This is a genomic window from Uniformispora flossi (assembly GCF_049534875.1).
GTDB lineage: Bacteria > Actinomycetota > Actinomycetes > Streptomycetales > Streptomycetaceae > Yinghuangia > Yinghuangia aomiensis.
In genome coordinates this window covers 53,888-109,785 of the sequence record NZ_JBMULZ010000006.1, presented here as the reverse complement: position 1 = coordinate 109,785, position 55,898 = coordinate 53,888, and the positions used below count along the sequence as shown (strand labels likewise).

Genomic DNA, 55,898 nt, shown 5'->3' with positions numbered 1-55,898 from the left:
ATGACCACGCCCGCCGACCGCTCCGCGCGGGACCGCACGACCGGTGAAGACATCGTCTGGCGCCGCGCGACCGAGGCCGACTTCCCGCTGCTGCGGGAATGGCTGGAACACGACTACGTGGCGCGGTGGTGGCACCACGAGACGTCGGCCGAGGCCGTCGCCCGCGACTTCGGCCCGTCGGCGCGCGGGGAAGAGCCGTCGCAGGACTGGCTCGCCTTGCGCGGCGCACGCCCGTTCGGGCTGGTGCAGCGCTGCCGGGTCGCCGACTATCCCGAGTACGCCCACGACCTCGCCGGGATCGTCGCCGTCCCGGCCGGCGCCGCGATGCTCGACTACCTGATCGGCGACCCCGCCGCCGTCGGCTGCGGCCTCGGACCCGCCATGATCGCCGCTATGGCCGCGAAGACGTGGCGCGAGTGGGCGGACGCGACCGCGATCGTCGTCCCGGTCGTCGCCGCGAACCGGCGTTCCTGGCGTGCGCTGGAGAAGGCCGGATTCACCCGCGTGGGGGAGGGCGACCTGGAGCCGGACAACCCGATCGACGAACCGCTGCACTACGTGTACCGGTTGGACCGCCCGAGCGGCAGTAGTGGCTGTAGCGGGCAGTAGCGCCAGAACGGTGAGCGAAGGTCCGCTCGATCAGGCGAACGAAAGTCCACCGGACACGGGCTAGCCCCGGTCGGCCGGGCGTCCCTCCGTCACCCCCACCAACGCCCGGATGTCGTTGGTGATGATCGCGTCCACCCCCATCGCCGCCAGCTTCGCCATCCGCCGCGGGTTGTCGACCGTCCAGACCGACAGGGCGATGCCCCGCTCGCGCATCTTCCGGATCATGCGGCGGCTCGCGTACAGGTGCCGCGGGTTCAGGTAGGCGGGTCGGATGCGGTGCAGCAGCTCCGGCTTGGGCAGCCGGGGCGTCGACCAGCTCATCGCGATGACGGCCTCGGGGACGCGCTGCCGGACGTCGGCCAAGCCGCCCAGGTTGCCCGCGAAGACGACGTCCGCCAGGCAGCCGAGAGCGTGCGCTTCCCGTGCCGCGGCCCGCGCTTCGGCGACGCCCGGTAGGTCGACCATGACCTTCACACCGCGGGAGACCACGAGTTCGAGCGCGTCGCGCAGCGTGGGGATGCGGAGCCCGTCCGCGCCGCCGACTCCGTCGAGTTCCGCGTGCGCCACCGCGCCGATCGGCCGGTCGACGCCCCACAACCGCTCCAGCGTGTGGTCGTGCAGCAGTACCGGAACGCCGTCGCGGGTCAGCTTGACGTCGATTTCGACCCAGTCGCCGCCCGCGTCGATCGCGGAGGCCAGCGACGGGAGCGTGTTCTCCCGGATCCGCCCCGGATCGCCGCGGTGCGCGATCTTCACGACCATCGGTGCCGCCTCCGCCGTCCCGGGCCCGCCGCGCGGATGCCTTCCCCGGCAGCGTACCGGCCGCGACGTGCCGCCGAGCCGGGCCCGGCAGCCGCGCCGGCGGCCCGAACCGCCGCCGCCCCTTTCCCCGCCATCATGTCTATGATAGCCATGAAAGAAACGAGACCCCGGGACGCCCATGAAGTACAGCTTCAACACCTTCAACCACTCGACCTACTACGGCATCGAGCCCAGCCTGCCCGCGCAGATCGCCGCCGCGGCCGCCGCCGGCTACGACCACATCGGCCTCGACGTCTTCTCCGTCCGCGCCCACGACCGCGCCGGCACCCCGCCCGAGGCCCTCGCCGACGCCCTGCGGGCCGCGGACCTGCCCTGCTACGAGATCGTCTCGCTGTCCATCAGCGCCGACCGCGACGCCACCGAACGCAGCCTCGCCGGCATCCTCCGCTACGCCCCGGTCGTCGGCGCCCGCGAAGTCCTCACCGTCGTCACCGGCCCCGTCGACGACGCCGTCGCCGCGAACGCCCGGCACTGCGCCGCCGCCCTCGCCGACGCCGGACTCGGCCTCAATCTGGAGTTCCTGCCGACCCGCGACGTCGACTCCATCGACGAAGCCCGCCGCCTCGTCGACCTGCTCCCCGACGGCGCCCTCAAGCTCGTGGTCGAAGCCTGGCACTTCTTCCGCGGCCCCAGCACCTGGGAGTCGCTCCGCGACCTGCCGCTCGACCTGGTCGGCTTCGTGCAGTTCTCCGACGCGCCGGAACCGATCCACGACGACCACCACACCGAGTCGATGCACCGCCGCGCACTGCCCGGCGAAGGCGTCCTCGACCTGCCGGCGTTCTGCGGCGCGCTGCTCGACAAGGGCTACGACGGCGTGGTCAGCGTCGAACTCCTCGACGACACCTGGCGCGCCGCCCCGCTCCCGGACTTCGCCGAGGCGACGTTGCGGACGACCCGCAAGGTGTGGGAAGCGGCAGCGCGCGCCTGACCCGGCACGGCAGCGGCAGCGCGCGCCTGACCCGACACGGCAGCGGGCACGGCGAAGGCCCCCGGCGGTTGTCCGCCGAGGGCCTTGGCCGAGGTCCGCTCAGACCGCGGGACGCGCGTCCGCCATCTCGCGCAGGTTCTTCTTCAGCACCTTGTCGAGCGTGCCGAGCGGGAACGCGTCCACGAAGTACACCGCGCGCGGCACCTTGAAGTCGGACAGCCGCGTCCGGCACAGCTCCAGGATCGCCTTCTCCAGCTCGGCCTCGTCGGGCGCGGTGGGGGAGGGGATCACGAACGCGACGACGACCTCGTCGAGGAAGTCGTGCGACTTGCCGACCACCTGGACGGAGCCGACGCCCGGCACGGTGGCGACGACGTCCTCGACCTCGCGCGCCGACACGTTCTCGCCGCCGACCTTGAGCAGGTCCTTGTCGCGCTCGCGGTAGAAGACGTTGCCGCCCTCGCCGAGCACCACCATGTCGCCGGTCTTGAACCAGTCGCCGTCGAACGCCTCCTCGGTCGCCTCGGCGTTGCCGTAGTACTCCAGGAACAGCTGCACGCCGCGTTCGCCGCGCAGCCACAGCTCGCCCGGCTCGCCCTGGGCGCACGGCAGGCCGGTGTCCTTGTCCACGATGGCGAACTCGTAGCCCGGCGCGGGCCGTCCCATCGACTTGGCGGGCAGGTACTCCGACGGCTTGCCGGTGATCGCGTGGATGACCGTCTCGGTCATGCCGTAGGCGGCGTACACCTTGACGCCGAGCATCTTGTCCAGCGCCGCCGACACCTGCCCGAACACGCCTACCCGGAGCTTCGACTCCGGGCGGTCGGGCGAGGCGAGGGTGCCCATCGCGAACGGCATCAGCGAAATGTGCGTGATGCCGTACCGCACCACGACGTCCCAGAACCGGCTCGTCGACCACTTCGGCATCAGGACCGCGGTCGCGCCGACGCCCAGCACCGAGAAGAACGACCAGCTCTGCGCGTTGACGTGGAAGAACGGCAGGTAGATCAGGTAGCGGTCGTCCGCGCCCAGGTCGATGCTGCGCGGGCCGGACCGGCTCGCCCACACCGCGTTCGCGTGCGTGTGCACGACGCCCTTCGGGCGGCTCGTCGTGCCGGAGGTGAACATGATGCCGAACGGCAGCAGCGGCTCGATCGGGCGTCCGGTCCAGTCCGCGGCCTCGCCGTACAGGTCGGCGAACGGGAACGTGTCCCCGTCGGCTCCGTCCTGGCCGATGACCGCGACCCAGCGCATCTCCGCGCCGGATTCGGCGATCGCCGCGGTGAACTTCGGCTGCGTGACGGCGGTCGTCGACCCGGTCTGCGCCGCGAAGTAGGCGATCTCGCTCGGCGTCGCACGGGTGTTCGTGGTCACCGCCACCGCGCCGACGGTCGCGCAGGCGAGCCACGCGATGACCATCTCGGGGCAGTTGTCCGCGTGCACGAGCACCTTGTCGCCGCGGCCGACGCCGCGCGCGACCAGCCCAGCGGCCACGCGGTGGGTGTCGGTGAGCAGGTCCGCGTACGTCCAGGTGCGCCCTTCGGCGCCGCCGCCCGGCTCCCACACCAGCGCGGGGTGCTCGGGGCGGTTGTCGGCCCAGTGCCGCAGCAGCCACGGGATGTCCTGGCCGTGGACCTGGTGCCCTTCGATCGCGGCACCGGTCGCACTCGTCTCGACGGCCACCCTCGCCCCCTCACCTGTTCGGCTGTTTCCGCTGTGTTTCCGCGGGAACGATAGGCAGTATTTCTTGACGGCGTCAAGGATGAGCTGACGGAGCGTCACGTTCCGATGGGGCTTGCGGTACCGACGTCCCGCACCGCCTTGCCGGAGCGGGCGGGGCTCCGGGAGGAGCCCCGCCCGCCGGGCGCTACGGCCGCGCCGGCTTCTCTTCGCTGTACAGCCACGCGTCGAACAGCGGCTTCAGGTTCTTGTGCGAGATCTTCTCCGCCAAGGCCCGCAGGTCACCGGTGTCCGCGTTGCGGTACTTGTACGTGTCGACCCAGGTCCGCAGCAGCGTGAAGAAGTCCCGGTCGCCCATCGTCACCCGCAGCGCCTGCAGCGTCATGCCGCCGCGCAGATAGATGGCGCTGTAGCTGAAGATCTCGTCCCGGCCCGGGTCCGCGGTCTTCAGCTTCCAGAACCTGTCGCCCGCCGGCTTGGCGTACCACTCGTCGAAGACGGACTGCACGGTCGGGCCGCCGTGCTGCTCGTCCCACAGCCATTCGGCGTACGTGGCGAAGCCTTCGTTGAGCCAGATGTCGGCCCACGTCTTGGGCGTCACCGCGTCGCCGTACCACTGGTGGGCGATCTCGTGGACGACCGTCGCCGCGTCCGGCACGCCGTCGTACACCGGACGGCTCTGCGTCTCCAGCGCGTAGTCGACGCCGAGCCGGTCCACGATCCCGCCGACCGAGTCGAACGGGTACTTCCCGAACGTGTCCTGCTCCCACCGCACCGCCGCCGCCGTGTCCGGCGCCAGCGACGCGGTGTCGCCCTCGCTGCCCGGGTCGACCGCGGTGATGTTCGGCAGCCGCCCGATCCGGCCGGACGTCACGTCGAACTTCCCGATCGCCACCATCGACAGGTAGCTGGCCATCGGCTTGCGCATGTTCCACACGGCGGTCGTCTTGTCGCCGCGCACGTCGGGCTTGCCCTGCGGCTCGCCGTTCGCCAGCGCGGCCACGCCGTTCGGGGTGGTGATCCGGTAGGTGTAGGTGGCCTTGTCGTTGAGGTCGTCGTTGACGGGGTACCAACTGCGGGCGCCGTCGGGCTCGTTGAGCGCGACCGCGCCGTCGTCGGTGTTTATCCAGCCGTAGATCCCCAGCGTGGGGTCGTCGATTGGCTGTGGGTTGCCCCGGTACCAGACCTGCACCGTGAAGTGCTTGCCGCGGCGCAGCGAGCGGTCCGGGGTGACGGTCAGCTCCTGGCCGTCCCGGGCGAATGCGGCGGGCCGCCCGTCCACGGTGACCCGGTCGATCGCCGGCCCGGAGTAGTCCAGGTCGAACCGCGCCAGCTCCTTCTCGGCTCGCGCGGAGATGGTTGCCTGGGCGGCCAGGTAGTGGGACGAAGGAGTGAAGTCGAGGGCCAGATCGTAGTGTTCGACGTCGTAGCCCTGGTTGCCGGCGAGCGGGAAGTAGGGGTCTCCGGCCCCCGCCGAACTGTCCGAAGCCGAGGCCGGAACCGCGGCGACCAGCATCAGCGCACACGCAAGGCTCGTCGCCGCGGTGCCCCAGCGTCGTTTCGTCATACGTCGCATGGGCCGACACCCTAGGGCGGTGCCGGTCCCCGGCGACAGACTGCAAACGCGGGGGATTTCCCGCTGCGTCACCCGAGTCACCCGAGTGCGCTACGTGCGTCTTCCAGGATCCGCAGGACGCCGAGCGTCGCGTCGAGAGGCATGATGCGGCTTTCCACGCGTCCGGCGCGCACGCAGTCGCGGACTTCGCGGGCCTGGGCGGCGTAGGCCTCGGCGGGGGAGTCCATCCGGAACTCCTCCGGGGCGGCACCGAAGTCTCCGCCGTAGGTGTGCACGGAGATCTGCGTCGCCGCGTGGAAGGCGGGCGCGATGTCGATGCGGCCCTTCGTGCCGACGACGGTCGCGGTCATGGGCAGCATGCTGACGAGCGACGTTTCGAGCATCGCACGGGCGCCGCCCTCCCAGCCGAGCAGCAGCGAGGTCTCGGCGTCCACACCGCTCGGCCCGAGCGCGCCGACCGCGGCCATCGTGTCCGGGGCGCCGAGGAGCAAGTACGCCAGCGCGACCGGGTAGATGCCGAGGTCGAGCAGCGCGCCGCCGCCGAGCGCGGGGTTCCACAGCCGGTGCTCCGGGTCGTACGGCATCGGGAACCCGAACGACGCGCTCACCGACCGGACATCGCCCAGCGCGCCGGACTCGACGGTGGCCTGCACGCGCTGGATGAGCGGGTTGAACCGCATCCACATGGCTTCCATGAGGAACACGTCCGCGGCGCGGGCCTGCGCGACGAGCGCCTCGGCCTCGGCGACGGTCACCCCGAGCGGCTTCTCGCAGAGCACGGGCTTCCCCGCGGCGAGGGCCGCCTCGACGATCTCGCGGTGCTGCGCGTGCGGGGTGGCGACGTAGACGGCTTCGACGGCGGGGTCGGCGATCATGTCGGCGTACGAGCCGTACGCGGTCGTGGCACCCACCTTGGCGGCGAACTCGGCGGCCCGGTCCTTGTTCCGCGACCCGACGGCGGCGATCCGCATGCCGGGTTCGGCGGCGATCACCCGTCCGACGGTCTCGGCTATCGACCCGGTGGCTGCGATCCCCCAGCCGAACGTGTCGGCGGCGTTGGTTGCGGTCATGCCCCACCCCTTGCGGTTGTGTTTTCCACGACGGAGAAATTATGAACGGCGAGGCAAAGCGTCGGGCTCGCGGCCCGTCGCCGCTGTCGGCGCCGCACCGTGGTCTACGTTGTCAGTCATGAATACCGGGATGGCCTTGCGCCGCTCACGGATCGGCGACCCGGTGCTCTGTTGAGCACCGGACGTGCCGGTGTAGGCCGATCGGCCGCATCATTCGCACCGTTCGGCTTGCCTGTACGAGGATCGGGTCCGGTCGAGCGGGCTCCGCCTCCGTCGTGGTGACCACAGGCTGGACCACACCCACCACGACAGGAGCATGCATGCCCATCGAAGACCTGCAGATCCCCACCGCCGACGGCCAGGCCGACGCCTTCGCCGCTTTCCCCGCCGACGGCGAAAGGCACCCCGCGGTGCTGATGTACCCGGACGGCTTCGGCATCCGGCCCGTGCTGCGGGACATGGCCCTCGAACTGGCCGGGCACGGCTACTACGTCCTGGTCCCCAACATGTTCTACCGGCACGGCCCCACCCCGCTGTTCGACCTGCCCGCGCACATCGGAGCCGAGGACCGCCCCGGGCTCATGGCGCAGATGATGCCGCTGATCCAGGCGCACACCCCCGAACGCACCCTCCGGGACGCGGACGCGTACCTCGCCTTCCTCGCCGACCGCCCCGAAGTCGCCGCGGGCCCGATGGCCGTCACCGGCTACTGCTTCGGCGGACTCCTCGCCACCCGCACCGCCGCGGCACACCCCGACCGGGTGGCCGCCCTCGCCGCCTTCCACGCCCCGGTGGCCGCGGACGGCCCCGAGGCCTTCGAGCGCATCACCGCCGCCATCCACTTCGGCCACGCGGCAAGCGACCTGAGCCCGGAAGCCCTGCGCGACCTCAACCGGGAATTGGATGCGGCGAAGCTCGACTACACGTCGGAGGTCTACCACGAGACCATCCACGGGTTCACGATGGCCGACACGGACGCCTTCGACCCGGAGGGCCTCCGACGCCACTGGGAGCGGCTGCTGCCCCTGCTGGAGCGCGCTCTGCCGAGCAGCTAGGCCGTGGCCTACGCCGGTGGCGGGCCGGGCCGCGGGGTGCGACTGCCGTGCGGCGCCGCGCGTTTCGCCCTGGTCGGGGTGGCGGGGCGCTCGTAGGGTCGAGAGGTGACTGCACGCGCTGACGTGGATCAAGTTCCGGGGGGCCCCGGTCCGAGGCGCGCCGTGCCCCGCGGCGGCCACGGACCGCGGCGGGACACGTGAGCGAGAGCCGGGGCGGCTTCCGGCAGGTCCTGCGGCGGCTCGGAGCCGCCCTGCGCCGGGAACCCGCGGCGCCCCCCGCCCGCGACCCCCAAGCCATGTGGGGCACTCCGCCGCCCCCGCCCACCGCGGCACCGCCTCTGAGACTGCCGCTTGCCTCGTCCCCGGCCCGCGAGAACCCGACCGCGTGGGGGACTCCGCCTCCGCCACCGAGCCCCGCACCACCCCTGCGTCCTCGAGAAGCACCGCGGTACGACCCGAACAGCAGCGCGCAGCACGTTCGGTTCATGAGGATGGTCAATGGTTCCGTCGTCGGATACTCCCCCATCAGCGAGGCGGTCGCGGGATCCGGGCCCGGCGAGCCGGCCAAGCCCCGTACGCCGCAAGCCCCTTCACGAGGGGCGCGCGAGCAGGCGGGCCGCGGGCATCCGCCCGCCGACCCGAACGACCGCAGGCGGGGCCCCCGAAGCCCCGACGGCGGCCAGGAGCCGAAGTTCGAGCCGTAGGAGTTGTCACACCGTCGTGACGTCGGGCTCGACGGGGCTTCGGACGATGCCGGACCCGTGATGCCCCGCCTGAGCCGATGCGTGAACCTGAGTACGCCGTCGGCCCGGTTGAGTATCCGGAACCTGCCGGACACCGTCCCGCTCGGCGACGCTGAAGGCATGACGACAACGGGGGAGCAGGCCTACCGCGGTACCGGGCAGGCTGTGCGGTGGAACGGCAAAGGCCGCAAGATGCTGGTGATTCCGACGCTGCTGGTGCTCTGGTTCGCGACGGGAGTGCTCATGATGCTGCTCCCGCTGGCCGCGATGGCGAGTGATCCGTGCAACTCGGCCGCCGAGGGGCTGATCTGCACGGCGCGCGGGCAGATGCTGTGCTCGCAGATTCCGTGGACCGGCGGGCCGGTCCTGGCCGTCGGCGGGACGGCCGCGATGTTCACCCGCCTTCGGGCGCTGCGGTACGGCGCCGTTGCGGTGTGGTCCGTTGGGCTGGTCGTGATGGTGATGTGGGTGAACGCTATTGCGAGCACGTACCACCCGAACTGACGCGGGCGTGGTCGCTCAGCCGCCGATAGTGTGTTCCGCCGTCGCGCGCTCGACGTGCAGCGTCCCGTAGTCGAGGGCGATGTCGTCCGGTGCGCGATGCGGCACGCCCTCCGGGGCCACGGCGCCGATTATCAGGTTGATGGCGACCGTGGCTGCGTAGGTGCCCTGGCCGCCGAGGGTGTTGTGGAGGTTGAGAGCCCAGCTGCGCAGTCCCGCCCGGGCGATGTTGGTGTCGGCGAGCGTCGGGTACGGGTGACGGGCCGGCCGTCGAACTCGCGTGGCAGCCGCGGGAAACCGCTAGGTTGCCGAGATGGATCGTGTAAGCAACGCGCTTGAACAGCCCACGCCGACCACGGATGCGGTCAACGACTACGACACCTTCGCCGAGGCCTACGCGGCGGCGACCGAGGACAGCCTCGTCAACGCCCACTACGAGCGCCCCGCGACCCTCGCCCTCGTCGGCGACGTCGCCGGACGCCGCATCCTGGACGCCGGCTGCGGCGCCGGTCCGCTCTCCGCCGCGCTCCGCGACCGCGGCGCCGTCGTCACCGGCATCGACGCCAGCGCCGGGATGCTCGCGCTCGCCAGGCGGCGGCTCGGGGACGACGCGGACCTGCACGTGGCCGACCTGCGCGACCCACTGCCGTTCCCCGACGCGGCGTTCGACGACGTGGTCGCCTCGCTCGTCCTGCACTACCTGGAGGACTGGGGACCGACGCTGGCCGAGCTGCGGCGCGTGCTGAAGTCCGGCGGGCGGCTGATCGCTTCGGTCGATCACCCGTTCGTCGCCTATACGTTCGGCGACCCGCGGCCGGACTACTTTGCGACCACGCCCTACTCCTTCGAATGGCCGGGACCCGACGGAAAGCCCGTCCCGATGACGTTCTGGCGCAAGTCGCTGCAGGGGATGATCGACGCGTTCGCCGCCGCGGGCTTCCGGCTCTCGGTCGTCGGCGAACCGCGGCCCGACCCGGCCGTCCGCGAACGGTTCCCGGACGACTTCGAACGCCTCGCGACCACCCCGTGCTTCCTGTTCTTCGTCGTCGAAGCCCGGGGCTGACCGGGCGGATCACACCGGAAGCCGGACCGCGGCGGACCCCGGGGCGGCATGGCTGTGCCCCGAGCCGTCCTTCTTGTCCGGGACGGACGTCGACGGCTGCCCCGGCCGGGGGAGCGGGTCCTCCGCACCGTCCGACGACGGCCCGACCAGGCGGCCGACCACCAGCGCCGTCGCGAACACCCACAGCATCAGCGCGACGAACGCCGCCGAACGCCGGTATCCCTCCCACGAAGCCGCCATCGCTCTGCCGCCTTTCCGGAACGCGCCGCATGTCGCCAGGTAGTCGGATGCCGGCACCGAACAGTTCCCGCCGACTCCAACGCAGTTCACGGCCGCCGGGCACGGTGTCCCCGCTGGTCCGAACGGGCGATACGGATGGCAGCATGGGCACACCATGCCTGTCCGGTCACCGCTCCGCACCGCACGCGCCGCCCTGTTCGCGGCCGTATGCGTCACGTTGGCGTTGGTCGGACACGCCATGGCGTCCGGTGCGCCGGTGGCCTGGTGGGCGCCGGCCGGGGCCGGCCTCGTCCTGGCCGTCGTCGCGTGGACGGCCGCCGGGCGCGAACGCGGCATCGCCGCCATCGGCACCGGGCTGCTGCTTGCCCAAGCCGCACTCCACACGCTGTTCACGTGGGCCCAACGCGCTCCCACCAGCGCGTCCCTGACTCCCGATCAGATCGAAGCGCAGTGGCTCCGCATGCTGCTGTGCAACGACGGAACGGCCCCCGCGCACGGCAGCCACCGCGGTTCGGCCGCGGAGATCCTCGCCGCGATGGGCCTCGACCCGGCACTCGCCGCCAACCCGCCCGCGTTCGGCCCGGGGCACGGCGTGTCCGGCCCTGGCCACCCGGCAGGTCTGCAGCCGGCCGCCCACGCCGCGATGAACCACGGCAGCAGCGGCATGATGCTGCTCCTGCACGCGGCGGCCGCGCTGCTCACCGCGGTGTGGCTGTGGCGCGGCGAGCGCGCGCTACACCGCGTCGCCACCCTGATCACGCTGCCGCTCCGCGGCGCCGTCGCCCTGTTCCTGGCCTGGAGCCGACCCACGGTCGCCCCGTGGCCGAGCCCGCGCCGCGCGCCGCGAGCCGCGGAAGAACCGGTCGCGGTGCCGTGGTTCCGCACACCGGTACGGCGCCGCGGGCCGCCATGGGGCCCGGCCGTTTTGGGGACGTAGGCGACGCCTCGGCGTCGACGGGGCCGGACCGGCCGACGGACGCGTACGCACCGACGGACGTATACGCAGGGACGAGGTCGGACCCGCCGGCGGACGCGTTTGCACCGACAGGGGTAAACGCGCCGACGGACGTGGCACACCGGAATCGAGCCGGGCACGTGAGGGCATCACCGCCTTCGCGGGCACGATCCGCCCGCGCCTCGGCGCGAGTCCGACGGCTGGGGCGTGCCGAACGATCGGTGTCCGCGCCGCGGGAGCCCGCATCGCGAATCGGCTCGGACCGGGTCTGAGACGACCGTAGGCCGACTCGGACCGATTCCGGGACGCCCGAAGACCGCCCGCGGCAGGCCGCCGGTGGCCACGCGAACTCCCGGATGGGCTCGAACCCGCCGCGACGACGGGACCGAATCCCGCCTGCGCGCGGCCGGGCTACGCGACGTCAGCAGGCCCCGCAGGACCACGCGGTCCGGCGGGAGACCGGGCCGGCGTTGGAGACGGATTCCGTGGCTGGTCGGTGTGCGGGGCGTGGTCGGAGGCTGGTTGGTGTCCGAGGCGCGGTCCGCGACCGGGCCGGCGTTGGAGACGGATTCCGTGGCTGGTCGGTGTGCGGGGCGTGGTCGGAGGCTGGTTGGTGTCCGAGGCGCGGTCCGCGACCGCGTCGGCGTTCGGGACGGATTCCGCGACCGGGACTGTCGAGCATCCACGCGTCAGTCCGGCATGACGCGAACGTCGGGTTCGGGTCGGGTGTGTTCGGCGGTGCGTCACGGCGTCGGACATCGTGTCGGGGGGCGGTGCGCAGGTGCGGTTTCGTGCCGAGCCGGGTTCGTATCGGCGGCTGTACCTCGTCGGTTCGAGCCCAGGCCGAGTCCGAGCCGGGTCCGGGGTCCGAGCCCGAGCCCGAGCCGAGTCCGAGCCGGGTCCGGGGTCCGAGCCCGAGCCCGAGCCGAGTCCGAGCCGGGTCCGAGCCCGTGTCCGGGCCGGGTCCGAGCCCGAGCCGAGCCCGAGCCGACCCGACCGGACCACGCGCCCGCCGACGCCGTCCCGGCCTCCGGTGCCCGCCAGGTGCCCGTGCCGGTTGTGCGTCGGGTTCCGCAGTCGGGCGCCGACGGCTCCGGTATCGGATACCGGCGTTCGGAAGCGACTTGCGCCTGCGTCGGTTTCGGAACCTTGCCCCGTCCCGCCCGCGTCGGTCCGCCCGAGTCCCACCGCGGCCACGCCGCCCGGTCACCCGGACCCGGCCGCCCGCCCCGCTCCCCAACGGCCCCCACGCCCCCACCCATCCGCGCGACGCCCCGCCCTCCCGGCGGCCACGACCGCGCACAGTTCCAGGACGTGGAGCATGCCCGCCACCCACCACTCTTCCCGGCCGACCCAGGCCGGATCCCGCCCCGCAGACCGCCCCGCCGACCGTCCCACCACCCGCGCCGACGACCCCGACATCACCGCCCTCGCCCTGGCCGCGGGCGCCGGATGCCTCCGGTCCGCCGAGTCGTTCGTCCGTGCGACCCGCGCCGACGTGTGGCGCTTCCTCGCCTACCTGAGCGACCCCCAGGCGGCCGACGACCTGACCCAGGAGACCTATCTGCGCGTATGGACGGCGCTGCCGCGGTTCACCGGCGCATCGTCGGCCCGCACCTGGCTGCTGTCCATCGCCCGCCGGGTCGCCGTCGACCGGCTGCGGGCGGCCGCGGCCCGGCCGCGTACCGTCGACGCGGGGGACTGGCCGCGCCTCGTCGAACTCGCCCAGGACACCGGCCTGCCCGGCTTCGACGAGGGCATCCTGCTGGCCGACCTGTGCCGGCGGCTCGATCCGGACCGCCGCGCCGCGTTCCTGCTGACCCAGGTCCTAGGGCTCGGCTATGCGGAAGCCGCCGCCGCGTTGGCCTGCCCGGTCGGCACCGTCCGCTCGCGCGTGTCCCGGGCCCGCGCCGACCTCCTCGGCACCCTGCGCGGCGACGACCACCCGGCGACAACGGCCAAGCCCACCCGCGTCACCCCCACCCGCGTCACCCCCAACCCCGTGACCCAGACCCCTGTCACCCCCACCCCCGTCACCCCTGCCGCCCGGCAACCGACCCCGATCACCCGACCGCCTGCGATCCCGCACGCGGCCTGAAACACCGTGCGGCGGCGAGCGCACCCGCGCCGCCGCCGCACCTCACCTTCCCGAGCCCCAAGCAAGCCGGTCAGAAGCCCGTCAGAGCCCGTCAGAGGCCCGTCACCCCGCCCGCGAAAGCGAACACCGCCCGTCCTCGCACGACTTCCGCAAGCGCCCCCGCGACACCGTCTGTGCCAGCCCGATCGCCCAGCACATCGGACAGCCGCGCAGCGCCACGAGCCCCACCGGCAACAGCAGCAGGCTCACCGGCCCGAGCACCGGCAGCAGCGCGAACGCCCCCGCCAGCGCGCCGAACCCGAGCCCGCCGCGCAGCAGATGCCGCGGCAGGGACGCGCTCGCGAAGTCCGGCGGCCCACCGGATCCGGGCGGGGCGCTCGCGTCCGCCCCGGCCTCGCGCGTCGTGTCCGTCTTCGTTCCCGCCATCACCGTCTCCTCACGCCCCCGCATCGGCCGGCCTGTCGAGTGCCTGCCGGACCGTCGCCCGGGCCCGGTGCAGGCGGGACTTCATCGCCGCGGTGCTGAGGCCCAGCGCCGCGGCGACCGTCCGGCCGCTGTAGCCCTGGATGTCGCGCATGATCAGCACCCGGCGCTGGTCCAACGGCAGCGCGGCGACGGCCTCCGCGACCAGGCCGGCTTCCAAGCGCCGCAGCGCCTCTTCCTCGGCCGATTCCACCGCCGCGCCGCCGTCGGCATCCGCTGTCGGGTCCGCCACCAGCGGACGTTCCCGCAGCATGGTCTTCGCCCGCCGCAGGCACTCGTTGCGGACGATCCGGAACATCCACGACGCCAGCGCGCCCGACGCCCGCAGCATGCCGATCTTGCGGTACAGGATGATCAGTGCCTCCTGCGCCGCGTCCTCGGCGTCCTCCGGTGTCGCGCACAGCGAACGGGCGAAGCGCCGCACGTTCGGGTGTGCGCCGGACACCAGGGCCGCGAGGGCGTCGACGTCGCCGCCCTGCGCTGCCGCGACCAACCGGTCCCCGGGCCAGGCCGCCGACGGCGAAGCCGCCGTCCCCGTCACGTCACCCACGCGATCCCCGCCTCCGCCGCACCACCACCATGCACGTGCACAGCAGCACCAAACCCACGCCCACACCGATCGCGATGACCACCGCAGCCTCCGTTTCCCGACCGACGTCCGTCGGTTCACGGATAAGAGGGGGCGGGACCCGAAAAGGATTCACGCCCACGGGGCCGACGCCGCCGACCAGGCCGACGCCGACCCCGACCCCGACCGCTACTTCTCGTTGCCCACCCCCACCGGCCTCCGGTCCACCGGTGTCCGCGGTGCGACCGGCGCCGCGCTCGTCCGGCGCGGGCCCGACCAGAGCGCGGGCACGGCGTCGATGTCGCGGGCCAGCCGGTAGGCGAGGCTCTCGTAGTTGACGCGCCAGCCGCGGAACTGCGGCCAGGCCTCCTGTGGACTGCGTTCCATCGGGAAGCCCTGGAGCTTCATGTGGTCGATGCCGGCCACGAATTCCTCGTACGTCAGTTCCAGCGGCGCTATCGGCGACGGGTCCGCGTCGTACGGGATTCCGCGGCTGTCCGCGATCTCCCGCAGGCACACGAACCCGGCGCGCAGTCCCAACCGCGCCTCCGCCTGCGGCCGGGACGGGTTCAACGCGAGCTGCAGCGCCGCCGCGTCGAGGACGGCCAGCAGCGCGACCAGCCAGTTCCGCGACGCGCGCGGCGAGCGGAAGCGGACCAGCACCGGGTAGGTGGTGTGGCTTTCGCTCACCTCGGCTGCCCACCGCTCCCAGTTGCGGAACAACTCGGGCAGGCTGTCGAGGAGTTCGACCTGGGCGTAGCGGGCCAGGATTTCCGGGCCCCACGGCGGGTCGCCCGCGCGCGACTGGAGCAGGGTGACCTCGGTTTCGCGGCGGGCGTACGCGCCGTACAGGGTCGGCAGGTAGCCGACCAGCAGCCCGACGGTGATCGGCCCGGTGGCGGCCGCGGCGAAGTCGACCACGGTCAGCGGGCCGCGGTCGCCGCTGGCGAAGCCGAGGGTGAACAGCGAGGACCCGGCCTCGCTGAGCGCCGCGGGCATGCGCAGGTTGCTGACCGCGATTTCGAGAAGCGCGTACCCGAACAGGAAGGCGGTGAGCCACGAGACGAGCGTGAGCAGGATCGCCAGCGGGGCGATGGGGCCGAGGACGCGGTCTTTCGCCTCGGGGGAGGTGCAGCGGTCGGCGGCCAGTTGGAAGGGCCAGTACGTCACGTATTCGACCACTCGGGTGAACCGCGACGGCGTCGGGCGCGGAATGACCAGGGTCCGCACCACCGACGAGAAGATGCCCAGCACGATCACGGCGCCGACGACGCCTGTCAGCTCGCGCACGTTGTTCCTTCGCGTTCGCCCGTCCGATGTGAGGGTGAGACCGTACGCGCGCCCGCGACCGGGCCGCCCGCGCGTTCCGCCGATCGGTCGAACCGCGTCGAGTCCCTGTGCCGCCGCACGCCGCGGTTCTCGTGCCGAACCTAGCGCGGGCCGTGTCCCCGGCATTCCCATGGCCCCGCGAAGATCCGGCGTGGCGGGGCTCGCGCCGCGGGCTCCGCCGCCGGTCCGCCGACCGAGCATGATGGCGTGATGACGCTCGCCACGGACGCCCGTACCGCCCGCTTCCACGCCATGCGCGGCTGCCCGCGCATCCTCTCCGGAATCCGCCCGGTCACTCCCGCCGAGCGGCTCGCGCGCACCGCCGCGGCGCTCGGCGAGAGCGGCGGGACACCGGACTTCTACGGCGACGGGGGACCGGTCGACGCCCTCCAGGAGCGGGTCGCCGGACTCCTCGGCACCGAGTCCGCGCTGCTGTTCCCGACCGGGACGATGGCGCAGCAGGTCGCGCTGCGCTGCTGGGCCGAGCGCACCGGCTCTCCGGCGGTCGCCATGCACCACTTGGCGCACCCGATCCTCCACGAAAGCGGTGCGGTGACCAGCGTGTCGGGCTTGCGTCCCGTGGTCGTGCACCGCGGCTATGCCCAGCTCACCGCCGCCGACATCCGCGGACTCGCCGAGCCGGTCGGCACGGTCTTCGTGGAACTTCCCCTGCGCGAGGGCGGCTTCACGCTGCCGTCGTGGCAGGAGCTGACGGAACTCGTCGACGCCGCTCGGGAACGCGACGCCGTCCTCCACCTCGACGGCGCCCGGCTGTGGGAGTCGGCACCCTTCTACGACCGCCGACTCGCGGAGATCGCGGACCTGTTCGACTCGGTGTACGTCTCGCTCTACAAGTCCCTCGGCGCCGCCTCCGGCGCGTGCCTGGCCGGTCCCGCGGAGTTCGTCGATCAGGCCGCGGTCTGGCGCCACCGCTACGGCGGCCTCCCCTTCCAGATGTGGCCGGTCGCCGCCGAGGGCCTCGCGGCACTCGACGACGCCCTCCCGCTGCTCCCGGCCCGCGTCGCCCACGCCAAGACGGTGGCTGCCGCGCTCGCCTCCGTCCCCGGCGCCCACGTCCACCCGGCGCAGCCGCACACCCACCAGTTCCAGATCCGGCTGCCGTACCGCGCCGAACTCCTTGAGCGCCTCACGCTGGAGTTCGCCGCGGAGCGGGGGGAATGGCTGATCGCCGGTTGGCACGAGCCGACCGCCCCGGGTCTCTCGCTCGCCGAAGTGACGGTGGCGGAACCGGCGTTGCAGTGGACGGAGGGGGAGGTCGCGGACGCGTTCGGGGAGTTCGTCCGGCGGGCGGCGGCCGAGGAGTGACCGGAAAAGGGGTGGCGGCTCCGCTATCCCGGACATGTACTATCCAGATATGCAGATGGGTGAAGGCGTCGAATGGGCGCTGCACAGCTGCCTCAACCTGGCATGGGCCGAGGCGGATGGCGCAGTGTCGGCCGCGAAGCTTGCGGCGATCTTCGACCTGCCGCCCGCGTACCTCAACAAGCAGCTCCAAGCCCTCGTCCGGGCCGGGATCCTCACCTCGTCCTCCGGGCCGCGGGGCGGATTCCGGCTCGCACGCGACCTGGCGGACATCACCGTGATGGACGTGGTCGCCGCGATCGAGGGGCCGCAGGAGGCGTTCCGCTGCCAGGAGATCCTGCGGAACGGCCCCACCGGACGCGACGGCGTCGACTACCGCGAGCACTGCGCGATCTCGAGGACCATGCGCCGCGCGGAACTCGCTTGGCGCCGCGAACTCGCCGCACGCACGCTCGCCGAGCTGCGCGCCGAGGTCGAGGCGGCGTCGCCGGGGAGCCCGGGAGCGTACCGGCGGCGCTTCGCCGAGCTGAAGTAGCCGGCCCGCGGCGCCGGGGCAGGCAACCCGCTGCTCGACGGCGGCGCTTCGGCGGCACCATATTCCGGATATCAACTATCGAGGATAGGAAAATATGATGCAGGCTCGCATGCCCCACGTCTTCACGCTTGCCTCCGGCGCCTACCGCGGCCTCGAAGCACTCGAAACCGCCGTCGCCGCCGTGCTCCCCGAGGCCACCCTCGAACTGGTCCGCGTCCGCGCCAGTCAGATCAACGGCTGCGCCGTGTGCCTCGACATGCACGCCGAGCGGCTGCACCGCGCGGGGGAGAGCCCCGAGCGGATCTGGGCGGTCGCCGGCTGGCGCGACGCGCCCTGGTACGACCCGGCGGAACGCGCCGCCCTGCGTCTCACCGAAGCCATGACCCGGCTGGCCGACACCTCCGACGGGATCCCCGACGAGGTCTGGGCGGAAGCCGCCGCGCACTACGACGAGAACGCCCTCGCCCACCTCGTCATGGCCATCGCCTCCGTCAACGCCTGGAACCGGATCAACGCCGCGACCCGCCAGGTCGCGGGCTCGTTCCGCGGCGCGGCCGTCCCGGCCACCCCCCGTTTCCCGGAAACGGCAACAAACATTGTCTGAGGCGCAAGCCGCACGCACTCTGGCGTCGGAGGTGATCGCCATGAGCGACCGGATCACGAACGTTCCCGATGCCGACCCTGAAACCGCCGCAACCGCCGCAACCGCCGCAACCGCCGCAACCGCCGCAACCGCCGCAACCACCGAATCCCCCGCCCACACCCCCCACCCCGCCTACGACGCCCTGATCATCGGCGCCGGCCCCGCCGGTCTGAGCACCGCGCTCGTCCTCGGCCGCGCCCGCCGCCGGGTCCTCGTCGTCGACGGCGGCGAGCCCCGCAACGCCCCCGCCGCGCAGATGCACGGCTTCCTGTCCCGCGACGGCATGCCGCCCGCCGACTTCCTCGCCGTCGGCCGTGCCGAGATCGCCCGCTACGGGGTCGAAATCCTCACCGGCCACGTCGACGACATCGTCCCGCGCGGCCGGCTCGACCCTCACGACACCGGCACCGACCCCGAGTTCGCCGTCTACCTGGCCGGCGGGCCCGTCCTCACCACCCGCCATGTCGTCGTCGCCACCGGGCTGCGCGACGACCTCCCCGACCTGCCCGGACTGCGCGACCGGTGGGGCATCGACGTCCTGCACTGCCCCTACTGCCACGGCTACGAAGTCCGCGACCAACCCCTCGGCGTCCTCGCCACCCAGCCGCACTCCGTCGAGCACGCCCTGCTCGTCCGCCAGTGGTCGCCCGACACCGTCTACTTCGCCCACGGCACCGACCCGTCCCCGGCGGACCGCGAACGCCTCGCCGCCCGCGGCATCCGCATCGAGGACGGCGAGGTCAAGCGCATCGTCGCGGACGGCGGAAGGCTCCGCGGCGTCGAACTCGCCGACGGGCGCGTCGTCCCGCGCACCGCGGTGTTCGCCGGCCCGACCTTCGAACCGCACGACGGGCTCCTCGACGCCGTCGACTGCGTCCGCAACCCGGACGGCTGGGTCGCCGTCGACCCGTCCGGCCGCACCAGCGTCCCCGGCGTCTGGGCGGCGGGCAACGCCGTCGACCCGCGCGCCCAGGTGATCACCGCCGCCGCGCACGGCTCGGCGATCGCCGCCGCCCTCAACCACGACCTCGTCACGGCCGATGTCACCCGAGCGGTGGCCGAAGCCCGCACCGCGTCCCTGCCCCCGTTCGGCCCCAGGCCCGTGCTGACCTGACCGAGCACGACCGCCCCGAAGGACCACCGTTATGCGCGTCTTCCTGGCCGGTGCCACCGGCGCCGTCGGCCGCCTGGCCGTCCCCCTGCTCCACGCCGCCGGGCACCACGTCACCGGCACGTCGCGTACCGCGCACGGCACCGCCGCGATCCGGGCCCAAGGCGCCGACGCGGCGGAGGTCGACGTCTACGACGCGGCCGCGCTCCGCCGCGCCGTCGCCGACGCCCGCCCCGACGCCGTCCTGCACCAGCTGACCGACCTGTCCGCCGCCGACGGCGCCGCCAACTCCCGGCTGCGCCGGGAAGGCACCCGCAACCTCGTGGACGCCGCCGCGGCCGCCGGCGTCGACCGGATCGTCGTCCAGTCCATCGCCTGGGCCTACCCGCCCGGCGACACCCCCGCCACCGAATCCGTCCCCCTCGACGACACCGCCGACGAACCCCGGGCCCGCACCGTCGCCGCGGTGCGCGCCCTCGAGGACACCGCCGCCGAACTCCCCACCGCCGTGGTCCTGCGCTACGGGCTGCTCTACGGCCCCGGCACCTGGTACGCGCCCGGCGGCCCGGTCGCCGACGCGCTCGCCGGACGCCCCGCCGCCGCGTTCCTCGGCGCCCTCGACGCCGACGACGCGGTCTCCTCGTTCGTGCACGTCGCCGATGCCGCCCGCGCCGCCGTCGCCGCCCTCGACTGGCCCGGCGGCCCGGTCAACATCACCGACGACGAACCGGCACCCGGCCGCGACTGGCTCCCGGCCCTCGCCGGCGCCCTCGGCGTCCCGGCCCCGCCCGCGACCCGCGGCGGACCCGCGTGGGCGCGCGGCGCCGACAACACCCTCGCCCGCTCGCGCGGATGGCAGCCGGAGTACCCGAGCTGGCGCACCGGCTTCGCCGCACAAGACGCCTGACCGCAGCGAAGGACACCCGACCGCCGCGCGGGCACCTCGCTGCCCGGGGTGCCCGCCCGGCGGCCGCGACGCACCCTGGACGTATGCCACGAGCAAACGACGACGCTGCCGCACTGCTCCAGGAATACGCCGACCTGCTCGCCATCACCGGCGGCGACGCGTTCAAAGCCCGCGCCTACGAGAAAGCCGCGCGCGCCGTCGGCGGCTACCACGCCGACATCGCCACCCTCGACGCCAAGGGCCTGCGCGAGATCCCCAACGTCGGCAAGTCCATCGCCGACAAAGTCGAGGAGTACCTGACGACCGGCCGCGTCGCCCTCATCGACGAAGCCCGCGCCGCCATCCCGCCCGGCGTCCGCGAACTCACCGCCATCCCCAACCTGGGCCCGCGCAAAGCGATGATGCTGTACGACGAACTCGGCATCGCCTCCGTCGACGACCTCGCCGCCGCCATTCGCGCCGAACGCCTCCGCGGCCTCAAAGGCTTCGGCCCGAAGACCGAGCAGAACATCCTGCACAGCATCGACGTCCTGAAGAAGGCCGGCGGTCGCAGGCTCATCAACAAGGCCATGGACGTCGCCGAGCAGATCGTCGCCGACCTCTCCGCGATCGACGGCTGCGAAAGCTGCACCTACGCCGGCTCGCTGCGCCGCATGCGCGAAACCATCGGCGACGTCGACATCCTCGTCGCCGCCGAATCCTCCGCCCCCTTTATGGCCGCCCTCGTCGGCCTCCCCCACACCGCCGAAGTCATCGGCCACGGCGACAAGAAGACGTCCATCCGCACCGACCAAGGCCTGCAGGTCGACCTGCGTGTGCTGCCGCCGGAATCGTGGGGCGCCGGACTCCAGTACTTCACCGGATCGAAGGCCCACAACATCCGGACCCGCGAACTCGCCGTCCGCGCGAAACTCAAGCTCTCGGAGTACGGCCTGTTCGAAGCCGAAAGCGGCAAAACACTCGCGTCCCGCACCGAAGAAGAGGTCTACGCCCGCCTCGGCCTCCCCTGGATCCCGCCGCCGCTCCGCGAAGACCGCGGCGAAATCGAAGCCGCGCAACGAGGCGAACTCCCCGACCTGGTCACCGAAGCCGACATCCGCGGCGACCTGCACACGCACACGAACCTCACCGACGGCCTGTCCTCCCTCGAAGACATGCTCGCCGCCGCCCACGCCCGCGGCTACGCCTACTACGCCGTCACCGACCACGCGCCCGACCTCGTCATGCAGCGCATGACCACCGAGAAGATGCTCGCGCAACGCGAACGCATCGCCGAACTCCAAGGCCAGTACGGCAAGATGCGCATCCTGCACGGCACCGAACTCAACATCGCCCCGGACGGCGGCCTCGACTGGCCCGACGACATCCTGGCCGGCTTCGACATCTGCGTCGCGTCGATCCACTCGCACTTCAACCAGAACCGCGCCGACATCACCAAGCGCCTCATCCGCGCCTGCGAGAACCCGCACGTCGCGATCATCGGCCACCCCACCACCCGCCGGATCGGCAAACGCCCCGGCATCGACGCCGACTGGGACGCCGTCTTCGATGCCTGCGCCCGGACCGGCACCGCGCTGGAGATCAACTCCCACCCGGAGCGCCTCGACCTGCGCGACGAGGACATCCTGCGCGCCAAGCGCCACGGCGTGAAATTCGCCGTCGATTCGGACTCGCACTCGACCACGCACCTGCCGTACATCCGCTACGGCGTCGGCAGCGCGCAGCGCGGCTGGCTGGAGAAAGACGACGTGATCAACACGTGGACGCTCGCCAAGCTGCGCCGGTTCGTCCGGAAGGGCGGTTCGTGAGGGAATTGCGGGCAGTGGCGGGCGTGGTGCTTTTGCGGGGGCCGGGGGTGCGGCGTGTACTGGACAGATCCGCCGCGCGTGCGGATCCGGGCGTCGTTCCGGCGTCTTCGGTCGCCTGCCGGCCTGCCCTTCGGGTCCGTCCTCGTCGGGGATGTCCTTGCTGGGTCCGTCCTCGTGCCGCAAGTCCGGGAGAGCACCATGACCAACCACGTCTACCGGGTGACCGAGATCGTCGGCTCGTCCCACGAAGGCCTCGACGCCGCGATCCGCAACGCCATCAGCCGCGCGTCGCAGACCGTCCGGCACCTCGACTGGTTCGAGGTGACGCAGATCCGCGGGCAGATCTCGGACGGCGAGGTCGAGCACTACCAGGTGGGCCTGAAGGTGGGCTTCCGGCTCGAGGACGCGGGCTGAGGCCCTGGCCGTTTCGCCGGGCCGTGCCGCCGGTCGTTGTCTCCGGTTGTTGTCTCCGGTTGTTGTCTCCGGGAACGCGGCGGCGGAGGATGAGCGGGATCCGGCGGCGGCGTCGGCGAACCTGTGACCCGGTGAGCCCGTGAGCCGTCCGGAGGACCCGTAGGCGACCCGGACCGAGGTGGATGCTGGTGCTGCTCGACCGACTGCTCGCCGACCTGGCCGCGGAAGGCGCCGACCTCGACGCCCGCGTCGCCGGCCTCCCCGCCGCGGACTGGGCGTTGCCCACCCCGGCGGTCGGCTGGACGATCGCCCACCAGATCGCCCACCTCGCGTGGACCGACGCGTGGGCGGTCCGGGCCGTGACCGCACCCGCGGACTTCACCGCCATGGCCGAGGAAGCCCGGCGGCGCGACGGTGCGCGTTTCATCGACGACGGGGCCGACGACGGCGCCCGTCAGGGCGCCGTCGCCCTGCTGGCCGCATGGCGAGCCGGGCGCGCGGAACTCGCCGACGCCCTCGCCGCCGTCGCCCCGGACACCCCGGTCCCGTGGTTCGGCCCGCCCATGAAACCGGCATCGCTCGCCACCGCGCGGATCATGGAGACCTGGGCACACGGCCAGGACGTCGCCGACGCGCTCGGCCAACGCCGCCGGCCCACCGCCCGCCTCCACCACATCGCCCACATCGGCATCCGCACCCGCGGCTTCTCCTTCGCCGCCCACGGCCTCCCCGACCCGGGAGTCCCGGTCCGCGTCGAACTGACCGCCCCGGACGGCACCCTGTGGACCTGGGGCGACGAGTCCGCGGCCGACCGCGTGACCGGCCCCGCCGAGGACTTCTGCCTGCTGGTCACCCAGCGCCGCCACCCGTCCGACCTGGCGATCAAGGCGACGGGCCCGGTCGCCGAGCAGTGGCTGACGGTCGCGCAGGCCTTCGCCGGACCGCCGGGGGCGGGACGGGAGCCGACGGCGGCGGGGGAGCGGTGAGACGCGTCGGCTCTCGGGGTTGAAGTTGCCGCTACGGCAGCTCCTCACGTCGTGACCGGGGCCGGAACGACCGGCCCGGCGACACAGCGGCAGGAGCGGTGATGGACTGGCCGATCGCGGACGTGGCCCGCATGGCGGGCGTCACCGCCCGGACCTTGCGCCACTACCCGCTACCTGGCGCACGAGTTCCGTGCCGCCGCCGATCGCCGCATGGTCTACGTCGAAGACCACTGCTGATGGTCCGCCGCGGGCGCGGCGGGGATTTCGCGCCGACGGGACTTGACCCGGCGGGAAGATCATCAGGCGGCGCAAGATCGTCTCATGAGCGACGCACCTGAAGATGCACCCCAGGAAGCCCCTGAGCCCGATGGCACCCAGGCGGACGTGGAAGAGCCGCAGCGTCCTGCCGTCCCCTACGGCTTTCAGCCGGACCGGCCCCTTGCCGTGCGCGGTCAGGACGGGGCCGGGTTGCGTGGCGGGCCCGGCTTCCGTTCGGATGCCGAAGTTGCCGCGGGAGTGCCTGACGATCCCGGGCCGTTGCAGCCGTTGACCGACGCGGAAGGGGAACCGACGGCCGGCTTTGTGCCTCCCGTGCCCTTCGCCGATCGGCTCGACATCGACGGCCAGTTCTATCCGGCGGGATTCCAGGCCCAGGACGGACCGATGGGGAACATCCGTCCGGGGGTCGTCGAGCGGACGGCTCCGGAACGGGTTCCGTTGTCGTTCCGGCCCGATCGCGGGTTCGCGGCCGGGTTCCATGCCGACAAGGGCGCGGCCGGGAAGTCCGCGCCCGAGAAGTCCGCGCCGACGGAGCGGCCCGCGTCGCCCCAAGCGCGGCCGGCGACCCCGGAACCCGGCAAGTCCCGCGGCTCCACTCCCGACGGCCCGCCCGCCCGCGGATTCTCCGGACCGCCGGTCGAGAACCGCGCGGGGCGGGAGAAGCGCGCGCCCGCCGCCCCCGGCGCCCGGGCGACCGGTGCCGGGGAGCAGCGGGTGGGACGGAAAGCCGGTTTGGAACCGAAGCTCTGAGTGGAGTAGCCGACGAACGAGAGCGGTGACCTGGTGCGCGGTGGCCGCGTTGTGCCTGATGGCGGGACTCACCCCCGTCTAGAACGCACGTTCGAGTTCATGAGCTAGCATCGGCTATATGTCCGTTTACCTCCAGGCCTCCCTGCTCGACCAAGGCGACGAGATCCGCATCGGCTCGCTCGCCGGCACCGTGCGGACGCGGCTGGTCGACGGGGCGTGGGTGGACGTCCGGCGCGGGTGGATCACGGGGGCCGATGCGCTGTTCGAGCGTCTTGCCGACGAGGTCCCGTGGCAGGCCGAACGGCGGCAGATGTACGACCGCGTCGTCGACGTCCCCCGGCTGCTCGCCTACTACCGGGTGGACGAGCCGCTCCCCGCCCCCGAGCTGGCGCGCATGCGGGACACCCTGTCCGCGCACTACGCACCGGAACTCGGCGAGCCGTTCGTCAGCGCCGGGCTGTGCCTCTACCGCGACGGCCGCGACAGCGTCGCCTGGCACGGCGACCGCATCGGCCGCGGCGCCCGCGAGGACACGATGGTGGCCATCGTGTCCCTCGGTGCGCCCCGCGACCTCGCGCTGCGCCCCTGCCGCCGGGACGCCGACGCCGAGCCCCTGCGCCTGCCGCTGGGGCACGGCGACCTGGTCGTCATGGGCGGCTCCTGCCAGCGCACGTGGGAGCACGCCGTCCCGAAGACCACTCGGGCGGCGGGTCCGCGTATCAGTGTCCAGTTCCGCCCGCGGAACGTGGCCTGAGCCCGCACCGGCCACCAGCTCCACGGCGCGGAGGACGCAAAAGGGCCGCCCGGCAGCACCGAGTGCTGCCGGGCGGCCCCGTGACTCACCAGGTCGCCCCCGGCGTCGAACCCCCGCGAATCAGCCCTGCGTCCCGTTGAACTTCTCGAGCGCCTCGGCGATCTTGACGTCGTCCACCGGGAATCCGGGGAAGCGGGCAAGGCGGGACAGGGGGATGGCGCGCAGCATCCGGCCGTGGTCGGGGTCCCCGAGGGCGGCGGCCAACGGGGAATCGCCGAAGGTGGAGCGGAGCCAGGTGCCGGCGTGGGAGTGGGCCAGCCACTGTTCGGCCGTGGAATCCGCGGCGAGGGGCAGCCGCAGGCCGTCGCCGGCGAGGTCGACGACGGTTTCGCAGCGGATGTCGCGCGACGAGGAGCCGACGCGGATGCCGAACGCCCCGCCCTCGACCGTCCAGGCGTTCACCGTCGGGTGCCAGAAGGCGAACGCGCGGCGCTCCAGGACGAGTTCCACCGGCGCGCTCTCGCCGGGGGCGAGGGTGACGCGGGTGAAGGCGCGGAGTTCCTGCTCCGGGCGGTAGACACCGGACTCCGGGTCGGTCACGTAGACCTGCACGGTCTCGGTCCCGGTGCGGTCGCCGGTGTTGGTGACCGTGAGGGACACCGTCACCCGCGGGTCGGCGCCGTCCTCGACGGTGACGGTGAGCCCGTCGTAGCGGAAGTCCGTGTACGAGAGGCCGTGGCCGAACGGGTAGGCGACCGGCATGCGGTGCGCGTCGTACCAGCGGTAGCCGATGAGCAGGCCCTCGGCGTAGCGGACGTGGCCGAGTTCGCCGGGGAAGGCGCCGATCGTGGGGTTGTCCTCGTACCGGACCGGGATGGTCTCGGCGAGGCGGCCGGACGGGTTGGCGGTGCCGAGCAGCAGGTCCGCGACGGCACTGCCGCCGGCCTGGCCGAGGAGCCAGCCTTCGAGGACGGCGGAGGCGCGGTCCTGCCACGGCGCGACGGACACGACGGAGCCGTTGGACAGCACGACGACGACTCGGGCGTTGGCGTCGGCGACGGCGTGCAGCAGCTCGACCTGGTGGGCGGGCAGGTCCATGTGGGCGCGGTCGTAGCCCTCGGACTCGTACGACGGCGGCAGGCCGAGGAACAGCACGACGACGTCGGCGGCCGAGGCCGCGGCGACCGCCTCGGCGACGAGCGCGGGGTCCGCGGCTTCCGACTCGATCGCGTAGCCCGCGGCGAAGGCGACCTCGCGGCGGCCTTCGAGCGCGGTGCGCAGCGCCTCCAGGGCGCTGTCCACACGGGTCGGGTTGACCTGCGACGACCCGGCGCCCTGGTAGCGCGGGGTGCGGGCGAACTCGCCGATGACGGCGACGGTCCCGCCGTTGTCCGCGTCGAGGGGGAGGATGCCGCCCTCGTTCTTCAGCAGCACCGCGGACGCGGCGGCCGCCTCGCGGGCGAGCGCGTGGTGCGCGTCCGCGTCGTACGTCTCCGCCCCCGCGGCCAGCGCCGACAGCGAGCGGTCGACCAGCGTGAGGACGCGGGTGACGGCCAGGTCGACGTCGGCCTCGCTGAGCCGGCCGTCGCGCACGGCGTCGAGGATCAGCGCCGTACCGGCACCGCCGGACGACGGCATCTCCAGGTCCAGGCCCGCCGCCACGCACTCCGGGCGCGAGCTGACGCCGCCCCAGTCGGACACCACGAGACCTTCGAAGCCCCACTCGTCGCGCAGGATCTCGGTCAGCAGCTCGCGGCTCTCCGCGACGTAGGTGCCGTTGAGGCGGTTGTACGAGGACATGATCGTCCACGGCTGCGCCTTGCGGACGACGGTCTCGAACGCCGGCAGGTAGATCTCGCGCTTGGTGCGCTCGTCCATGTCGGCGGAGACCGTCATGCGGTCGGTCTCCTGGTTGTTGGCCATGTAGTGCTTCAGCGACGCGCCGACGCCCTGCGACTGCAGGCCGTTCACCAGAGCCGCGCCCAACTCGCCTGCCAGCAGCGGGTCTTCGGAGAAGTACTCGAAGTTGCGGCCGCACAGCGGCGAGCGCTTCATGTTGACGCCCGGGCCGAGCAGCACCGATACGCGCTCGCTGCGGCACTCGCGGCCCAGCGCCTCGCCGACCCGGGCGAGCAGTCCGGTGTCCCACGACGAGGCGAGGCCCGCGGCGGGCGGGAAGCACGTGGCCTCGACGCTGTCCAGCAGGCCGAGGTGGTCGCCTTCCTCCGGCTGCTTGCGCAGGCCGTGCGGGCCGTCGGTGACCATCAGCGCGGGGATGCCGAGCCGCTCGATCGGTTCGGTGTGCCAGAAGTCCGAGCCGTCGAGGAGGGCGGCCTTCTCTTCCAGGGTGAGGTCGGCAAGCAGCTTGGGGATGTCCAGCCGCGCAGGTGTGGTCGTCATGCGTTTCCTCCGTGGTGGCAGGCGGCGGGCCGAAGGCAGGCAGGCGGTCGGTGTCCCGCCGACCGGGTGCGGCCTGGCTGTCGAGCAATACTTACCACATGGTAGAAATTCTGCCCAGGGTCCGGGCGGCCCCGGATGCGAGGAGGGCGGGAGATCCTGAATGCCGGGAGAATGCCGGGTGGTCGGGAGGTCCCGGTACCCCTGGGAGAGAATCCGCATGTCCCCGTACCCGGGCGAGGAAGCGAGCCGACCGACGATGACCGCCGAAGCGAACCGCGGATACGCCAAGGGGCGCGCCCGGCAGCGCGAGATCCTGGAGAAGGCCGTCGCCCTGTTCGGCGAGTCCGGCTACCGGGGGACGTCCTTGCGGGAGATCGCCGCGCGCTGCGGCGTGTCCCATCCCGGTCTGAAGTACCACTTCCCGACCAAGGAAGCGCTGTTGCTGGCGGTGCTGGAGCAGCGCGACGAGGACGACAGCGCGCGCATGGCCGCGGACGACCCGGTGGGTGTGGAGGGGCTGCGGCGGCTGGTGGAGATCGCCGCCCTGAACGCGGACCGGCGCGTCGTCGTGGACTTGTTCACGTCCTTGGCGGCGGAGGCGACGACGCCGGATCATCCCGCCCATACGTTCTTCGCCGAGCGCTACCGCAAGGTGATCGCCGCGACGACGGCCGCTTACGAGCACGCCCGCGGCCAGGGCCACCTCGTGGCGGGCGTCGACCCGGCCACGGCCGCCCGGCAGCTGCTGGCGCTGATGGACGGGCTTCAGGTCCAGTGGCTGTACGACCCGGCCACGGACATGGCCGGCACCCTGCGCGCGCACATCCAGCGGCAGCTCACCGTGCCGTTGTAGGCCGCGTCCCGTGGCTCTTCACACCGGACACGGCTAAGGCGCCCGCCGGGTGCCGGCAGGTTTGTGCGGGTCAGCCGATCTTCTCGGTGATCGTGTTGGCGATCCCGTTCTTGTCGAGGGTGACCTTGACGATGAACGCGTATTGCACGGCGTCCTTGGCCGTCGCCTCGAACTTGTCGCCGGTGCACGGCACGTTGCCGTAGCCCTTGGCGTCCTTGCTGCTCATGCCGCCGGGGCCCGGGCACATCGCCCCGCCGCCGGTGACCTTGGTGTCGGCGGCGAGGAGGAACTCCTGGTCGTCGATCGTGTACTTGCCGGGCGCCAGGTACTTGACCGCGCCTTCGAGGGTCCGCTCGGTGCCGCTGCCGGACGGCGTGCCGGTGTGCGTCGGCTTGGTGGACGGGGTCGCGCCGCCGGCCGGTTTGCCGGTGCCGCCGGTGGCGGCGGACGACGGCGTGTTGGAACCGGCGGCCGGCGCCGAGGTGGCGGCCGAGGCGGAGGGCTGTGCGGCCGGTGCCGACGACGATGCCTTGCCGTCGTCGGACTTCTTGTCGTCGGACGAACACGCGGTCGCGCCGAGGACGAGCGCGGCACCCGCGGCGAGGGCGACGACGGGGCGGCGGAGAACGTGGGGACGCATCTGGGGGGACTCCGTTCGGTGGATCTCGTACGGCGGAAGCACCGCACAAGATCCACCTACGCGACACGCAGACAGTGCGGTTGCGGATACGTGTCGTGAGCAATGACACAGCAACCGCAATTGCGGTGCGGGTGAATCCCCTTACCCCGCACCCACGTTCACCTCATCGGTGGCGGAGCGACGGCAGCAGGGCCGCAGATCGACCGCAGATCGACCGCGGATCAACCGCCGATCAGCCCCGGCAGATCCGACCGTGCGCGGATCAGATCGTCCACGTCGTCCGGCATCGGGATCTCGCCGAAGTGCACCGCCCGCAACTGTGTCCGCAGCGTGATGACCGCCATCCGCAGCGACGAATACGCACGGTAGAAGTCCTCGTCGCGCGGCTGGTAGCCGCTGAGTTCGCGGTACCGGTCGGCGATGTCGGACCACCGCAGGAAGTCCGGCAGCCCGGCTATGCCGCGGGCTTCGGCGCCGAGTTGGAACATGCGGTGCAGGTACGCCAGCCACGCCAGGTCGAGTTCCGGCACGCCGAGCGCGGCCATCTCCCAGTCCAGCACCGCGACCGGCTCCGGGACCGGCTCGCCGTACATGATGTTGCCCACCCGCGAGTCGCCCCACGACAGCACCGTCGGGCCTTCCTCCGCGGGCCAGTTCGCCTCCAGCCAGGCGAACCCGCGCTCGATGAGCGGGGACGGGTGGTCCGTCATCGCCCAGTCGGCGTACGCCCGCGTCGCGTCGACGTGGCGGCGCAGCGTGGACCGGCCGTCGGCCGGCTCGCGGTCGAGGAGCGCGAACCGGGTCGCGGCGTCCGGGATGGCGTGCAGGGCGGCGATCGTCGCGACGGTCGTGTCCTGCATGCGCGCGCGGTCCGATTCCGGCAGTTCGGTGACCCAGGAGCCGTACACGTACGGCATGACGTCGGGCGGCACGCGGCCGTCGCGGCGCTCCATCACGAAGAACGGCGTGCCCAGCGGCCCCGCGTCGGGCTCGTGCCACAGCACCGGCGGCACCGGCACGTCGGTCAGCTCGCCGACCAGGCGCATCGTCTCGAACTGCCCGGCGAGGTCGTATGTCGGGAACACCGGCACCGCGCCTTCCGGCGGGGCGAGCCGCACGACGAGGCGCTGTTCGCCGCCCGCGGTGGTGCGCACGGTCACCAGCAGCGTTTCGCTGGACATGCCGTTGGCGGACGGGCTGGCCAGGTCGACGACCTCGGCCGCGGGGTCCGCGGTGCGGGCGCGCAGCCAGTCGGCGAAGGCCGCGCGGGCTTCGCCGGCGTCGCGGGTCGACGTCTTGGGGCGGAGGGCGCCGTTCTGCTCGCTCATGCTGTGCCGTGGTTCCTCTCGACCGGGGGGCCGTGGCGCGCCCCGCGGTGCCGCGGAGCATGCCGCATGGGACCACACATACAAGACTTAGTCAAGCAAATCGGGGCCGGTCAGCGTGCACCTTCCGCGTACGCCTCGACCAGGTCGATGTAGCGGCCGAGCAGCTCGGTGAGCCGGAGCCGGTCGTCCGGTGCCATGGGCGCCAGCACCTCGCGCATGAGGGCGAGCCGCGCGCCGGTGATCCGGGCGGTCACGCCGCGGCCCGCGGCGGTGAGGCGGACCACCACGTAGCGGCGGTTCGCCGGGTCCGGGGCGCGTTCGGCGAGGCCCAGGCGGACCAGCGGGTCGGCCGTCCGGGTCGCCGTGGACGGGTCCACGCCCAGCCGGGCGGCCAGTTCGTGCATGCGCCAGTCGCCGCGCGTCGCCAGGCACTCCAGGGCGTCGACCTGCACGGGGGTCAGCTCCGTGCCGTCCACCAGGTACAGGTCGCGCTGGAGGAGCTTGCTCGGCCGACTGCGGCGCAACTGCAGCACGGCGTCGACGAGCCGGGTGCCGATGGCGTCCCAGACGTCCTCGGGCGCCTCGGTCTCCACGTCCTGCCCGCTCGGCCCCATCGGCCCACATCCTCATATTTGTAAGTTGCAAGCATGGGAAATTGCAGCCGATCCTGCTTCACTCGCGCACACCGCGCAAGCTGCACCGCCCACAAACCCGCCCCGATCCGGAGGTGTCCCGTGTCCGTCCACGAATCCACCGGTGCCGCACCCGAGTTGGCAATCCGCGGCGGCACCGTCGTGGACGGCACCGGCGGTGCCCCCTACCGCGCAGACGTCGGCATCGCCGCCGGCCGCATCACCGCCATCGGTCCCACCGTCCGCGCCCCGCGCGAACTCGACGCCTCGGGTGCCCTCGTCTGCCCCGGCTTCCTCGACCTGCACACCCACTACGACCCGCAAGTCCTGTGGGACCCGTGGCTCACCCCCACCAGCTGGCAGGGCGTCACCGGCGTCGTCGCCGGCAACTGCGGCCTGTCCATGGCGCCGTGCCCGCCCGACATGCGCGGCTCGCTGCTCCGCATCCTCGAACACGTCGAAGACATGCCGCTGCCCGCCCTCGAAGCGGGCGTCGACTGGACGTTCACCAGCTACCCCGAGTACCTCGGCCGGGTCCGCCGCGCCGTCGGCATCAACTTCGGCGGCTACGTCGGCCACAACGCGGTCCGCCTGCACGCCATGGGCGAAGCCGCCCACGACCGCGCCGCCACCCCCGACGAGATCGACCGCATGCGCACCCTTGTCGCCGACGCCCTGCGCGCCGGTGCCCTCGGCTTCTCCACCGACCGCAGCGGCTTCCACATCGGCGACCGCGGCCGCCCCGTGCCGTCGATGAACGCCACGCAGGACGAGGTCGAAGCGCTCATGGCGGTCACCGCGGAGGTCGGCCGCGGCATCTGCCACGTGGCGCCCGGCGAGGACTTCGCGTGGCTGTACGACTTCCAGCCCCGCCTCGGCCGCCCCATCACCTGGTCGGCGCTGCTCACCTACCCGGAAGGCAGCCCGCGCGCTCCCTGGTCCGACAAGCTCGCCGTGCACCGGGCCGGACGCGAAGCCGGCGCGGACGTCCGTCCGCAGGTCACCTGCCGCCCGATCGTGCAGCGCTTCTCGCTCGCCGACCCGTCGTCGTTCTACTCCGTGCCGGTCTGGGGCGAACTCGCCGCGCTCGACACCGCCGGACGCGTCGCCCGCTACCGCGACCCGGCGTGGCGCGAACGCGCGTTCCGCGACCTGGACAGCCGCACCTGGGTGAACCCCCGCTGGGCCGACATCGAGATCGCCGAAAGCACCGCCCACACCGCCCTGATCGGCCGCCGCGTCGCCGACCTCGCCGCCGAACGCGGCACCGACCCGCTCGCCGTCATGATCGGCCTCGCCCTCGACGACGACCTCCGCACCCGCTTCGGCATCACCTTCGCCAACGACGACGAGGCCGCGCTGCGCACGCTGCTCACCGCCGAGGGCTGCGTGCTCGGCCTGTCCGACGCGGGCGCGCACACCGGACAGATCTGCGATGCGCAGATGCCCGTCGACTACCTCGCCCACTGGGTCCGCGACCGCGGCCTCACCGACGTCGCCACCGGCATCCACCGGCTCACCGGCGAACCCGCCGCGCTGCTCGGCCTCGCCGACCGCGGTCGGATCGCGGCCGCCGCCGCCGCGGACATCGCCGTCCTCGACTGGGACGCACTGCGCGCCATGCCGCCGCGCCGCGCCGCCGACGCCCCGGCGGGCGGCGAACGCCTGGTCGCCGACCCGCCGCCCGGCCTCGTGCACGTCCTCGTCAACGGCACGCCGATCCGCCTCGACGGCGCCGACGCCACGGCGGGACTGACCGCGCTGCCGGGACGCCTGCTGGCGCCCGCCTGACCCGGGCCGTCGCTCACCGCACCGCTGCCTCTCACCCGATCGGAGGACTCTCATGGCCGGCCCGACACCACCGAACGGACTTCCCGACGACGTCTGGATCGTCTCGTCCGACTCGCACATCATCGAACCGCCCGACCTGTGGACCGCCGCCGCCCCCGAGGACACCGAACTTCCGCGCGTCGTCCGGGAAGCCGACGGCGACTGGTGGTACGTCGCGGGCCGCAAGACCATGTCGTTCCTCGGCATCCAAACCGGCGACCGGTTCGAACGCCACGCCGACGAGCTCCGCACCTCCGCCGTGTTCGAAGACGTCCGCGACAGCGCCTACGACCCCGCCCGCTACCTGGCCGAGAACGAAACCGACGGCATCTGGGGCTCGGTTCTCTACCCGTCCCAAGGCCTCGTGCTCTACGCGGTCCCGGACAGCGCCGTCCTCACCCGCGCGGCCCGGATCTACAACGACTGGCTCGCCGCCTTCTGCGCGCACGACCCCGCGCGGCTCAAGGGGATCGCCATGCTCAACACCGACGACCCGGCCGAAGCCGCCGCCGAACTGCGCCGCGCCCACGGGCTCGGCCTGTCCGGCGCGATGATCCCGGTGCGCACTCCCGTGTGGAACCCCTACCGCAGCCCCGCCTTCGAACCGCTGTGGGAGGCCGCCGCCGGCCTCGGCGTGCCGCTGTCCCTGCACGTCGGCACCGACCGCGCCGACCCGCGAACGGGCGAGTTCTTCCTCGACGTCAAGGAAGTCCCGCCGTCCGCCTTCGTCAACAAGGACCAGCAGGTCCGCGCCGCCCTCGGCGACCTGATCCTGTCCGGCGTCTTCGAACGGCACCCGCGCCTCCGCGTCGGCACGGTCGAACACGAGCTGAGCTGGCTGCCGTTCTTCCTCGACCAAATGGACTACACCTACACCGACCGGCCCCCGCGCGGCGCCTGGCACCGCTTCGCCGACCCCGACACTCGGCCCTCCCACTACTGGCACAGCAACTGCTTCGCGTCCTTCCAGGAAGACGCCCTCGGCATCCGCAACCGCGACGTCATCGGCACGGACACTCTGATGTTCGGCTCCGACTACCCGCACACCGAGTCGACCTTCCCCCGCAGCCGCACCATGCTCGGCGGCATGCTGACCGACGTCCCGACCGACGAGGCAACCCGCATCGCCCAGCGGAACGTGGCCGACCTGTACGGCTTCACCGCGCCGCCGCGCCCCGCGACGGGCTGACCGCCGGGCGCCGGGGGCGCCCCTGCACGGCGCTCCCGCCGCCCGTCCGTCGACGTCAGGAGCCGCGTCCGTCGAACGCGGCCAAGACCACGTCCCACCAAGCAACACCGTCGGCAGCGTTGGCACCGCCGGCATCTCCGACGAGCCGAACTCCCGCGCCCCGCAGCGTCCGGATGCTCCGGGCGACCTGCGGGTGCCGGGCGAGCGCGTCGTTGAAGCACGGTGCCGCGACGACCGGCACTCCGGTGCCGAGCGCCTCGTTGAGGGTGCCCAGTGCGACGTTGTCGCTGATCCCCGACGCCCATTTGTTGAGCGTGTTGAACGTCAGAGGCGCCGCGAGGCAGGCATCGGCGGCCGGGAACGGGCGGCCTTCGCCGAGCCGCCGCTCCCGGGTCCGCACCGGCCGCCCGCAGACCGCCGCCGGAGCGGCCGGATCGTCCGCCAGCCACGATGCCGCGGTCGGTGTCAGCGTCACGCACACGTCCCAGCCCGCATCCACCAAGGCCGGAACGGCGTGCCGCAGCGAAGCGACCGGCGGTGCGGCCCCGGCGACGACGTAGAGCACAGCCACGCAGGGAGCTTACGTCGCACGTCCCGGAGCCGTCACCGGTGCTAAGTTCCGCGGATATGTCGGCTCAGACGGTGCCCATCCACTACGTGCACCGCATGTTGCGGGTGGCCGAGCGGCGGGGGTTCGACGTCGTTCCGCTGCTGCGGGACGCCGGGATTCCGGAAGACGTCGCGGGACATGCCAAAGCGCGGATCACCGTGGGACAGTTCGGGCGGGCGGCGCGACGGCTGTTGGTGCTGACCGACGACGAGCTGTTCGGGCTTGGACCGCGGGTGCCGCGGGGGACGTTCCGGTTGATCGGACTGTCGTTGATCCACGCGCCCGACCTGCGGACGGTGTTGGGACGGCTGGCCGACGCCTCGGCGGTGCTGGCGGGTGTCCCGCGGATCACCGTCACGGAGAACGGCGGGCAGACCACGCTTGCCGCGGATGTGTCCGCGTTGGACGATCCCGAGCACCTGGGCGCCGAGGTCGTCGCGACCCTGGCGCACCGCTTCTCCGGGTGGCTCATCGGACGCCGAATCGCCCTGCGGGCCGTGGAACTGCCGTATCCGGAGCCCGCATACGCCCTCGACTACTACCCGATCCTCGGCCGCATGCCGCTCTTCGGCGCCGAGCGGGTCGCGTTGACGTTCGACAGCGTCCTGCTGGCCGCGCCCTTGGTGCGCTCCGAGGCGGACCTGCTCGCGTACATCGACCTGATGCCGGGGAACTTCTTCGCCACGCGCGACCACGGCTCCACCACCGCGGACCGGGTCCGCAAGATCCTCGAAGGCGGGCTGCGCGGGACCTGGCCGACGTCGCACGAGATCGCCGCGCGGCTGGCGGTCAGCGTCCAGCATCTGCGCCGGATGCTGCGCGAGGAGAAGACCTCGGTCGGCCGCATCCGCGAGGAACTCCTGCGCGATGCCGCCATCACCAGCCTGGCCCGCGGGGAGGAACCCGTCGAGGACCTCGCCCGGCGGCTGGGCTATTCGGAGGCCAGCGCGTTCCGGCGGGCGTTCCGGCGCTGGACGGGGAGCCCGCCGGGCGCATACCGGCCCACGCACTGAGCCGTTCGGCCGCACCCGCGCGCGTGACGGTCACGCACCCGGCGCGTCCCGGTCATGGCCGCGGCCCCGGGCGGGCAGAAGTATCGGGGTCGGCGGAGATTCCGTCCGCCCCACGAGTGCCGCCCGGGTGACGAACAGGAACGCGCGTATGACACCAGTGCTCCGCATCGGCAACGCGTCGGGCTTCTACGGCGACCGCCTGTCCGCGGTCCGCGAGATGCTGACCGGCGGCGACCTGGACTACCTGACCGGCGACTACCTCGCCGAACTCACCATGCTCATCCTCGCCCGCGACCGCCTGAAGAACCCCGACCGCGGCTACGCGGCCACCTTCCTGCGCCAGATGCGCGACAACCTCGCCCTCGCCAAAGACCGCGGCGTCCGCATCGTCGCCAACGCCGGCGGCCTCAACCCGGCCGGTCTCGCCGCCGCGCTCCGCGAGCTCGCCGCCGAACTCGGCGTCGACGCGGCGATCGCCCACGTCGAAGGCGACGACCTGCGCCCGCGCGCCGTCGAACTCGGCCTCGGCGACCCGCTCGCCGCCAACGCCTACCTCGGCGCCTGGGGCATCGCCGCATGCTTGCGGAACGGCGCCGACATCGTCGTCACCGGCCGGGTCACCGACGCGTCGCTCGTCGTCGGACCCGCGGCCGCGCACTTCGGCTGGGCCCGCGACGACTACGACGCCCTCGCCGGCGCCGTCGTCGCCGGTCACGTCATCGAATGCGGTCCGCAGGCCACCGGCGGCAACTACGCCTTCTTCACCGAACTCACCGGACTCGCCGCCCCCGACCAGCCCGCGTTCCCCCTCGTCGAAATCGCCGCCGACGGCAGCAGCGTCGTTACCAAGCACCCCGGCACCGGCGGCGCCGTCACCCTCGGCACCGTCACCGCGCAGCTCCTGTACGAGATCGGCGGCGCCGACTATCCCGGCCCCGACGTCACCACCCGCTTCGACACCGTCGAACTCGCCGACGACGGCCCCGACCGCGTCCGCATCAGCGGCGTCCGCGGCACCCCGCCGCCGCCCCGGCTCAAAGTCGGCCTCAACACCCTCGGCGGCTACCGCAACGCCGTCACCTTCGTCCTCACCGGCCTCGACATCGCCGCCAAAGCCGACCTCGTGGAACGCCAAATGGCCGCGGCCCTCGCCGCCCGGCCGCCCGCCGAGACGCGCTGGACACTCGCCCGTACCGACCACGCCGACGCGGCCACCGAGGAAGAAGCCAGCGCGCTGCTGTACTGCGCCGTCAAGGACCCCGACCCGGCGGTCGTCGGCCGCGCGTTCACCGGCGCCGCCGTGGAACTCGCCCTGGCGAGCTACCCGGGGTTCCACGTCACCGCGCCGCCGGGGGACGCGGCCCCGTACGGCGTCTTCACCGCGGCGTACGTCGACGCCAAGGACGTCCCGCACACCGCCGTCCTCCCCGACGGCCGCCGCATCGCCGTCGACCCGCCGCACGAGACCCGGGAACCCCGCCCGACGGCGGACCGGAAGCAGCCCACGCCCCCACCACCAGGCAAAACCCGCCACGTCCCCCTGGGCCTGATCCTCGGCGCCCGCAGCGGCGACAAAGGCGGCAGCGCCAACCTCGGCGTGTGGGCCCGCACCGACGCCGCGTGGGAGTGGCTCGCCGCCTACCTGACCGTCGACGAACTGCGCCGCCTGCTCCCGGAGACCGCGGAACTCCCTGTCGAACGCCATGTGTTCGCCAACCTCAAAGCCCTCAACTTCGTCGTCGACGGCCTGCTCGGCGAAGGCGTCGCCGCACACGCCCGCTTCGACCCGCAGGCGAAAGCCCTCGGCGAATGGCTGCGCGCCCGCTACGCCGACATCCCGGAGGATCTGCTGTGACGACCCTGCACTCCGGCGTCGACACGACCGCCGCCGACTACCGCGCCAACCGCGACGCGATGCTCGCCAAACTCGACGAGATCGACGCCGAACACGCCAAAGCCCTCGCGGGCGGCGGCCCGAAGTACGTCGAACGGCACCGCAAACGCGGCAAGCTCCTCGCCCGCGAACGCATCGAACTCCTCCTCGACGAAGACGCACCTTTCCTCGAACTGTCCCCGCTCGCCGCGTGGGGCAGCGAGTACACCGTCGGCGGCAGCGTCGTCACCGGCATCGGCGTCGTCGAAGGCACCGAATGCATGGTCGTCGCCGGAGACCCCACCGTCCGCGGCGGCGCAATGAACCCATGGAGCCTCAAGAAAGTGCTGCGGGCCGCCGAGATCGCCCTGCGGAACCGGCTCCCGCTCATCAACCTCGTCGAGTCCGGCGGCGCCGACCTCCCCTCGCAGAAGGAGATCTTCATCCCCGGCGGCCGGGTCTTCCGCGACCTGACCCGCTCCTCGGCCGCGCGCATCCCCACGATCTCCCTGGTCTTCGGCAACTCGACGGCGGGCGGCGCCTACCTGCCCGGCATGTCCGACTACGTCGTCATGGTCAAGGACGCCGCCAAGGTCTTCCTCGGCGGCCCGCCCCTGGTCAAGATGGCCACCGGCGAGGAATCCGACGACGAATCCCTCGGCGGCGCCGACATGCACGCCCGCCGCTCCGGCCTCGCCGACTACCTCGCCGCCGACGAAGCCGACGCCATCCGCATCGGCCGCGGCATCGTCCGCCGGCTCAACCACCGCAAAGCCGGACCCGCGCCGAAGCCCGACTACGCGGAACCGCTCCACGACGCGGACGAGTTGCTCGGCATCGTGCCCACCGACCTCAAGGTCCCGTTCGACCCGCGCGACGTCGTCGCCCGCATCGTCGACGGCTCCGACTTCGACGAGTTCAAGCCCCTCTACGGCGGCAGCCTCGTCACCGGCTGGGCCGACATCCACGGGTATCCCGTCGGCATCCTCGCCAACGCCCGCGGCGTCCTCTTCAGCGAAGAGTCCCAGAAAGCCGCCCAGTTCATCCAGCTCGCGAACCAGACCGACACCCCGCTGCTGTTCCTGCACAACACGACCGGCTACATGGTCGGCAAAGACTACGAGCAACAGGGCATCATCAAACACGGCGCCATGATGATCAACGCCGTCGCGAACTCCACCGTCCCGCACATCTCGCTGCTCGTCGGCGCGTCCTACGGGGCAGGCCACTACGGCATGTGCGGCCGCGCCTACGAACCCCGCTTCCTGTTCGCCTGGCCCAGCGCCAAATCCGCCGTCATGGGCCCGCAGCAGCTCTCCGGCGTGCTGTCCATCGTCGCCCGGGAAGCCGCCGCCGGACGCGGACAGCCGTACAGCGACGCCGACGACGCCGCCATGCGGGCCCTCGTCGAAGGCCAGATCGAAGCCCAGTCGATGCCGATGTTCCTGTCCGGGATGCTCTACGACGACGGCGTCGTCGACCCGCGCGACACCCGCACCGTGCTCGGGCTGAGCCTGTCCGCGATCCACAACGCTCCGTACCGAGGCGCCGAAGGCTTCGGCGTCTTCCGAATGTGAGGCCGCGCCCCATGGTCACCGCCATCACTGCCGTCCTGGCCGCGAACCGCGGCGAGATCGCCCGCCGGATCTTCCGCACATGCGCCGACCTGGGCATCGGCACGGTCGCCGTGTACGCGGACCCGGACGCCGGCCTGCCGCACGTCCGCGAAGCCGACGCCGCCGTCCGCCTGCCCGGCAGCGCGCCGGGGGACACGTACCTGCGCGCCGACCTGCTGATCCGCGCCGCCCGTGACGCGGGCGCCGACGCCGTCCACCCCGGCTACGGATTCCTGTCCGAGAACGCCGAGTTCGCCCGCGCGGTGCTCGACGCCGGGCTCGTCTGGATCGGCCCGCCGCCCGAAGCCATCGCCGCGATGGGCTCCAAGACCGCCGCCAAGAAGACCATGGCCGGCGCGGGCGTGCCCGTGCTGCCCGAACTCGACCCGGCCGCGGTCACCGCCGCCGACCTGCCCGTCCTCGTCAAAGCCTCCGCGGGCGGCGGCGGACGCGGCATGCGCATCGTCCGCGACCTCGCCGACCTGGCCGACGCGGTGGCGGGCGCGAGCGCCGAAGCCGCCTCCGCCTTCGGCGACCCCGCGGTGTTCTGCGAACGCTATGTCGAAGCCGGACGGCACATCGAAGTCCAGATCCTCGCCGACCGGTTCGGCACCGTGTGGGCGGTGGGGGAGCGCGAGTGCTCCCTGCAGCGCCGGCACCAGAAAGTCGTCGAGGAAGCCCCGTCCCCGTTCGTCGACGGCCGCATGCGCGCCGCGCTGTTCGACGCCGCCCGCACCGCGGCCGCGACCATCGGCTACGTCGGCGCGGGCACCGTCGAGTTCCTCGCCACCGCCGACGGCGCCTTCTACTTCCTGGAAATGAACACCCGCCTCCAGGTCGAACACCCCGTCACCGAATGCACCACCGGCCTCGACCTGGTCGCCCTGCAGATCCGCATCGCGGAAGGCGACCGCCTTCCCGCGGAACAGCCCGCCGCGCACGGCCACGCCATCGAAGTCCGGCTCTACGCCGAAGACCCGGCCCGCGACTGGCAGCCGCAGAGCGGCACCCTGCACCGCATCGACGTGCCGCGCGCCACCGCCGCGTTCACCGTGCTGCGCGAACCCGGCGTGCGCCTCGACGCCGGCTTCGCCGACGGCGACCCGGTGAGCGTGCACTACGACCCGATGCTCGCCAAGGTCGTCGCCTACGCCCCGACCCGGGCAGAAGCCGCCCGCGCGCTCGCCGGCGCCCTGGCCGCCGCCCGCATCCACGGCGTCGCCACCAACCGGGACCTGCTGGTCAACGTCCTGCGCCACCCCGCGTTCCTGGCCGGCGACACCGACACGGCGTTCTTCGACCGGCACGGCCTCGACGTCCTGGCCGCACCGGTCGCCGACACCGAAGCCCGGCGGCTGTCCGCGCTGGCCGCGGCGCTGGCGGACGCGGCGCACAACCGGGCGCACGCCAAAGTCCTCGGGCAGCTGCCCGGCGGGTGGCGGAACGTGCCGTCGCAGGCGCAGCGGAAGACGTACCGGATCGGCGACGAGGAGCACGTGGTCGCCTACCGCGGCGGGCGCGACGGATACTCCGCCGTCGACTTCCCCGACGTCTCCGCGGCCGAAGCGGCTCCGGACCGCGTCGTGCTGACCGTGCGCGGCGTCCGACGGGTCTTCGACGTGGCCCGCTACCCGGGGCTCGTGTGCGTCGACTCGGCGCTCGGCGGCGTCGCCCTCGTACCGCAGCCGCGGTTCCGCGACCCCGAAGCGGCCGTCGCGGAAGGCTCGCTGCTGGCGCCGATGCCCGGCACCGTGCTGCGGGTCGCCGTCGCCCCCGGCGACCCGGTGGCCGCCGGACAGCCGCTGCTGTGGCTGGAGGCCATGAAGATGGAGCACCGCATCACCGCCCCGCACGCCGGTGTCGTCGCCGAGATCGCGGTCGCCGCCGGGCAGCAGGTCGACATGGGCGCGGTCCTCGCGATCGTCCACGCGCACCCCGACGCGCCTGCCGCACCGGGCGCAGTATCGGGCGCCGCGACTCCTTCCGCCGAAAGTCCCACCGAAAGTCCCGCCGAAAGTCCCGCCGCACCTCCCACCGCACCGGAAGGCAGGACACCGTGACCCGCTTCACCGAGTCCGACGAACGCCTTGCACTGCGCGCCTCCGTCCAAGCCCTCGGCCGCACATACGGCCACGGCTACTACCTCGACCTCGCCCGCAGCGGCGGCCACACCACCGAGGTGTGGCAGGAGGCCGGCGCCCTCGGCTACCTGAGCGTCAACGTCCCGGCCGAATACGGCGGCGGAGGCGGCGGCATCGGCGACCTCGCCGCGGTCTGCGAGGAACTGGCCGCGGCCGGCGTGCCGCTGCTCCTCATGGTGGTCTCGCCCGCGATCTGCGCGACCGTCATCGCCCGCTTCGGCACCGACGAACAGAAGAACGCGCTGCTCCCGCGGTTCGCCACCGCGGACCTCAAGATGGCCTTCGCCATCACCGAGCCCGACGCCGGATCCAACTCGCACAACATCACCACCACCGCGCGCCGCGACGGCACCGACTGGGTGCTGACCGGCCGCAAGGTCTACATCTCGGCCGTCGACCAGGCCGACGCCGTCCTCGTCGTCGGCCGCCTCGCGGACGCCCGCACCGGACGCCTCAAGCCCGCCCTCTTCGTCGTCCCCACCGACACACCGGGCTTCACCTACCGGCCGATCCCGATGGACCTGATCGCCACCGACCGGCAGTTCGAGGTCGTCCTCGACGACGTCCGGGTCCCCGGCGACGCCCTCGTCGGCTCCGAGGACGCCGCCCTCCAGCAGCTCTTCGCCGGACTCAACCCGGAACGCATCATGGTCGCGTCGTTCTACACCGGCATGGCGCGGCTCGCCCTGGAGAAGGCCGCCGAGTACGCGCGGACGCGGACGGTGTGGAAGGTCCCCATCGGCGCCCACCAGGGCATCGCTCACCCCCTCGCCCAAGCCAAGGTCGAAGTCGAACTCGCCCGCCTGATGACCCAGAAGGCCGCCGCGCTCTACGACGCGGGCGACGACCTCGCCGCGGGCGAAGCCGCCAACATGGCCAAGTACGCGGCCGCCGAAGCCGCCAACCATGCCGTCGACCAGGCGGTGCAGACGCACGGCGGCAACGGCCTGGCGTCCGAATACGGCCTCGGCGCGATGATCGGCGCGGCCCGCGCCGCGCGCATCGCACCGGTCAGCCGCGAGATGGTGCTCAACTTCGTGGCGCAGCACAGCCTGGGTTTGCCCAAGTCGTACTGACCCAAGTCGTGCTGACCGAAGATGTACTGACCCAAGACGTACCGATTTGCCTGGTCCGTGGCATGGCCCCCGCGCGGTGCGGGGAGGGGAGCATGAGGGCGCGCACGGGGCGCCCGCCGTTTTCTCATCCCCGCGCCATCGGGAGCACGCAGTGAGCGCAACGCAGGCATTCGTCATCGTCGGGGGCGGCCTGGCCGGCGCCAAGGCCGCCGAGGCACTTCGCGACGAAGGGTTCGACGGCCCCGTCGTGCTGCTCGCCGACGAGCGCGAACGCCCGTACGAAAGACCGCCGCTGTCCAAGGGCTACCTGCTGGGCACCGAGCGCGAGAAGGCGTACGTCCACCCGCTGGAGTGGTACGACGAGCACGACATCGACCTGCGCCTGGACACCGCCGCCACCGCCTTCGACCCCGCGGCGCACACGGTCGCGCTCGCGGACGGCAGCACCGTCCCGTACGCGAAACTCCTCCTCGCCACCGGTTCCAGCCCGCGCCGCATCCCGGTGCCCGGCGCCGACCTCGACGGGGTCCTCTACCTGCGTCGTTTCCCGGACAGCGACCGCATCAAGGAGACCTTCGCGGCCGCCGACCGGGTCGCCGTCGTCGGCGCCGGCTGGATCGGCCTGGAATGCGCCGCCGCGGGACGGGCCGCCGGGGTGGAGATCACCGTCCTGGAGGCCGCGGAGCTGCCACTGCTCGGGCCGCTCGGGCCGGAAGTCGCGCAGGTGTTCGCCGACCTGCACCGGGCGCACGGGGTCGACCTGCGGCTCGGCGTCCGGATCGAGGAGTTCACCGGCAGCGGCGGGAAGGTCACCGGCGTCCGGCTCGCCGACGGCACGGTCGTGGACGCCGACGCGGTCATCGTCGGCATCGGCATCACCCCGAACACCGCACTGGCGGAAGCTGCCGGAATCACCGTCGACAACGGCGTCAAAACCGATGCCCACCTGCGGACTTCCGACCCGGACGTGTTCGCGGCCGGCGACGTCGCCAACGCGTTCCACCCGCTCCTCGGCAAGAACCTGCGCGTCGAGCACTGGGCGAACGCCCTCAACCAGCCGCGTGTCGCCGCGCAGTCGATGCTCGGCAAGGACGCCGTATACGACCGGGTGCCGTACTTCTTCACCGACCAGTACGACCTGGGCATGGAGTACAGCGGCTACGTCGACCCCGGCGGCTACGACCGCGTCGTCTTCCGCGGCGACCCCGCCTCCGGCGAGTTCATCGCCTTCTGGACCGCGGAAGGCCGCGTCCTGGCCGGCATGAACGTCAACGTCTGGGACGTCACCGACCCGATCCGGGACCTCATCACCGCCAAGCGCCCGGTCGACCCGGACCGTTTGGCCGACCCGGATGTGCCGCTCGGCGAGCTGCTCTGAGCCTGTTCGCCTGCGGATACGGGAGAGGCCCCGGCCGCGGTACGGAGTTCTCCGTACCGCGGCCGGGGCTTCCCGAAGCGGCCGGATGCCGGGGCCGGTCGGGCCTCCGGTTCCGGCCGCGGCTCACTGCGGGAGGCCGAGGCCGCCCAGCGGGTTCTGCAGCGGCACGGCGTGCTTGAGGCTGCCGACGTGCGGGACGGCCCGCTTGAGGCCGCCGAGGTGCGGGACGGCCTGCGCGGCGGTCTCGAGATCCGGCACCGCCTGCGTTGCCGGGGCGAGGGTGTCGCCCACGGGGGCCACGGTCTCGCCCATCGCGGTGAACACCTCGCCGGTGCCCTGCTGGAGCATGTCCGACGCCGTCCAGTCGCCGTTCGGGGGCGGGAACGGCATGTCGGCCGCCTGGGCGGCCGAGGCGGGCAGAAGAACCGCGGAAATGCCGCCGACCAGCAGGCCGGCCGCAACAGTGCGCTTGATCATGCCGTGTCCAACGCGTTACCCGCCGCCGGGTTACGACCGAACCCACGATCGGGGGCACTGGCGCCCGCCACCTGGGGCGTTCCGGATCGGCCTGGTGTGGCCGTGCGGCGTGGCGCGCGACGGGGCCGTGTGATGCGGCCGGAAAACACCGCGGGGCGTCATTCGGCCGATCACGGGGTACCGGGCGAGTAACGGAAAACGGGGCGCGGAAGGAGCGACCATGGCAGACGACGCCCGGGGCGACGATGTCTACCAGCCGGTGAACAGCGGCGTCGACAACCCTCCCGACGACGCTCTGGACATGGAGAACGCGCTGGACGAGGCGGACCTCGACGCCACCCTCGACGAGGGCTACTCACCGCCCGAGCGCCCGCTCGCCGTCCTCGACTACGGCACCACGCAGAACGAGCAGCACGCGGGCGAGTCCCTCGACCGGCGCCTGACGCGCGAACGCCCCGACACCGCCGCCGAGGACGGCGACGGTATCGGCGACCTGGCCGACGGCGACGGCGAACCCCGCGACGACCAGGTGGGCGACGCCCGCACGGGACGCCTCTCCGTCGACTTCGACGACGGCCTGCGCGGCATGCGCACGGTCGCCCACGACGTCGGGATCGACGGGGGAGCGGCTACGGCGGAGGAAGCGGCCATGCATACGGTGCCGGACGACGAGCTTTGACGTGCCGGTTGTTGTCGGCGCCCGGGGCTTGACGGCGGGTTCGGCCGACGCGCACGGCGCTGCCGCGCGCGTCGGCCTCTTGTGTGCGTTTGCGGCCGGGTGCGGATCGGTGGCGCGGGTGTCCGGGCGCGGGGCGGGGGCGCCGCGAGCGTTGCCGCAGTGCCCCCGCCCCTGGAGATCGCCGACGCCGCCGGACCCCGTCTGACCTGCGCGGCGGCCCCTGGTCACCGGGCGACGATCAGGAGCTGCGGCCGCCCCTTGCGGGGGTGGCGGAGGCCGGTTCGACGACCGAGTCCGGGCCGGGGAAGACAAGGCTGGTGTGGCCGTCCTCGAAGCGGACGACGAACGGCGGTTCGCCGTCCGTGCCGCGGACCTCGACGATCTCGCCGCTGCGGTCCGCCTGGCCGACGGTGTTGCTGTGCATGTGGATGCGGTCGCCGACTGTTGCGTGCACCGGTTGCTCCTTTCCCGAGCGCCGACTTCCGCGCCGGCGCGCTCGGATGCCGAATCGCGGACAAGCCCGCGCGTTCCCCGGAATCCGGTGCCGCAGCCTTCCCGCGGGCCCGACTCCCCCGATCGGCGGCAGCCGGATCGGGGGAGCCGGGGCTCCGTCAGCTGAAGTCGGCCCGGTGGTCGGCGACCCACTCGGCGTAGCCGCGGGCGGGGTGGCCGGTGAGCCGGGTGATCGCGTCGTCGAGGGGGGCGTCGTTGCCGACGGTGGCGGCCATGAGGTCGAACAGGGCGTTGACGAAAGCGGGTTCCATGAACGCGGACATCTGCTCGCGCACCGGGACGTCGTCCAGTTCCTCGAACGCCAGGTCGCGTCCCAGCACGTCGCCCAAGACCCGCACCTGCTCGGCCTGGGTGAGGAACTGCGCGCCGTCCAGCCGGTAGGTCTGCCCGGCATGGCCGGAGCCGGTCAGGACCGCGGCCGCCGCGTCGGCGACGTCGCGCTCGTGCACCAGCGAAGCTGCGGCACGGGCGTAGGGGGCGCGCACGGTGTCCGAGCCGCCGAGTTGCATGGCGAACGACAGGGTGTTGATCGCGGGGAACATCAGCCGCAGGAACGTCCACCGGAAACCCGCGTCCACGACGGCCTGTTCGACGCGCGCGTGGTAGTCCGCGATGACGTCGGCCTGCTCGGCGGCTCCGTCGACGACCGCCCCGGAGGACAGGAACACGGCACGCCGAACTCCGGCGGCCGCGGCCTCCTTGAGCAGCACCGACGGGTCGAGACCGTACGGGAGGACCAGGAAGACCGCCTCGACCCCCGCAAGCGCCGGCCGCAGGCTCGCCCCGTCCGTCAGGTCGCCGCGCACGACCTCGACCCCCTCGGGCAGTCCCGCCTTCTCCGGGGTGCGGCTGAGCGCCCGCACGGGCTCACCCGAGGCGGCCAGCACCTCGGCCGTCTCGCGTCCGAAGTGCGCGGTAGCACCGGTGATCAGGATCATGCTCGCTCCCCAACAAGTCGTCTTCCGGCTTCGTGGACGACCGTAGGGTCGAAATAGGAAAGGTTTGTTCCGCATGGCACGGACCGGTGCTCATACGGCCTCGTCGTGGCGCTGCAGGCCGCCGGTTTGCGGGTGCTTGCCCAGGTCGGTCAGCCAGGCGGTGAGCACGGCCAGCAGTTCGTCCTCGTCATGCGTGCTGACCCAGGGAAGCTCGTGGATGCGGAAGGCAGCGCGCCAACGATCGACGGCCTCCACGAGATTCCGGTCGGCTGCGGGATGGTCGAGTGCCTTCCAGACGTCGAGCCAGGGGCTCAGCTCGCCGGAAGCCTCGACGCAAAAGGCGAGGGCATCACCGGCTTGCCCGTCCGGGGTGACGAGGCTGCGGATCCAGAAGGCGTCCAGGAACTCCCGAACAGCCGCCACCTGTTGCGGAGGCCACTCCGACCAGCGGGCGCGGGCGAAGGCCAGGCCGACGTCGTCCATGGATCGGAACGACTCGGACTCGCGGTCGGCGAGGTCTCGCGCGAGCTGGGGCAGGACGCGGCGGAGCACCGCACCGCGATCCTTCCAGTAGGCCGCTTGCCAGGCACGCCGCAGACGCTCGGGCTGGAGTTCCACGTCCGGCACCTTGAGGAGGGCAAGCTCTTCGGCGCTGCCCCAGTGGCATGTGCACTGGACTTCGTCGGGCGCCGCGACGGCACCCCGGAACATGGCGGTCAGTTTCTCCAGCGCCGCGTCGAGACGTAGCTGCGCGTCTTGGAGGAGCGGATCGGTCACGTCGGCACTCGCCTTCGAGGACTCCGCCGGCTAGCGCCGGGCGAAGCTCCCCACGCTACCGGTGCCCGGCCGGAGCCCCCCCGTGTCCCCCCGAGTTGCGGTCCCGCTACCTCAGCAGGCCCGTGAGGACGCCGGTCACGATGCGGGTGAACAGGTCGTCCACCGATTCCGGGGTCGGGGTTTGGCGGGTGAATGCGGCGGCCAGGTGGGGGTGGCGGCCTTCGGCGGCGATGTGGGTGAGGTAGGCGGCCTGGGCCTGCTGCCAGTCCGGGATCGTGCGGCCGTTCCGGGACTGGGCCACCTCGGTGCGGGCCAGTGCCGACACCACGGCGCTCAGCACGGCGATGGCTTCGAGTTTGTCGCGGGTCGGTACGTCCACGTCGGCGAGGGCGCCCAGGGCGTGTTCGAGGTAGGCGACGGTGCTCGGGCCCATCGGTGTGCGGGTGGCCGTCGCGTCGAGCAGCCAGGGGTGGGCGAGGGTGACGCGGCGGGATTCCCGGGCCAGGGCAAGCAGGTCGTCGAGCCACGCGCCGGTGCGCTCCGGGTACCGGATCTCGGCGTGGGCGCGGTCGACCATGAGTTCGACCAACTCCTCGCGCGCGGTGATGTACCGGTAGAGCGAGGCGGGACCCGCGCCCAGGGCGTCCGCGACGGCCCGGATGGTGACGGCGGAGAGGCCCTGGGCGTCGGCGAGGGCGACGCCCGCGGCGGCCAGCGCGTCGCGGTCGTAGCCGGGCGCCGGGCCCCGCGAGGCGCGTTCCGGGCGGAGCCAGATGCTGTCGGCGGCGGCCACGGCACGCGCCTCCTTCTTTCTGCGAACGGTGTATGCAGTAGAGTAGTACCCGGTAACTGCGAACAAGGATCGCAGTTGCCGGGGATCGTCGGAGATTGCCTGGAGAGGAGTGCGCCATGACCGCCACGACCGGAGGATTCGCCGAGACCGGCAGGCCTGGGCGCGCGGACGGGGCCGGGGAAGCCGCGCCGAAGCGGCCGGCGGCCCGCTCCTGGACGGCGACGCAGTTTGCCCGCAACGGCGATGTCGCCATCGCGTACGACCGCCTCGAAGGCTCGTCGGGAGCGCCGCTGCTCCTCGTGATGGGCCTCGCCACCGCCCGCTTCTGGTGGCCCGACGGCCTGGTCGACGCGTTCGCGGACGCCGGATTCGAGGTCGTCCGCTACGACCAGCGCGACGCCGGCGAGTCCACCCGGATGCCGGAGACGAAGACCGGCAACCCGTTCAAGGCGCTCTTCGGCAAGCGCGGCGAGGCGTACACCTCGGAGGACATGGTCGACGACGCCATCGCCGTGATGGACGAACTCGGCTGGGAGCAAGCGCACATCTTCGGGCACTCGATGGGCGGGCTCATCGCCCAGCGGGTGGCGCTGCGGCATCCCGACCGCGTCCTCAGCGTCACGTCGTCCGCCGCGCTCCCCAGCGACGTGGCCGGGCTCGGCGTGCTGCGCTATCTGCGCTTCGGGCTGCTGGCGAAGCTGGCCCGCACCAAGTTCCCCGAAGGCCGCGAGGGCGACATCGAGGCCTCGCTCGCGGTATGGCGTGGAATCGCGTCCCCGGGCTACCCCTTCGACGAGGAGGCCGCCCGGGCATGGGTCGAGGCCGAAGTCGACAGCGGGCCCCGCGACACGAAGGCGCAGAGCCGCCAGATCGGCGCCCAGTGGCACGGTGCCAAGCTGTCGGAACTGCACCACCCGACCCTGGTATTGCACGGCGAACAGGACCCGATCCTCAAGGTCCGCGCGGCGCACGCCACCGCCAAGGCGATCCGCGGCGCGCGCCTGGTGACGTTCCCCGGAGTCGGCCACGATCTGCCCGCCGCGCTGTGGCCCGACGTCGCCGCGGAGGTCGCCGCCGTCGCGGGCCTCGGCAACCCCTAGGGTGCTCCCGTTCCGCCGAAGTGCTGGGTGCCGAGTGCCGACACCAGCGCGAGCGACGCGTGGTCGGGCGATCCCGGCGGGGCCGTGTAGACGACCAGGCGGAGCGACGTTCCGGTGGCTTCCAGGACGTCGCAGTCCAGGGTCAGGCGCCCGACCTCGGGATGGTCGACCGTCTTCGGCTGGTACGCGCTCGGGCTGACCGCACCCGCCGCCCACAGCTCGGCGAACGCGGGGAAATCGGAACGCAGTTCCTCGACGAGGGCGCGCAGTCCCCGGTCGCCGGGGAAGCGGCCGAGGCCGGAGCGCAGGTCGGCGACCGCGTAGGCGCGGAACGCGGCGACTTCGGCCGGATTCCGGGTCACGCGGGACGGCAGCCCGTGGAAGTGCCTTCGCAGTACGTTGCGTTCGCCGTCGTCGCCGGTGGCTTCCGGGCCCAGGAGGGCGACGGCGGGCGGGTTCGCGAGGACGACCGTCCAAGCGCGGTCCATCACCATCACCGCGGCGTCGCCGAGCCGGTCGATGATCCGGTGCAGCCCGGGCGTGATGTGGGTGCCGGGCGCGCCGGCCGCGGGCGGGGCGTGTCCGGCGAGCCGGAACAGGTGGTCGCGTTCGTCGCCGCTGAGGCGGAGCGCCCGGGCGAGCGGCGCCAGGACTTCGGCCGACGGCCGCCCGGCGCGGCCCTGCTCCAGCCGGGCCAGGTATTCGACGGACAACCCGGCGAGCGTGGCCAGCTCCTGACGGCGCAGCCCGGGAGCCCGGCGGCGCGGGCCGACGGTCACCCCGGCTTCGGCGGGGGCGAGCCGGTCGCGCCAGGCGCGGAGGCAGGTGCCCAGTTCGTCGTCCATGCGGTTCATTCTGACCGGTCGCGGCGGCCGGAGGGTCGCCCTGCGAGTACCCGCTTCAGGCGGGCTCTCGTGCGTGGGCGGGCGCGGGCCGAGGGTGATCGGGACAGCGGATCGGGGCGCCGGGAGGCGACTCCGGCGCCGATGACCACCACGGAGGAATCACCATGCCTGCCGACACCCACGCCCGCCGACACGCCGACGACGAAGCCGCCTCCGACGCGGCCGCGAGCCGCCCGGGAGGGGGTGGGGACGGGGCGTGGACGGGCGGGGAGACCGGCGGTCGGGCAGTCGTGACCGCAGAGGCGTCGGCCGACACGACGGTGGAGCCCGGGGCGGCGGCCTCGGCCGAGGCCGCACGGGCTTCGGCCCGTGCGGGCCGGCCCGCCGCGGGGGGAGCCGAGGCGCCGGGCATCCCGGCCGCCCCGGGCCCCTTCCCCGGCTCCGAGCCCGCCCCCGACCGCGCTTGGACGGAGCAGCCCCTCCTCCGTCCCCTCACGCTCGGATCCCTCACCCTCCCCAACCGGGTCGTCATGGCGCCGCTCACCCGGGCCCGGGCGCAGAACGACGGGCTCGTGCCGACCGACCTGCACGCCGTCTACTACGGGCAGCGGGCCGGGGCCGGGCTCATCGTCACCGAAGGGGTGTCGGTGAGCGAGCGCGCGATCGGCTTCGTGCACGTGCCCGGGCTGTTCACCGAGGAACAGGTCGAGGGATGGCGCCGGGTCACCGGGGTGGTGCACGCACTGGGCGGACGGATCGTCGCGCAGCTGTGCCACATCGGCGGCGCGTCGCATCCGGACCTGCTGGGCGGCGCGCGGCCCGCCGGGCCCTCGGCGGTCGACCCCGAGGAAATGGCCTACACCGAGGACGGGTTCCAGCCCACTGGCACGCCGCGCGCCATGACCGAAGCCGACATCGACACCGCCGTCGAGGACTTCGCCTCGGCGGCGCGGAACGCCCGTCGGGCCGGGTTCGACGGGGTGGAGATCCACGCGGTCGGGTCGTACTTGATCCCGCAGTTCCTGAACCCGCAGCTGAACCGGCGCACCGACGCGTACGGCGGCGACGCGGAAGGCCGTCGGCAGCTGCTCCTGCGCATCGTCGACGCGGCCGCGGAGGCGTGGCCGGGGGAGCGGCGGGTGGGAGTGCGGATGTCGCCGTACTGGACGGCCAAGCGGTTCTGCCCGGACGCGGCGCTGTTGGCCGACTACGACGCGGCGGTGGCGGCGCTGAACGACCGGCCCGTCGCGTACCTGCACCTGCGCGGCCCGGACCCGGAGGCGCCCGGGCGGCCGGACTTCGCGGCGTTCCGGCGCTACCGGGAGCTGTTCCACGGGCCGGTGCTCGTCAACAACGGCTTCGACCGGGCGTCCGGCAACGCGGCGCTCGAGGCGGGCATCGCGGACGCGGTCGCCTACGGCGCCGGCTTCATCGCCAACCCCGACCTGGTGACGCGCTTCGCGCTGGACCGCGCGCCGGCGGCCGGCGACCCCGCGACGTTCTACGTGGGCGGCGCGGAAGGCTACGTGGACTACCCGATCAGCGGCTGACGGCCGGGAACCCGGCGGGCGGGGTTCCGCGCAGTTCCTTGGTGACCGTGCGCGCGGCGAGCAGCAGACGGTCGCCGACGGCGCGGATGGCCGCCGGGTCGAGCTCCGCCCACACGTACACGCTGATGTTGAGCGCGGCGCGGCCGTCGGCGGTGAAGGCGGGGGCGGACATGACCCCGGTCGGGTAGGTGCGGCCTTCCTTGAGGTCGTCGGCGAGGTAGTCGATCGCGCCGATCTCGTACAGCAGTTCGGCGACGGCGGGCCGCTGCCGCGGCGACAGCGAGTCCCACTCGACCAGCAGGGACCGCAGTCGGACGGATGCGGGCGTATGGCTCTCGATCGTGTAGCCGCGCGCCCGCACCGAGGCCAGCACCCGGGCGAACAAGTCGGCGCGCCCGGCATCCGGCTGCGGGGCACGGGCCAGCCATTCCGCGACGTCGTCCTCGGTACCCCACGCCACCAGCCCCGGCCCGAACGGCGGAGCAAAGGGAATCCGCTGCCCGACGCGCACCCCTTCCGACTCCTCCGCTTTGGCCGCGGCCCGGTAGCCGCCCACGACGATGTGCTCGCCGCTCGGATACGCCACCGACGCCGACATGCCCAACTCGTCGACCAGCGCGGCCAGTTCCCGATCAGCGGCGCGCGCCGCGGGCACGCCGGTCTCGGCCGAGCGCCCCAACGCGATCAACGCCGGACCCGGCGTGAACGTCCGGTCGACCGGATCCCGAATCACCCACCCCGCCCGCACGAGGGCCGCCAACACCGCGTGACACGTAGCCCGCGTCAACCCCAGATGGCGCACCAGCTCCGCCACCGTCGCCGGCTCGCCGGGCCGCGAGGCAAGAAACTCGGTCACCGCAATCACCCGATCGGTAGGCGGCGACACCATCGCCGACCACACCTCACCCGACTGCCCACCTGCGGCTTTCTGCATGCGGGCCAGGGTACGACAGGGGCGGGAGGGGAGGGCTGGTGCCGAGTGCGGGTGGTGGGCGAGGGAAGGGGGCGCCGCGCGCACGGTGGCCTGCGTGGCCTTGCCGTGGCGTTTGCCGACCGCGCGTGGTGGGGCATGCGGCGGCGGCGAGGGGAGTGCGTGCGGGGCATGCGGTGCAGGCCGCGGCGTGGTGGGGGCGTGCGGTGGTGAGGCGAGGTGGGGCGCAGTGCCAGGCGTGCGCGGGGTCGGTTGCGGTGGCGGTCGGCTGCCGTGGCGGTCGGCTCCGGGCACGGCTCAGGCGCAACTGTCGGCGCGCAACGGGCTGATGTCGTGGTGATGTCGAGTCCGACCGCGCGGCGCGGCGGCCGTCGGACAACTGCGCGCCCAAGTCGCCCGGCGCCGTCGGAAGGCCCGACGACGAATGGCTGAACTTCGCCGTGGCATCGCCGCTCATGCGCAAACCGGCTGCAGTGGGTCGGTTGTCGCAGTGATTTGCTCCGGCCTGGTCCCCCCAACGAGGCCAAGCGCGCCTTGGCCGGACTCTGCCATCGGACTCGGGACCGCGCCTGCGCGGGCGCCCTGACTTCCGGTCTGCGTCGCCCTGCTTCGGCCAGGGCGTAGTGGCGTGAACGGGCGGCGTTGTGAGGCAGGGGTTCGGCTCGGGCGGGAGAAGACGTGTGGTTGCGGAGCGAGGCGGGCAACGACCGGCACCACGACATCGGCTCCTTCCGGGCGAAGATCGCCCACGAGCAGCTCGTCAGGGATGCGTCGATCCCGTTCTCGATCCTGCACGCGACGCAGTTCTACGAGTTCGGCCGGCGGATCGCGGACGAGGCGACGACCGGCGACGAGGGGTGGGGAGGCGGCGCTGCGCGGGGTTGGAGGGTGTGGTGGCAGGGCTGGGCGGTGGAGGGCGGGGGCGGCGATCGGTGCCGGACGCGGCTCAGTCGCCGACGGTCGCAAGCCGGATCCCCCGTGGGGTCGCCGCTCACGCCCGATCCGACGCTGCCCCGTCCACGTCCGTGCCCTGACCTCCGTCCGGGTTGCCCGGGGAAGACGTGTGGTTGCGGAGCGAGGTAGTTCGGCGAACTCGGGCGCGAGGTGGCGGCGTTGCGCAGAGTGGAGCGTGTGGTGCCGTGGCGGTGGTGCGGTTCCGGACACGGCTCGGGCGCAGACGGCCACGGCCCTCACGCCGCCGCGGGATCGCCGCTCACGCGCGATCCGGCGTCGCGCGCTCCGTACCCGCGCCCTTGCCCGTGTCCTGCTTCCCGTCCCCGTCCCCGGCCTCGGCGTCCTCGTCCGGGGCGTCGGCCAAGGCGTGGGCTGCGGCGATGTCGTCGGCGTCCCAGCCCAGGTGGCCCGGGTTGTCGTGCTGCTTGGCCTGATCGTCGATCCACCGGTTGTGGGCTTCCCAGGCCGCCTGCTTGCTCGTCCCGAGCGCGGCCCCGATCTGCGCCCACGAGGCCCCCGCCTGCCGCGCCGACCGGACCGCCAGCTGGCGCCCGTAACCGGCCTTGCGTGCGACGACTTCGCTCAACGCCAGCAGCTCCAGCACTTCCGCTCGGCTCAGCGCCGCGTCTCCGTCGTCCCCGAACGCGAGAGAGTCGCGCGTCCGCAGAGCGTCGTAGCGTGCGGCAGCCGTCATCAGCGTGAAAGCCCGCTCAAGCTCGTCAGGAGTAGTCATAACCCGAGCGTGCCGTCAAGCTGCCCTGACGTCAAGCAGTCTTGACGAAAGCTTGACAGGCAGGCTGATTGTCTCCCTGAGGCGGCTGAGGGGGAGGCGCTCTGTTCGCCCGTCGGCGGGGCCTCCGACGCAGGTCACCAGGACCGGCATCTGCAGGAACTCCGCCGGGGGCGCGGTCAGCACCTCGCCGGACGGCATGACCGGCAACTTCGGCGGCGGGGACGAGGACTCGGCCGAGGGACGGTCCGCGGAGCAGGGCGGCAACTCCGCCGCCGAAGCGCTTTGCCGACCGGCCGCGTCGGCGGACCCACGCGCAACGCCGTCCTCCGACGCGCACCCCGTCACCAGACCATCTCGGGCGTGGCCTACCGGACCCGACCGGGCATACCCCCCGAGCTGCAAGACACCCCCGAGGGCAAAGCCCAGGTCTTCCGCCCGGTCGGCAACTGACCGACGGTGCCGCCGAGACGGCGTCGTGTCGGGGTGAACTCCTGGAGTCCGTCGCCTTGACCGTCAACGGCGTTACGGATCGGCGGAGTCGCAAAGTGAGCGTGTCCTTCTTCTGGCGGCGTACCTCAGCCGACGTGATCGCGTCGTCGTCCCCGCAGGAACTGCTGGACATGACGCTGAACTGGAGGGAAGAAGATCCGGACCTGTGCGCGGCAGGCCAGATCGCGTACGCGGAGTCCCACAGCGGACTGATGGACCGGGTACTCCGCGAGTGCTGCCCGGAACAGCCCGCCGCGGCGCTGCCCGTCTACGGCGGCGAGGCTCGGACGGACGCGGGGACAAACCCGGACGGCGAGGTGGAGGAGTACGTGGCCGTCGTGGTCCTGGCGCCCGACGCGGTGGCCGCCGCCGCGGAAGTGATGGCACATGCGGAGTACGCGGCCTGGATCGCCGCCCACCCGCAACGCATGACCGAAATCGTCCCCGACCTTCGACACTCGACGCCCTGGAGTGACGCCTGGGCGAAACACCTCGTCGAAGACCTGGAGGACCTTGAGGACTTCTACGCCGCCGCCGCGGCCGGCGACGCCGTGGTGAAGCATCAGAGCTGTTGACCGTAAGAGGGGGACGCCATGGACGCGACGCGGGCAGCTCGCATCCACGCGCTCGTGGGGGAGTGCCGAGCTGTCCTGGCCGGCGGCGGTGGCATGGAAGTGGTGCAGCGGCTGCTCGCCAGACGCCGGGTCGACGTAACGGACGCGGTGTTGGCGACGTACGAGTTGCTGGGCGCGGCGCCGGGGGCACTGGGTGACGCGAAGGCGATCGTGCTCACGAGTCCGGGACGCCGCCGCGAGCTGCTCGTGCACCAGCAGGTCGTGGAGGCGCTGGAGCAGAGCGAAAGCCCTACTGCAGCCGGTCGATGACCAGCCACGTCTTGTCGACCCAATCGCGGGTGGTGTCGGGATGGTTCGCCGCGAGCAGGGCGAGGGCTATCAGGGCGCCGATCTGCAGGAGGGGGCTGATCTGGGACAGGCGGCGGCGAAGTTTGCTGCGGGTGGGGTGCGTGCCGGGGGCCCGGACTGCGGCCGCTTCGTGGTGGCGGCGGGGTGCGGTCGGTGTGGTGGGCTTGGCCGGCATGGGTCCCCCTGGGTGTGAGTGTGCCGCGGTGGCGGTGCGCCTATAGAAGGTAAGAAGCGCTGCGGGGGTGGAACGATGCGCGGCAGGGGGAGTTGTTGCCGAGTGGGGACATCGCCGTGACCTGCCGCGTCTGTGCGCGAGGTGCGCGAAGCGCGCGAGGCCGAAGAAGGCCGGCCGCGCCCACGTGTCCGTTCTCACCCGCCCCGTCC

53 protein-coding genes and 1 pseudogene are annotated in these 55,898 nt (G+C 72.8%); 32 read left to right on the top strand and 22 right to left on the bottom strand.

Features of this window, described 5'->3' with window-relative positions; all coding sequences use genetic code 11:
- Positions 1-609, top strand: coding sequence for a GNAT family N-acetyltransferase (locus ACPA54_RS15685; RefSeq protein WP_423530092.1), 609 nt, complete (start codon positions 1-3; stop codon positions 607-609).
- A gap of 60 nt (positions 610-669) precedes the next feature.
- Here ACPA54_RS15685 and ACPA54_RS15680 read toward each other — a convergent pair whose 3' ends face one another.
- Complete coding sequence (locus tag ACPA54_RS15680) at positions 670-1,371, bottom strand: glycerophosphodiester phosphodiesterase (RefSeq protein WP_423530090.1); 702 nt, start codon at positions 1,369-1,371, stop codon at positions 670-672.
- A 178-nt stretch (positions 1,372-1,549) separates the two neighbouring features.
- Between ACPA54_RS15680 and ACPA54_RS15675 the strand changes: the two genes are divergently transcribed.
- Positions 1,550-2,362, top strand: a complete 813-nt coding sequence (locus ACPA54_RS15675; protein WP_423530089.1) for a sugar phosphate isomerase/epimerase family protein — start codon at positions 1,550-1,552, stop codon at positions 2,360-2,362.
- 99 nt (positions 2,363-2,461) lie between these two features.
- Here ACPA54_RS15675 and ACPA54_RS15670 read toward each other — a convergent pair whose 3' ends face one another.
- The 3 genes from ACPA54_RS15670 to ACPA54_RS15660 form a co-directional block, all read right to left on the bottom strand.
- On the bottom strand, positions 2,462-4,045 hold the full coding sequence (locus ACPA54_RS15670; protein WP_423530087.1) for a class I adenylate-forming enzyme family protein: 1,584 nt from the start codon (positions 4,043-4,045) through the stop codon (positions 2,462-2,464).
- A 184-nt stretch (positions 4,046-4,229) separates the two neighbouring features.
- Positions 4,230-5,609, bottom strand: a complete 1,380-nt coding sequence (locus tag ACPA54_RS15665) for a M1 family metallopeptidase (RefSeq protein WP_423530085.1) — start codon at positions 5,607-5,609, stop codon at positions 4,230-4,232.
- An 86-nt stretch (positions 5,610-5,695) separates the two neighbouring features.
- Positions 5,696-6,688 (bottom strand): Gfo/Idh/MocA family protein, encoded by a 993-nt coding sequence (locus ACPA54_RS15660; RefSeq protein ID WP_423530083.1) that lies wholly within the window; start codon positions 6,686-6,688, stop codon positions 5,696-5,698.
- 320 nt (positions 6,689-7,008) lie between these two features.
- Here ACPA54_RS15660 and ACPA54_RS15655 point away from each other — a divergent pair, with 320 nt between their 5' ends.
- From ACPA54_RS15655 to ACPA54_RS15645, 3 genes are all read left to right on the top strand, one after another.
- Positions 7,009-7,743 carry a dienelactone hydrolase family protein gene (locus tag ACPA54_RS15655; protein ID WP_423530081.1) on the top strand — a complete coding sequence of 245 codons (735 nt, stop codon included), beginning with the start codon at positions 7,009-7,011 and terminating at the stop codon, positions 7,741-7,743.
- 863 nt (positions 7,744-8,606) lie between these two features.
- On the top strand, positions 8,607-8,990 hold the full coding sequence (locus tag ACPA54_RS15650) for a hypothetical protein (protein WP_423530080.1): 384 nt from the start codon (positions 8,607-8,609) through the stop codon (positions 8,988-8,990).
- Positions 8,991-9,300: 310 nt separating this feature from the next.
- Positions 9,301-10,050 (top strand): class I SAM-dependent DNA methyltransferase, encoded by a 750-nt coding sequence (locus tag ACPA54_RS15645; protein WP_423530078.1) that lies wholly within the window; start codon positions 9,301-9,303, stop codon positions 10,048-10,050.
- Positions 10,051-10,059: 9 nt separating this feature from the next.
- Here ACPA54_RS15645 and ACPA54_RS15640 read toward each other — a convergent pair whose 3' ends face one another.
- Positions 10,060-10,290 (bottom strand): hypothetical protein, encoded by a 231-nt coding sequence (locus ACPA54_RS15640; RefSeq protein WP_423530076.1) that lies wholly within the window; start codon positions 10,288-10,290, stop codon positions 10,060-10,062.
- Positions 10,291-10,444: 154 nt separating this feature from the next.
- On the opposite strand from ACPA54_RS15640, the gene ACPA54_RS15635 reads away from it, so the two are divergent.
- Positions 10,445-11,227: a hypothetical protein gene (locus ACPA54_RS15635; protein WP_423530074.1), complete on the top strand. Its 783-nt coding sequence runs from the start codon at positions 10,445-10,447 to the stop codon at positions 11,225-11,227.
- Positions 11,228-12,566: 1,339 nt separating this feature from the next.
- Complete coding sequence (locus ACPA54_RS15630; protein ID WP_423530072.1) at positions 12,567-13,343, top strand: sigma-70 family RNA polymerase sigma factor; 777 nt, start codon at positions 12,567-12,569, stop codon at positions 13,341-13,343.
- 102 nt (positions 13,344-13,445) lie between these two features.
- Here ACPA54_RS15630 and ACPA54_RS15625 read toward each other — a convergent pair whose 3' ends face one another.
- From ACPA54_RS15625 to ACPA54_RS15615, 3 genes are all read right to left on the bottom strand, one after another.
- The gene (locus tag ACPA54_RS15625) at positions 13,446-13,769 is read right to left on the bottom strand and encodes a hypothetical protein (RefSeq protein WP_423530070.1); all 324 of its coding nucleotides are present in this window, start codon (positions 13,767-13,769) and stop codon (positions 13,446-13,448) included.
- Positions 13,770-13,779: 10 nt separating this feature from the next.
- Positions 13,780-14,367: an RNA polymerase sigma factor gene (locus tag ACPA54_RS15620; RefSeq protein ID WP_423530599.1), complete on the bottom strand. Its 588-nt coding sequence runs from the start codon at positions 14,365-14,367 to the stop codon at positions 13,780-13,782.
- A gap of 216 nt (positions 14,368-14,583) precedes the next feature.
- Positions 14,584-15,684: a hypothetical protein gene (locus ACPA54_RS15615; protein WP_423530068.1), complete on the bottom strand. Its 1,101-nt coding sequence runs from the start codon at positions 15,682-15,684 to the stop codon at positions 14,584-14,586.
- A gap of 249 nt (positions 15,685-15,933) precedes the next feature.
- Here ACPA54_RS15615 and ACPA54_RS15610 point away from each other — a divergent pair, with 249 nt between their 5' ends.
- From ACPA54_RS15610 to ACPA54_RS15560, 11 genes and pseudogenes are all read left to right on the top strand, one after another.
- Positions 15,934-17,049, top strand: a complete 1,116-nt coding sequence (locus ACPA54_RS15610) for a threonine aldolase family protein (protein WP_423530066.1) — start codon at positions 15,934-15,936, stop codon at positions 17,047-17,049.
- A 49-nt stretch (positions 17,050-17,098) separates the two neighbouring features.
- Complete coding sequence (locus ACPA54_RS15605; protein ID WP_423530064.1) at positions 17,099-17,581, top strand: RrF2 family transcriptional regulator; 483 nt, start codon at positions 17,099-17,101, stop codon at positions 17,579-17,581.
- 109 nt (positions 17,582-17,690) lie between these two features.
- Positions 17,691-18,185: a carboxymuconolactone decarboxylase family protein gene (locus ACPA54_RS15600; RefSeq protein ID WP_423530062.1), complete on the top strand. Its 495-nt coding sequence runs from the start codon at positions 17,691-17,693 to the stop codon at positions 18,183-18,185.
- 40 nt (positions 18,186-18,225) lie between these two features.
- Positions 18,226-19,338, top strand: a complete 1,113-nt coding sequence (locus ACPA54_RS15595) for an NAD(P)/FAD-dependent oxidoreductase (RefSeq protein ID WP_423530060.1) — start codon at positions 18,226-18,228, stop codon at positions 19,336-19,338.
- A 31-nt stretch (positions 19,339-19,369) separates the two neighbouring features.
- Positions 19,370-20,242 (top strand): NAD-dependent epimerase/dehydratase family protein, encoded by an 873-nt coding sequence (locus ACPA54_RS15590; RefSeq protein WP_423530059.1) that lies wholly within the window; start codon positions 19,370-19,372, stop codon positions 20,240-20,242.
- A gap of 83 nt (positions 20,243-20,325) precedes the next feature.
- Positions 20,326-22,050: a DNA polymerase/3'-5' exonuclease PolX gene (gene polX / locus ACPA54_RS15585; RefSeq protein WP_423530057.1), complete on the top strand. Its 1,725-nt coding sequence runs from the start codon at positions 20,326-20,328 to the stop codon at positions 22,048-22,050.
- Positions 22,051-22,248: 198 nt separating this feature from the next.
- Positions 22,249-22,464: a dodecin gene (locus ACPA54_RS15580; protein ID WP_345676149.1), complete on the top strand. Its 216-nt coding sequence runs from the start codon at positions 22,249-22,251 to the stop codon at positions 22,462-22,464.
- A gap of 182 nt (positions 22,465-22,646) precedes the next feature.
- On the top strand, positions 22,647-23,450 hold the full coding sequence (locus ACPA54_RS15575; RefSeq protein WP_423530055.1) for a TIGR03084 family metal-binding protein: 804 nt from the start codon (positions 22,647-22,649) through the stop codon (positions 23,448-23,450).
- Positions 23,451-23,551: 101 nt separating this feature from the next.
- A pseudogene (locus ACPA54_RS15570) lies at positions 23,552-23,647 on the top strand (MerR family transcriptional regulator); the annotation flags it as partial.
- Positions 23,648-23,729: 82 nt separating this feature from the next.
- A complete protein-coding gene (locus ACPA54_RS15565; protein ID WP_423530053.1) occupies positions 23,730-24,479 on the top strand; it encodes a chromosomal replication initiator protein DnaA in 750 nt (249 codons plus the stop codon).
- 118 nt (positions 24,480-24,597) lie between these two features.
- Complete coding sequence (locus ACPA54_RS15560) at positions 24,598-25,233, top strand: alpha-ketoglutarate-dependent dioxygenase AlkB (protein WP_423530052.1); 636 nt, start codon at positions 24,598-24,600, stop codon at positions 25,231-25,233.
- 120 nt (positions 25,234-25,353) lie between these two features.
- Here ACPA54_RS15560 and ACPA54_RS15555 read toward each other — a convergent pair whose 3' ends face one another.
- Positions 25,354-27,633: a glycoside hydrolase family 3 C-terminal domain-containing protein gene (locus tag ACPA54_RS15555; protein WP_423530050.1), complete on the bottom strand. Its 2,280-nt coding sequence runs from the start codon at positions 27,631-27,633 to the stop codon at positions 25,354-25,356.
- Between the two features lie 256 nt (positions 27,634-27,889).
- On the opposite strand from ACPA54_RS15555, the gene ACPA54_RS15550 reads away from it, so the two are divergent.
- Complete coding sequence (locus ACPA54_RS15550; protein ID WP_423530597.1) at positions 27,890-28,486, top strand: TetR/AcrR family transcriptional regulator; 597 nt, start codon at positions 27,890-27,892, stop codon at positions 28,484-28,486.
- 70 nt (positions 28,487-28,556) lie between these two features.
- Here the strand turns inward: ACPA54_RS15550 and ACPA54_RS15545 are convergent, their stop codons facing one another.
- From ACPA54_RS15545 to ACPA54_RS15535, 3 genes are all read right to left on the bottom strand, one after another.
- Positions 28,557-29,126 carry a hypothetical protein gene (locus ACPA54_RS15545; RefSeq protein ID WP_423530048.1) on the bottom strand — a complete coding sequence of 190 codons (570 nt, stop codon included), beginning with the start codon at positions 29,124-29,126 and terminating at the stop codon, positions 28,557-28,559.
- A gap of 221 nt (positions 29,127-29,347) precedes the next feature.
- Positions 29,348-30,454 carry a phosphotransferase family protein gene (locus tag ACPA54_RS15540; protein WP_423530046.1) on the bottom strand — a complete coding sequence of 369 codons (1,107 nt, stop codon included), beginning with the start codon at positions 30,452-30,454 and terminating at the stop codon, positions 29,348-29,350.
- Positions 30,455-30,564: 110 nt separating this feature from the next.
- Complete coding sequence (locus ACPA54_RS15535; RefSeq protein WP_423530044.1) at positions 30,565-31,068, bottom strand: MarR family winged helix-turn-helix transcriptional regulator; 504 nt, start codon at positions 31,066-31,068, stop codon at positions 30,565-30,567.
- A gap of 120 nt (positions 31,069-31,188) precedes the next feature.
- Here ACPA54_RS15535 and ACPA54_RS15530 point away from each other — a divergent pair, with 120 nt between their 5' ends.
- Together ACPA54_RS15530 and ACPA54_RS15525 are read left to right on the top strand one after the other, a co-directional pair.
- Positions 31,189-32,877: an N-acyl-D-amino-acid deacylase family protein gene (locus ACPA54_RS15530; protein WP_423530042.1), complete on the top strand. Its 1,689-nt coding sequence runs from the start codon at positions 31,189-31,191 to the stop codon at positions 32,875-32,877.
- A gap of 52 nt (positions 32,878-32,929) precedes the next feature.
- Positions 32,930-34,105, top strand: coding sequence for an amidohydrolase family protein (locus ACPA54_RS15525; RefSeq protein WP_423530040.1), 1,176 nt, complete (start codon positions 32,930-32,932; stop codon positions 34,103-34,105).
- 55 nt (positions 34,106-34,160) lie between these two features.
- Here ACPA54_RS15525 and ACPA54_RS15520 read toward each other — a convergent pair whose 3' ends face one another.
- Positions 34,161-34,676 carry a flavoprotein gene (locus ACPA54_RS15520; protein WP_423530038.1) on the bottom strand — a complete coding sequence of 172 codons (516 nt, stop codon included), beginning with the start codon at positions 34,674-34,676 and terminating at the stop codon, positions 34,161-34,163.
- 56 nt (positions 34,677-34,732) lie between these two features.
- Here ACPA54_RS15520 and ACPA54_RS15515 point away from each other — a divergent pair, with 56 nt between their 5' ends.
- The 6 genes from ACPA54_RS15515 to ACPA54_RS15490 all read left to right on the top strand — a co-directional run bounded on the left by ACPA54_RS15515 (position 34,733) and on the right by ACPA54_RS15490 (position 43,812).
- Complete coding sequence (locus ACPA54_RS15515; protein ID WP_423530036.1) at positions 34,733-35,728, top strand: AraC family transcriptional regulator; 996 nt, start codon at positions 34,733-34,735, stop codon at positions 35,726-35,728.
- Between the two features lie 148 nt (positions 35,729-35,876).
- A complete protein-coding gene (locus ACPA54_RS15510; RefSeq protein WP_423530034.1) occupies positions 35,877-37,583 on the top strand; it encodes an acyclic terpene utilization AtuA family protein in 1,707 nt (568 codons plus the stop codon).
- Entirely contained in the window at positions 37,580-39,178 is a 1,599-nt protein-coding gene (locus ACPA54_RS15505; protein ID WP_423530032.1) for an acyl-CoA carboxylase subunit beta, read from the top strand. The genes ACPA54_RS15510 and ACPA54_RS15505 overlap by 4 nt, the downstream gene beginning before the upstream one ends.
- 11 nt (positions 39,179-39,189) lie before the next feature.
- On the top strand, positions 39,190-41,277 hold the full coding sequence (locus tag ACPA54_RS15500; RefSeq protein ID WP_423530030.1) for an acetyl/propionyl/methylcrotonyl-CoA carboxylase subunit alpha: 2,088 nt from the start codon (positions 39,190-39,192) through the stop codon (positions 41,275-41,277).
- The gene (locus ACPA54_RS15495; protein WP_423530029.1) at positions 41,274-42,434 is read left to right on the top strand and encodes an acyl-CoA dehydrogenase family protein; all 1,161 of its coding nucleotides are present in this window, start codon (positions 41,274-41,276) and stop codon (positions 42,432-42,434) included. Before ACPA54_RS15500 ends, ACPA54_RS15495 begins: the two co-directional genes overlap by 4 nt.
- A 151-nt stretch (positions 42,435-42,585) precedes the next feature.
- Positions 42,586-43,812, top strand: coding sequence for an NAD(P)/FAD-dependent oxidoreductase (locus ACPA54_RS15490; RefSeq protein ID WP_423530027.1), 1,227 nt, complete (start codon positions 42,586-42,588; stop codon positions 43,810-43,812).
- 123 nt (positions 43,813-43,935) lie between these two features.
- Here ACPA54_RS15490 and ACPA54_RS15485 read toward each other — a convergent pair whose 3' ends face one another.
- Positions 43,936-44,289, bottom strand: coding sequence for a hypothetical protein (locus ACPA54_RS15485; protein WP_423530026.1), 354 nt, complete (start codon positions 44,287-44,289; stop codon positions 43,936-43,938).
- 220 nt (positions 44,290-44,509) lie between these two features.
- On the opposite strand from ACPA54_RS15485, the gene ACPA54_RS15480 reads away from it, so the two are divergent.
- A complete protein-coding gene (locus ACPA54_RS15480; protein WP_423530024.1) occupies positions 44,510-44,968 on the top strand; it encodes a DUF5709 domain-containing protein in 459 nt (152 codons plus the stop codon).
- A gap of 238 nt (positions 44,969-45,206) precedes the next feature.
- Here the strand turns inward: ACPA54_RS15480 and ACPA54_RS15475 are convergent, their stop codons facing one another.
- From ACPA54_RS15475 to ACPA54_RS15460, 4 genes are all read right to left on the bottom strand, one after another.
- On the bottom strand, positions 45,207-45,422 hold the full coding sequence (locus ACPA54_RS15475; protein WP_423530022.1) for a DUF1918 domain-containing protein: 216 nt from the start codon (positions 45,420-45,422) through the stop codon (positions 45,207-45,209).
- A 157-nt stretch (positions 45,423-45,579) separates the two neighbouring features.
- A complete protein-coding gene (locus tag ACPA54_RS15470; RefSeq protein ID WP_423530021.1) occupies positions 45,580-46,419 on the bottom strand; it encodes an SDR family oxidoreductase in 840 nt (279 codons plus the stop codon).
- A gap of 90 nt (positions 46,420-46,509) precedes the next feature.
- A complete protein-coding gene (locus tag ACPA54_RS15465) occupies positions 46,510-47,196 on the bottom strand; it encodes a hypothetical protein (RefSeq protein ID WP_423530020.1) in 687 nt (228 codons plus the stop codon).
- Positions 47,197-47,302: 106 nt separating this feature from the next.
- The gene (locus tag ACPA54_RS15460) at positions 47,303-47,989 is read right to left on the bottom strand and encodes a TetR/AcrR family transcriptional regulator C-terminal domain-containing protein (protein WP_423530018.1); all 687 of its coding nucleotides are present in this window, start codon (positions 47,987-47,989) and stop codon (positions 47,303-47,305) included.
- 116 nt (positions 47,990-48,105) lie between these two features.
- Here ACPA54_RS15460 and ACPA54_RS15455 point away from each other — a divergent pair, with 116 nt between their 5' ends.
- A complete protein-coding gene (locus ACPA54_RS15455; protein WP_423530016.1) occupies positions 48,106-49,089 on the top strand; it encodes an alpha/beta fold hydrolase in 984 nt (327 codons plus the stop codon).
- Here ACPA54_RS15455 and ACPA54_RS15450 read toward each other — a convergent pair.
- Complete coding sequence (locus ACPA54_RS15450; protein WP_423530014.1) at positions 49,086-49,934, bottom strand: helix-turn-helix transcriptional regulator; 849 nt, start codon at positions 49,932-49,934, stop codon at positions 49,086-49,088. The two genes, ACPA54_RS15455 and ACPA54_RS15450, sit on opposite strands and share 4 nt — an antisense overlap.
- Positions 49,935-50,098: 164 nt before the next feature.
- Between ACPA54_RS15450 and ACPA54_RS15445 the strand changes: the two genes are divergently transcribed.
- Positions 50,099-51,484: an alkene reductase gene (locus ACPA54_RS15445; RefSeq protein WP_423530012.1), complete on the top strand. Its 1,386-nt coding sequence runs from the start codon at positions 50,099-50,101 to the stop codon at positions 51,482-51,484.
- On the opposite strand, the gene ACPA54_RS15440 is transcribed toward ACPA54_RS15445, so the two are convergent.
- Both ACPA54_RS15440 and ACPA54_RS15435 read right to left on the bottom strand, forming a co-directional pair.
- Positions 51,474-52,418, bottom strand: coding sequence for an IclR family transcriptional regulator (locus ACPA54_RS15440; protein ID WP_423530011.1), 945 nt, complete (start codon positions 52,416-52,418; stop codon positions 51,474-51,476). The two genes, ACPA54_RS15445 and ACPA54_RS15440, sit on opposite strands and share 11 nt — an antisense overlap.
- Positions 52,419-53,628: 1,210 nt before the next feature.
- Complete coding sequence (locus tag ACPA54_RS15435; protein WP_423530009.1) at positions 53,629-54,102, bottom strand: hypothetical protein; 474 nt, start codon at positions 54,100-54,102, stop codon at positions 53,629-53,631.
- Between the two features lie 545 nt (positions 54,103-54,647).
- Between ACPA54_RS15435 and ACPA54_RS15430 the strand changes: the two genes are divergently transcribed.
- Together ACPA54_RS15430 and ACPA54_RS15425 are read left to right on the top strand one after the other, a co-directional pair.
- Entirely contained in the window at positions 54,648-55,166 is a 519-nt protein-coding gene (locus ACPA54_RS15430) for a hypothetical protein (RefSeq protein ID WP_423530007.1), read from the top strand.
- Between the two features lie 93 nt (positions 55,167-55,259).
- Positions 55,260-55,475 (top strand): hypothetical protein, encoded by a 216-nt coding sequence (locus ACPA54_RS15425; RefSeq protein WP_423530005.1) that lies wholly within the window; start codon positions 55,260-55,262, stop codon positions 55,473-55,475.
- Here ACPA54_RS15425 and ACPA54_RS15420 read toward each other — a convergent pair.
- Positions 55,456-55,689: a hypothetical protein gene (locus ACPA54_RS15420; RefSeq protein ID WP_423530003.1), complete on the bottom strand. Its 234-nt coding sequence runs from the start codon at positions 55,687-55,689 to the stop codon at positions 55,456-55,458. The genes ACPA54_RS15425 and ACPA54_RS15420 overlap by 20 nt on opposite strands.
- Positions 55,690-55,898 lie beyond the last annotated feature (209 nt).

Coding starts and splice junctions, on each gene's coding strand:
- ACPA54_RS15685 (WP_423530092.1), top strand. CDS start 1: ATGACCACGCCCGCCGACCGCTCCGCGCGGGACCGCACGACCGGTGAA.
- ACPA54_RS15680 (WP_423530090.1), bottom strand. CDS start 1,371: ATGGTCGTGAAGATCGCGCACCGCGGCGATCCGGGGCGGATCCGGGAG.
- ACPA54_RS15675 (WP_423530089.1), top strand. CDS start 1,550: ATGAAGTACAGCTTCAACACCTTCAACCACTCGACCTACTACGGCATC.
- ACPA54_RS15665 (WP_423530085.1), bottom strand. CDS start 5,609: ATGACGAAACGACGCTGGGGCACCGCGGCGACGAGCCTTGCGTGTGCG.
- ACPA54_RS15660 (WP_423530083.1), bottom strand. CDS start 6,688: ATGACCGCAACCAACGCCGCCGACACGTTCGGCTGGGGGATCGCAGCC.
- ACPA54_RS15655 (WP_423530081.1), top strand. CDS start 7,009: ATGCCCATCGAAGACCTGCAGATCCCCACCGCCGACGGCCAGGCCGAC.
- ACPA54_RS15650 (WP_423530080.1), top strand. CDS start 8,607: ATGACGACAACGGGGGAGCAGGCCTACCGCGGTACCGGGCAGGCTGTG.
- ACPA54_RS15645 (WP_423530078.1), top strand. CDS start 9,301: ATGGATCGTGTAAGCAACGCGCTTGAACAGCCCACGCCGACCACGGAT.
- ACPA54_RS15640 (WP_423530076.1), bottom strand. CDS start 10,290: ATGGCGGCTTCGTGGGAGGGATACCGGCGTTCGGCGGCGTTCGTCGCG.
- ACPA54_RS15635 (WP_423530074.1), top strand. CDS start 10,445: ATGCCTGTCCGGTCACCGCTCCGCACCGCACGCGCCGCCCTGTTCGCG.
- ACPA54_RS15630 (WP_423530072.1), top strand. CDS start 12,567: ATGCCCGCCACCCACCACTCTTCCCGGCCGACCCAGGCCGGATCCCGC.
- ACPA54_RS15625 (WP_423530070.1), bottom strand. CDS start 13,769: ATGGCGGGAACGAAGACGGACACGACGCGCGAGGCCGGGGCGGACGCG.
- ACPA54_RS15610 (WP_423530066.1), top strand. CDS start 15,934: ATGACGCTCGCCACGGACGCCCGTACCGCCCGCTTCCACGCCATGCGC.
- ACPA54_RS15605 (WP_423530064.1), top strand. CDS start 17,099: ATGCAGATGGGTGAAGGCGTCGAATGGGCGCTGCACAGCTGCCTCAAC.
- ACPA54_RS15600 (WP_423530062.1), top strand. CDS start 17,691: ATGCCCCACGTCTTCACGCTTGCCTCCGGCGCCTACCGCGGCCTCGAA.
- ACPA54_RS15595 (WP_423530060.1), top strand. CDS start 18,226: ATGAGCGACCGGATCACGAACGTTCCCGATGCCGACCCTGAAACCGCC.
- ACPA54_RS15590 (WP_423530059.1), top strand. CDS start 19,370: ATGCGCGTCTTCCTGGCCGGTGCCACCGGCGCCGTCGGCCGCCTGGCC.
- polX (WP_423530057.1), top strand. CDS start 20,326: ATGCCACGAGCAAACGACGACGCTGCCGCACTGCTCCAGGAATACGCC.
- ACPA54_RS15580 (WP_345676149.1), top strand. CDS start 22,249: ATGACCAACCACGTCTACCGGGTGACCGAGATCGTCGGCTCGTCCCAC.
- ACPA54_RS15575 (WP_423530055.1), top strand. CDS start 22,647: ATGCTGGTGCTGCTCGACCGACTGCTCGCCGACCTGGCCGCGGAAGGC.
- ACPA54_RS15560 (WP_423530052.1), top strand. CDS start 24,598: ATGTCCGTTTACCTCCAGGCCTCCCTGCTCGACCAAGGCGACGAGATC.
- ACPA54_RS15555 (WP_423530050.1), bottom strand. CDS start 27,633: ATGACGACCACACCTGCGCGGCTGGACATCCCCAAGCTGCTTGCCGAC.
- ACPA54_RS15550 (WP_423530597.1), top strand. CDS start 27,890: ATGACCGCCGAAGCGAACCGCGGATACGCCAAGGGGCGCGCCCGGCAG.
- ACPA54_RS15545 (WP_423530048.1), bottom strand. CDS start 29,126: ATGCGTCCCCACGTTCTCCGCCGCCCCGTCGTCGCCCTCGCCGCGGGT.
- ACPA54_RS15540 (WP_423530046.1), bottom strand. CDS start 30,454: ATGAGCGAGCAGAACGGCGCCCTCCGCCCCAAGACGTCGACCCGCGAC.
- ACPA54_RS15535 (WP_423530044.1), bottom strand. CDS start 31,068: ATGGGGCCGAGCGGGCAGGACGTGGAGACCGAGGCGCCCGAGGACGTC.
- ACPA54_RS15525 (WP_423530040.1), top strand. CDS start 32,930: ATGGCCGGCCCGACACCACCGAACGGACTTCCCGACGACGTCTGGATC.
- ACPA54_RS15515 (WP_423530036.1), top strand. CDS start 34,733: ATGTCGGCTCAGACGGTGCCCATCCACTACGTGCACCGCATGTTGCGG.
- ACPA54_RS15510 (WP_423530034.1), top strand. CDS start 35,877: ATGACACCAGTGCTCCGCATCGGCAACGCGTCGGGCTTCTACGGCGAC.
- ACPA54_RS15500 (WP_423530030.1), top strand. CDS start 39,190: ATGGTCACCGCCATCACTGCCGTCCTGGCCGCGAACCGCGGCGAGATC.
- ACPA54_RS15485 (WP_423530026.1), bottom strand. CDS start 44,289: ATGATCAAGCGCACTGTTGCGGCCGGCCTGCTGGTCGGCGGCATTTCC.
- ACPA54_RS15480 (WP_423530024.1), top strand. CDS start 44,510: ATGGCAGACGACGCCCGGGGCGACGATGTCTACCAGCCGGTGAACAGC.
- ACPA54_RS15470 (WP_423530021.1), bottom strand. CDS start 46,419: ATGATCCTGATCACCGGTGCTACCGCGCACTTCGGACGCGAGACGGCC.
- ACPA54_RS15455 (WP_423530016.1), top strand. CDS start 48,106: ATGACCGCCACGACCGGAGGATTCGCCGAGACCGGCAGGCCTGGGCGC.
- ACPA54_RS15450 (WP_423530014.1), bottom strand. CDS start 49,934: ATGGACGACGAACTGGGCACCTGCCTCCGCGCCTGGCGCGACCGGCTC.
- ACPA54_RS15445 (WP_423530012.1), top strand. CDS start 50,099: ATGCCTGCCGACACCCACGCCCGCCGACACGCCGACGACGAAGCCGCC.
- ACPA54_RS15440 (WP_423530011.1), bottom strand. CDS start 52,418: ATGCAGAAAGCCGCAGGTGGGCAGTCGGGTGAGGTGTGGTCGGCGATG.
- ACPA54_RS15435 (WP_423530009.1), bottom strand. CDS start 54,102: ATGACTACTCCTGACGAGCTTGAGCGGGCTTTCACGCTGATGACGGCT.
- ACPA54_RS15425 (WP_423530005.1), top strand. CDS start 55,260: ATGGAAGTGGTGCAGCGGCTGCTCGCCAGACGCCGGGTCGACGTAACG.
- ACPA54_RS15420 (WP_423530003.1), bottom strand. CDS start 55,689: ATGCCGGCCAAGCCCACCACACCGACCGCACCCCGCCGCCACCACGAA.